This window comes from Massilia yuzhufengensis, from assembly GCF_900112225.1.
Taxonomy (GTDB): Bacteria; Pseudomonadota; Gammaproteobacteria; order Burkholderiales; family Burkholderiaceae_D; genus Telluria; species Telluria yuzhufengensis.
The window spans coordinates 1-57,671 of the sequence record NZ_FOLD01000010.1 but is presented as its reverse complement, the minus strand read 5'-3'; the positions used below and the strand labels follow the sequence as shown (position 1 = coordinate 57,671).

General features: G+C 59.4%; 50 protein-coding genes and 1 pseudogene (1 of these 51 running past the window's edge). 29 read left to right on the top strand and 22 right to left on the bottom strand.

The annotated features are described in order from the left end of the window. The 7 genes from sorA to BM031_RS10695 form a co-directional block, all read right to left on the bottom strand. On the bottom strand, nt 1-640 hold the 5' portion of the coding sequence (gene sorA, locus BM031_RS10725) for a SorA family sulfite dehydrogenase catalytic subunit (RefSeq protein WP_370660048.1). 560 nt of this gene lie to the left of the window's left edge; only the first 640 of its 1,200 coding nucleotides appear in the window; it begins with the start codon at nt 638-640; its stop codon lies beyond the left edge, outside the window. Nucleotides 641-759: 119 nt separating this feature from the next. Beyond that, nucleotides 760-2,154 (bottom strand): YncE family protein, encoded by a 1,395-nt coding sequence (locus tag BM031_RS10720; RefSeq protein WP_091874567.1) that lies wholly within the window; start codon nt 2,152-2,154, stop codon nt 760-762. Nucleotides 2,155-2,157: 3 nt separating this feature from the next. Further along, on the bottom strand, nt 2,158-2,601 hold the full coding sequence (locus BM031_RS10715) for a DUF305 domain-containing protein (RefSeq protein WP_051306793.1): 444 nt from the start codon (nt 2,599-2,601) through the stop codon (nt 2,158-2,160). Nucleotides 2,602-2,606: 5 nt separating this feature from the next. Next, nucleotides 2,607-3,404 (bottom strand): anti-sigma factor family protein, encoded by a 798-nt coding sequence (locus tag BM031_RS10710; RefSeq protein ID WP_075791080.1) that lies wholly within the window; start codon nt 3,402-3,404, stop codon nt 2,607-2,609. Next, nucleotides 3,401-3,907 carry an RNA polymerase sigma factor gene (locus BM031_RS10705; protein WP_075791081.1) on the bottom strand — a complete coding sequence of 169 codons (507 nt, stop codon included), beginning with the start codon at nt 3,905-3,907 and terminating at the stop codon, nt 3,401-3,403. The genes BM031_RS10710 and BM031_RS10705 overlap by 4 nt, the downstream gene beginning before the upstream one ends. Nucleotides 3,908-3,935: 28 nt before the next feature. Next, nucleotides 3,936-4,364, bottom strand: coding sequence for a nuclear transport factor 2 family protein (locus BM031_RS10700; protein WP_091874566.1), 429 nt, complete (start codon nt 4,362-4,364; stop codon nt 3,936-3,938). A gap of 81 nt (nt 4,365-4,445) precedes the next feature. Further along, nucleotides 4,446-5,369, bottom strand: a complete 924-nt coding sequence (locus tag BM031_RS10695) for a LysR family transcriptional regulator (RefSeq protein ID WP_036216428.1) — start codon at nt 5,367-5,369, stop codon at nt 4,446-4,448. Nucleotides 5,370-5,475: 106 nt separating this feature from the next. Here BM031_RS10695 and BM031_RS10690 point away from each other — a divergent pair, with 106 nt between their 5' ends. Next, on the top strand, nt 5,476-6,492 hold the full coding sequence (locus BM031_RS10690) for a YeiH family protein (RefSeq protein WP_091874565.1): 1,017 nt from the start codon (nt 5,476-5,478) through the stop codon (nt 6,490-6,492). A 159-nt stretch (nt 6,493-6,651) separates the two neighbouring features. Continuing rightward, entirely contained in the window at nt 6,652-6,828 is a 177-nt protein-coding gene (locus BM031_RS26340) for a Tn3 family transposase (RefSeq protein WP_136223706.1), read from the top strand. A gap of 346 nt (nt 6,829-7,174) precedes the next feature. Here the strand turns inward: BM031_RS26340 and BM031_RS10685 are convergent, their stop codons facing one another. Then, nucleotides 7,175-7,579, bottom strand: a complete 405-nt coding sequence (locus BM031_RS10685) for a DUF305 domain-containing protein (protein WP_229408778.1) — start codon at nt 7,577-7,579, stop codon at nt 7,175-7,177. A gap of 232 nt (nt 7,580-7,811) precedes the next feature. Here BM031_RS10685 and BM031_RS10680 point away from each other — a divergent pair, with 232 nt between their 5' ends. The 8 genes from BM031_RS10680 to BM031_RS10645 all read left to right on the top strand — a co-directional run bounded on the left by BM031_RS10680 (nt 7,812) and on the right by BM031_RS10645 (nt 14,313). Then, nucleotides 7,812-8,231, top strand: a complete 420-nt coding sequence (locus BM031_RS10680; RefSeq protein ID WP_143084557.1) for a hypothetical protein — start codon at nt 7,812-7,814, stop codon at nt 8,229-8,231. 540 nt (nt 8,232-8,771) lie between these two features. Then, nucleotides 8,772-10,145 (top strand): TolC family protein, encoded by a 1,374-nt coding sequence (locus BM031_RS10675; protein WP_091874563.1) that lies wholly within the window; start codon nt 8,772-8,774, stop codon nt 10,143-10,145. An 18-nt stretch (nt 10,146-10,163) separates the two neighbouring features. Further along, nucleotides 10,164-11,555: a multicopper oxidase family protein gene (locus BM031_RS10670; RefSeq protein ID WP_091874562.1), complete on the top strand. Its 1,392-nt coding sequence runs from the start codon at nt 10,164-10,166 to the stop codon at nt 11,553-11,555. A 22-nt stretch (nt 11,556-11,577) separates the two neighbouring features. Then, entirely contained in the window at nt 11,578-12,021 is a 444-nt protein-coding gene (locus BM031_RS10665; RefSeq protein ID WP_091874561.1) for a DUF411 domain-containing protein, read from the top strand. A gap of 22 nt (nt 12,022-12,043) precedes the next feature. Next, nucleotides 12,044-12,415 carry a copper-binding protein gene (locus tag BM031_RS10660; protein WP_091874560.1) on the top strand — a complete coding sequence of 124 codons (372 nt, stop codon included), beginning with the start codon at nt 12,044-12,046 and terminating at the stop codon, nt 12,413-12,415. A gap of 62 nt (nt 12,416-12,477) precedes the next feature. Next, entirely contained in the window at nt 12,478-12,843 is a 366-nt protein-coding gene (gene copC / locus BM031_RS10655; protein WP_091874559.1) for a copper homeostasis periplasmic binding protein CopC, read from the top strand. Continuing rightward, the gene (locus tag BM031_RS10650; RefSeq protein ID WP_091874558.1) at nt 12,844-13,842 is read left to right on the top strand and encodes a CopD family protein; all 999 of its coding nucleotides are present in this window, start codon (nt 12,844-12,846) and stop codon (nt 13,840-13,842) included. A gap of 27 nt (nt 13,843-13,869) precedes the next feature. Further along, on the top strand, nt 13,870-14,313 hold the full coding sequence (locus BM031_RS10645; RefSeq protein ID WP_091874557.1) for a YybH family protein: 444 nt from the start codon (nt 13,870-13,872) through the stop codon (nt 14,311-14,313). 104 nt (nt 14,314-14,417) lie between these two features. Here BM031_RS10645 and cueR read toward each other — a convergent pair whose 3' ends face one another. The 10 genes from cueR to BM031_RS25020 all read right to left on the bottom strand — a co-directional run bounded on the left by cueR (nt 14,418) and on the right by BM031_RS25020 (nt 27,901). Beyond that, nucleotides 14,418-14,882 carry a Cu(I)-responsive transcriptional regulator gene (cueR, locus tag BM031_RS10640; protein ID WP_091874556.1) on the bottom strand — a complete coding sequence of 155 codons (465 nt, stop codon included), beginning with the start codon at nt 14,880-14,882 and terminating at the stop codon, nt 14,418-14,420. Nucleotides 14,883-14,897: 15 nt separating this feature from the next. After that, nucleotides 14,898-17,393, bottom strand: a complete 2,496-nt coding sequence (locus BM031_RS10635) for a heavy metal translocating P-type ATPase (RefSeq protein WP_091874555.1) — start codon at nt 17,391-17,393, stop codon at nt 14,898-14,900. A gap of 331 nt (nt 17,394-17,724) precedes the next feature. Continuing rightward, nucleotides 17,725-17,931, bottom strand: a complete 207-nt coding sequence (locus tag BM031_RS10630) for a heavy-metal-associated domain-containing protein (RefSeq protein ID WP_091874554.1) — start codon at nt 17,929-17,931, stop codon at nt 17,725-17,727. 70 nt (nt 17,932-18,001) lie between these two features. Continuing rightward, nucleotides 18,002-19,804, bottom strand: a complete 1,803-nt coding sequence (locus BM031_RS26220) for a 2Fe-2S iron-sulfur cluster binding domain-containing protein (protein ID WP_091874553.1) — start codon at nt 19,802-19,804, stop codon at nt 18,002-18,004. Then, on the bottom strand, nt 19,801-20,499 hold the full coding sequence (locus tag BM031_RS26215) for a PepSY-associated transmembrane domain-containing protein (RefSeq protein ID WP_091874552.1): 699 nt from the start codon (nt 20,497-20,499) through the stop codon (nt 19,801-19,803). The genes BM031_RS26220 and BM031_RS26215 overlap by 4 nt, the downstream gene beginning before the upstream one ends. A 72-nt stretch (nt 20,500-20,571) precedes the next feature. Continuing rightward, the gene (locus BM031_RS10615) at nt 20,572-23,169 is read right to left on the bottom strand and encodes a TonB-dependent receptor (RefSeq protein WP_229408777.1); all 2,598 of its coding nucleotides are present in this window, start codon (nt 23,167-23,169) and stop codon (nt 20,572-20,574) included. Between the two features lie 413 nt (nt 23,170-23,582). Beyond that, nucleotides 23,583-23,912 (bottom strand): four-helix bundle copper-binding protein, encoded by a 330-nt coding sequence (locus tag BM031_RS10610; RefSeq protein WP_091874550.1) that lies wholly within the window; start codon nt 23,910-23,912, stop codon nt 23,583-23,585. A gap of 101 nt (nt 23,913-24,013) precedes the next feature. Further along, nucleotides 24,014-24,754, bottom strand: a complete 741-nt coding sequence (locus tag BM031_RS10605; RefSeq protein WP_229408775.1) for a copper resistance protein B — start codon at nt 24,752-24,754, stop codon at nt 24,014-24,016. A gap of 674 nt (nt 24,755-25,428) precedes the next feature. Then, nucleotides 25,429-27,297: a copper resistance system multicopper oxidase gene (locus BM031_RS10600; RefSeq protein ID WP_091874548.1), complete on the bottom strand. Its 1,869-nt coding sequence runs from the start codon at nt 27,295-27,297 to the stop codon at nt 25,429-25,431. Between the two features lie 256 nt (nt 27,298-27,553). Beyond that, nucleotides 27,554-27,901: a hypothetical protein gene (locus BM031_RS25020; protein ID WP_177207707.1), complete on the bottom strand. Its 348-nt coding sequence runs from the start codon at nt 27,899-27,901 to the stop codon at nt 27,554-27,556. Nucleotides 27,902-28,262: 361 nt separating this feature from the next. Between BM031_RS25020 and BM031_RS25015 the strand changes: the two genes are divergently transcribed. The 5 genes from BM031_RS25015 (at nt 28,263) to BM031_RS10575 (ending at nt 35,582) form a co-directional block, all read left to right on the top strand. Beyond that, nucleotides 28,263-29,000, top strand: a complete 738-nt coding sequence (locus BM031_RS25015; protein ID WP_143084555.1) for a hypothetical protein — start codon at nt 28,263-28,265, stop codon at nt 28,998-29,000. A gap of 86 nt (nt 29,001-29,086) precedes the next feature. Continuing rightward, nucleotides 29,087-29,467, top strand: a complete 381-nt coding sequence (locus tag BM031_RS10590) for a hypothetical protein (RefSeq protein WP_229408774.1) — start codon at nt 29,087-29,089, stop codon at nt 29,465-29,467. A gap of 63 nt (nt 29,468-29,530) precedes the next feature. Further along, nucleotides 29,531-30,847, top strand: a complete 1,317-nt coding sequence (locus BM031_RS10585; RefSeq protein ID WP_091874546.1) for a TolC family protein — start codon at nt 29,531-29,533, stop codon at nt 30,845-30,847. Then, nucleotides 30,844-32,436, top strand: a complete 1,593-nt coding sequence (locus tag BM031_RS10580; protein ID WP_091874545.1) for an efflux RND transporter periplasmic adaptor subunit — start codon at nt 30,844-30,846, stop codon at nt 32,434-32,436. The genes BM031_RS10585 and BM031_RS10580 overlap by 4 nt, the downstream gene beginning before the upstream one ends. Further along, entirely contained in the window at nt 32,433-35,582 is a 3,150-nt protein-coding gene (locus BM031_RS10575; RefSeq protein WP_091874544.1) for an efflux RND transporter permease subunit, read from the top strand. The genes BM031_RS10580 and BM031_RS10575 overlap by 4 nt, the downstream gene beginning before the upstream one ends. A gap of 85 nt (nt 35,583-35,667) precedes the next feature. Here the strand turns inward: BM031_RS10575 and merR are convergent, their stop codons facing one another. Then, nucleotides 35,668-36,066 carry a mercury resistance transcriptional regulator MerR gene (gene merR / locus BM031_RS10570; RefSeq protein ID WP_091874543.1) on the bottom strand — a complete coding sequence of 133 codons (399 nt, stop codon included), beginning with the start codon at nt 36,064-36,066 and terminating at the stop codon, nt 35,668-35,670. A gap of 69 nt (nt 36,067-36,135) precedes the next feature. Between merR and BM031_RS10565 the strand changes: the two genes are divergently transcribed. From BM031_RS10565 to BM031_RS10550, 4 genes are read left to right on the top strand one after another with little or no spacing between them, the layout of a single operon-like run. Continuing rightward, complete coding sequence (locus BM031_RS10565; protein ID WP_091874542.1) at nt 36,136-36,474, top strand: mercuric transporter MerT family protein; 339 nt, start codon at nt 36,136-36,138, stop codon at nt 36,472-36,474. 12 nt (nt 36,475-36,486) lie between these two features. Continuing rightward, nucleotides 36,487-36,765 carry a heavy-metal-associated domain-containing protein gene (locus tag BM031_RS10560; protein WP_091874541.1) on the top strand — a complete coding sequence of 93 codons (279 nt, stop codon included), beginning with the start codon at nt 36,487-36,489 and terminating at the stop codon, nt 36,763-36,765. A gap of 4 nt (nt 36,766-36,769) precedes the next feature. After that, nucleotides 36,770-36,982, top strand: a complete 213-nt coding sequence (locus tag BM031_RS10555; RefSeq protein ID WP_091874540.1) for a GDCCVxC domain-containing (seleno)protein — start codon at nt 36,770-36,772, stop codon at nt 36,980-36,982. Beyond that, entirely contained in the window at nt 36,970-38,040 is a 1,071-nt protein-coding gene (locus BM031_RS10550) for a cation diffusion facilitator family transporter (RefSeq protein ID WP_218147583.1), read from the top strand. Before BM031_RS10555 ends, BM031_RS10550 begins: the two co-directional genes overlap by 13 nt. Nucleotides 38,041-38,442: 402 nt before the next feature. On the opposite strand, the gene BM031_RS25490 is transcribed toward BM031_RS10550, so the two are convergent. Further along, on the bottom strand, nt 38,443-38,688 hold the full coding sequence (locus BM031_RS25490; RefSeq protein WP_177207706.1) for a hypothetical protein: 246 nt from the start codon (nt 38,686-38,688) through the stop codon (nt 38,443-38,445). Nucleotides 38,689-39,022: 334 nt separating this feature from the next. Between BM031_RS25490 and BM031_RS10545 the strand changes: the two genes are divergently transcribed. The 7 genes from BM031_RS10545 to BM031_RS10510 all read left to right on the top strand — a co-directional run bounded on the left by BM031_RS10545 (nt 39,023) and on the right by BM031_RS10510 (nt 51,558). After that, nucleotides 39,023-40,321, top strand: a complete 1,299-nt coding sequence (locus tag BM031_RS10545) for a TolC family protein (RefSeq protein ID WP_091874538.1) — start codon at nt 39,023-39,025, stop codon at nt 40,319-40,321. After that, nucleotides 40,318-41,601, top strand: coding sequence for an efflux RND transporter periplasmic adaptor subunit (locus tag BM031_RS10540; RefSeq protein ID WP_091874537.1), 1,284 nt, complete (start codon nt 40,318-40,320; stop codon nt 41,599-41,601). The genes BM031_RS10545 and BM031_RS10540 overlap by 4 nt, the downstream gene beginning before the upstream one ends. A gap of 14 nt (nt 41,602-41,615) precedes the next feature. Continuing rightward, nucleotides 41,616-44,780, top strand: coding sequence for a CusA/CzcA family heavy metal efflux RND transporter (locus tag BM031_RS10535; protein ID WP_091874536.1), 3,165 nt, complete (start codon nt 41,616-41,618; stop codon nt 44,778-44,780). A gap of 971 nt (nt 44,781-45,751) precedes the next feature. Continuing rightward, nucleotides 45,752-46,702 carry a cation diffusion facilitator family transporter gene (locus BM031_RS10525; protein WP_091874635.1) on the top strand — a complete coding sequence of 317 codons (951 nt, stop codon included), beginning with the start codon at nt 45,752-45,754 and terminating at the stop codon, nt 46,700-46,702. Next, on the top strand, nt 46,699-47,295 hold the full coding sequence (locus BM031_RS10520; RefSeq protein WP_091874534.1) for an SIS domain-containing protein: 597 nt from the start codon (nt 46,699-46,701) through the stop codon (nt 47,293-47,295). Before BM031_RS10525 ends, BM031_RS10520 begins: the two co-directional genes overlap by 4 nt. Nucleotides 47,296-47,371: 76 nt before the next feature. Further along, a complete protein-coding gene (locus BM031_RS10515; RefSeq protein WP_229408772.1) occupies nt 47,372-49,369 on the top strand; it encodes an LTA synthase family protein in 1,998 nt (665 codons plus the stop codon). 488 nt (nt 49,370-49,857) lie between these two features. Then, complete coding sequence (locus BM031_RS10510) at nt 49,858-51,558, top strand: phosphoethanolamine transferase (RefSeq protein WP_091874533.1); 1,701 nt, start codon at nt 49,858-49,860, stop codon at nt 51,556-51,558. A 1,014-nt stretch (nt 51,559-52,572) separates the two neighbouring features. Here the strand turns inward: BM031_RS10510 and BM031_RS10505 are convergent. After that, nucleotides 52,573-52,971, bottom strand: coding sequence for a diacylglycerol kinase (locus tag BM031_RS10505; protein ID WP_091874532.1), 399 nt, complete (start codon nt 52,969-52,971; stop codon nt 52,573-52,575). 1,184 nt (nt 52,972-54,155) lie between these two features. Beyond that, the gene (locus tag BM031_RS10500; protein ID WP_091874633.1) at nt 54,156-54,494 is read right to left on the bottom strand and encodes a P-II family nitrogen regulator; all 339 of its coding nucleotides are present in this window, start codon (nt 54,492-54,494) and stop codon (nt 54,156-54,158) included. 532 nt (nt 54,495-55,026) lie between these two features. On the opposite strand from BM031_RS10500, the pseudogene BM031_RS26430 reads away from it, so the two are divergent. The 3 genes and pseudogenes from BM031_RS26430 to BM031_RS10490 all read left to right on the top strand — a co-directional run bounded on the left by BM031_RS26430 (nt 55,027) and on the right by BM031_RS10490 (nt 57,640). Beyond that, a pseudogene (locus tag BM031_RS26430) lies at nt 55,027-55,636 on the top strand (patatin-like phospholipase family protein). Nucleotides 55,637-55,758: 122 nt separating this feature from the next. Then, on the top strand, nt 55,759-55,962 hold the full coding sequence (locus BM031_RS25890; protein WP_229408770.1) for a DUF3734 domain-containing protein: 204 nt from the start codon (nt 55,759-55,761) through the stop codon (nt 55,960-55,962). A gap of 122 nt (nt 55,963-56,084) precedes the next feature. Further along, nucleotides 56,085-57,640 (top strand): IS3 family transposase gene (locus tag BM031_RS10490; protein ID WP_229408769.1). Its coding sequence is split into 2 segments (ribosomal slippage): nt 56,085-56,547 and nt 56,547-57,640, totalling 1,557 coding nucleotides; the frame shifts between segments, so codons are not numbered across the junction. Nucleotides 57,641-57,671: the final 31 nt, after the last annotated feature.

Sequence of the window (57,671 nt, the reverse complement as noted above, 5' to 3'; positions counted from 1 at the left end):
CGTTCATTTGCCAGGCCAACATGACTTCGCCGTCGAGCGCATGGTCGATATTGAGCGCCTTCATGAAATCGGGCCCGTCGCCAACGGGCGGCGTGTCAAGGCCGTTGAACGAGACCTGTACCGACCCGGCCTTGACGCCGGCCTTTTCCAGCACCTTGCGTAGCGGCACGCCAGTCCAGCGTGCGTTGCCCATGGCACCATTCGATAGCTGGCCGCCGTTGGCGCGCGGCGACAGGTGGCCGCGGCTGTTACCGGAACACTGGTTCACGGCAACCAGTTCGGTGGCGTCAGCCATTTGCTTGAGGTCGGCGAGCGAGAGCTCCAGCGGCGTATTAACATTGCCGCCGACTTTGAGACGGTATGTTTGCGCATCGATCGCGGTGGGAATGCCGCTCCAGTGATATCGGACGAAAAACGCATCGTTCGGCGTAATCACCGATTCGTTGAACACACTGAACGGAGTTTCCAGCTGCGGCGGACGGGCGGTCAGCAGGATCAGCGGCCGCTTTTGAGGATACACGACCAGTTCGCGCTCGCCGTTTTCAAACGGCAGCGTGACGTGGCCTGCCTCCGCCGCGAGCGCGCTCAATACCGGACTGCCGAACACGCCGGCGGCACCGAGCGTGCCGGCCTGCCTCATAAAGGAACGGCGCCGCAACGCCTCCGCCGTCAATATCAACGAGTTCTTCGCCATACTGGTCTCCGTTATTATTGTGAAATCGGTTAGCTCGATACTGCCACAGTATTGTCGTGATTTGCTTACTGCACGCTACTCAATACGGCTTTTTGTGGATCGACGGCCACGTCCCCTTCCATCACCAGGATGCGACTCGCCGTCGCGGCCTTGTCGTTGAGGCTGTTGCTCACGGCGCGCATCGGTCCGATCGCAGTGCCGTTCGCCATCCCCATCGGATTCGTCTTGAAACTGGCCACCGGCGCGGCCTGGCCGGTGACGTACACGCTGTACGCGGTCTGCGGCTTGAGTTTGAACAGCGACACTTCCAGCGCGTCCACCACGCCCAGGTTACGGGCCACAACGAATCCCTTGGCCTCGCCGGCAGCGGGTTTAAGCGCAATGTTGATTGGCTCGCTGTTGGCGCGCGGGACCAGGTTGGTCATGCCGTCGCCGTGCGGCACGGCGTTCGAAACGTACACCAGTGCCTGCGGCGCCTGGCCGACCGGTGCGCGCGCAATCACCTTGTTGGTGGCGCTGTCGATGACATCGACCGCGTCGCCGTTTTCAAGTCCCACATACAGACGTGTGCCGTCGTCGGAGGTCCAGATGCCGTGGGGCAACGCGCCGGTAGGGATCGTCGCAACCAGCGTCGGCGTGGCGTCGGTGGTGTACACCTTGACGACATTCTCACCGCCGATCGTTACGTAAGCACGGGTGCCAGCCGCAGTCTTCGCGAACGCCAAGTGGTTGGTAATGAAGCCGGTATCGATGACGCCCTTTACTTCCAGGCTGGCAGTATCGATGCGCGTCACTTTGCCGGCATCCTTGTGCGTCATCCACATTTCCTTGAAATCAGGGGTGAACTGAAGGAACGGCGAGAACGGGCTGACGACCTTAATGTGCTTGATGACCTTGTGCGACTTCATGTCGATCACGTCGACCACGGGATTGAAGCTGGAGACGACGAACGCCAGCTTGCCGTTCGGCAGGAACTGCACCATGCCGGGGCCGGCGGTCGTCTCGATCCGCTTTTTCTCCTTGAAGGTGACCGGGTCGATCACCGAGATGTAGTCTTCGCCGCGCACCACCGCCCAGACTTCGCGGCCGTCGGCAGTGAAAAACCCTTCATGGGGCGAGCGACCGATATAGGTGATTCCTTTGACCTTGTTGGTCGCCGTGTCGATGAATGCCACCGAGTTAGAGCCGTTTGAAATGGCAATCAGGGTCTTGTGGTCGGGCGAAAAGCCCAGGCCGTGCACATTGATCTCGCCCTTGTATAGCGGCGACAACACGTCCGGACGCTGGTTGCCCAGTTTGATCTGGCCGAGCAGCAAATTGGTCGCCGGGTTGATCACTGAAACGGTATTGGTATTCTGGTCAGCGGTGTAGACGCGGTCTTGCGCGCCAGGAGCGGCAAACGCGGAGGCGGTGAGCAGGCTGCTGACGGTCAACGAGAAAACGCAGTGACGGAGTTGCATGATTTATTCTTTCTTGGTGATCGAAGTGGGAGCAACTTTTGCCTGAGCCGATTGGTAGCGCTGCAACCAGGCCTGCATAATGTTGATTTCGTTTTGCTGTTCCGTGATGATGCCTTGGGCGACGTTGCGCAATTCAGGATCCTTGGTGGTGAGCAGGAGCGCTTTCGCCATGTCGATGGCGCCCTGGTGGTGCGGAATCATCATCGTCACGAAATCATGTTCCGCAACGCCATTCATTGGCGCGCGCTTCATGCCGTCATCCATGACGGCCATGGCATCGTCCGTCAGCGCGGCAAACGGCTTGGCCGTGCTGGCGATAAATACGGGGGGCTTTGCCGCTGGCGACTGGCCATGATGGTGGGCCATGGCCTGTCCGAGAGCACTAGCGCCAATCAGGGCGGCAACGGCGAACGTGGCCAAGCGTCGAAGGTACAAGGGACGGTTCATTAAGGTCATGACGGTTTCTCCAGTTGGTCGTACACGGCGGTGGCAACGCGCGCCAGTTCGGCCTTGTTAATTCCAGCCGACAGCGCATAGCCGAATTTGCCGTCGATCCAATAAAACACATTCACCGGTCCCTCCTGGGCGAAGCGAAAACCTGTGTCCTTGTTGTGCGCCTGGTCGGTCGACACGTACAAGGTGAGGCGCTGCCCGGTCGCGTCGTGGTACATGAACTGCGCCACCGCGCCTTGGGCGCCAGGGAGCAGGCGACCACCGATCAGCTCGTAGCCGAGTTTGCCCAGCCGGGGTGGCCGAATTGCCGTGCCGAGGCGTTTGGACAGCCATGCCACTAGCTGCTCTTCCTGGTCAGCCCCGATTTCCACCGGCCGCTTGACATCCGGGCTATAGACAACGTGGGCGATTGCGGCCTGATGGGCCAAGCCGGCAACGTACAGCGCCGGCCTGGCCTGCATGGAATCACCTTGGGCGTACTGAATCTCGCCTGCCTGCTGGCCATGCAGCAGCCACCCTGTCGTGCCGCTGAACAGGGCGATGGCAAGACCGGCTACCAGCCGCTGCCATTGCCACTGGCGCGGTCGCGCTGCGCTTAAGCGCTCCGGCACCGCTTCGTCGAGCACGGGATTGAAAAGCGCGCGCAGTTCATCGTTTTGCGCTGTATAGGCGCGCAGCCGCTCCGCCTCTTCCGGGCGCTGCGCCAGATAGGCGTCGACCTCGAGTCGGCGCGCGGCAGGCAGCTTGCCGTCGACGAAGGCGTGCAAGTCGGCTTCCGTGATGGGTAGGGTATTCATTTGACCACCTTCAAGGGTGCGATGTACGCTCTCCCTTCCATATTCGCGCGCATTTTTTCACGCGCGCGCGACAGGCGCGACATGACCGTACCGATGGGAATCTTGAGCGTTTGCGCGACGTCGTCGTAACTCATTTCTTCCAAGGCCACCAGCAGCAGGATTTCACGCTGTTCCTCTGGCAGCGCACGCAAGGCCGTTTCCATGTCGCGCAGTTCGAGTCCGCTTGAAGGACTGCCAGGTGCTAGTGCCATCGATGTCTCCTCGTTGAGCGCTTCCGTCGGCACTGAAGGCCGCCGCGCCTGGTCGATACGCAGGTTGTGCATGATGCTGAACAACCATGCGCGCATATCGCTACCACCCTCCCATGACGCCAGTCTCCCCCATCCGCGCTCGACCGTGTCCTGCACCAGGTCGTCGGCGCCGGCCCGATCGCCGACCAATGCCCGCGCATAGCGGCGCAGACGGGGAATGCAGGCCAGCAGCTGGTCGCGCGAATTGGGCATGGATGTCACTGGAGTATCGGTCGATTAATCAATAAGCTGCTGCGGTCAGTTTCGGATCGATCTGCCAGGTTTCGTTGACCAGCTTGCCATCGCGGTAGGTCAGCACATAGCGCACATTGACCTGTGCCTTGCCTTCGAACTGCACCTTGGCGACGATCGTCGCACCCTTTGGGTTCGCCGATTCCTCCAGAGCAAGCACAGTCACGCGCGCCGGCCCGACAGCCTTGCCAAACTTTTCCCAGGTGGCGCGAATGGCATCGGAACCGGCGTACATGCCGTCAAGCGGCCCGCCGACCCATGTCAGCTGGGCGTTGTCGGCATAGCCACGCATGATGACGGACGTGTCACCGGCGCCAATGGCGCTAAAGTGAATCTGCGCGGCATCGCTCATCGGGCTGGCGACAGCGCTGCCGATCGAAGCGATAGCGAGGATGACGGCGAAGGTCGCTTGTTTCATGAAATTCTCCCTGGTTGGGTCAGTCGGACGGAAAAAACCGGTGTTATCGAGGTGAACGGATCTGCGGATGATTTATTCCATCTATTTCAAATTAATTTTCGCAGGCGTTTCGTCGCGCGCTATTTGGGAGAGGCGGATCATCGCTTCCAGCGCCAGAGATGCCTTTGTCTTGTACCGTTCGGGATGGCGCAACATGTAGAACGCGCGCTCCGGCAAGTCGATGTTTGCTTTCGCCAGCAAACCTGCCCGCAGATGCGAGGCTACTACCAGTTCCGACATGGCGGTGGCGAACTTGCCGGCCATCACAGCGGAGCGGACCGCTTCGTTGGACGGCAATGTGAGTGCGATATCGAGTGCATCGAAGTCGACATGCATCGCCTGAAGTGCGCACTCGAGCGCCGAGCGCGTGCCGGACCCCTTTTCGCGCAAGATCCACTGTGCCTCAAGAAGATCCGCGTGCAGCAGCCTCCTCCCTGAAGCCCATGGATGGTGCGCTGCGACTACAGCGACGATCTGGTCGGATGCGATGGCATCGACCGATAGTGTCGGCTCGTCGATGGCGCCCTCGACAAAGCCAAGGTCGGCGCCCCCCTGAAGCACTGCTTGGGCGACATTATGGGTGTTATCGATGGTCACGCTCAGTGCGATCGCCGGATGCGCTTGGCGAAATTGCACGAGGTACTCGGGTAGCCAATAGCTGGCGATAGTCTGACTCGCATGAATGGTCAGCGTGCCACGTTTCATTCCACCCAGCTCGGCCAATGTCAGTTCGGCGGCGCGCGCGCTGGCGATCGTGCGGCGTGCTTCTATCAGGAAAATACGGCCCGCTTCGCTGATCTCGATGCCGCGGCCGACGCGATTGAATAGGGCAGTACCATAGCGTTCTTCCAGCACCTTGATCGAAGCACTTACCGCTGAAGGGGTGAGCGCCAACACTGCGGCGGCCTGGGTCAAATGCTGTCGCTCGGCGACTTCAACAAAAATCCGCAATTGTTCTAGTGTCATCTGATTGTTCAATTCTATTGAACGATATATTCGATATTGTAAGATGGACATAACAATCTGTCGACTTGATAATCGTTCTATTGAATTCGAGAATCAGGAGCGGCAAATGGTCAAGCAACCACTAAAACTCGTTCGCAACGCGCTGCCAGGCTTGGCACTTTGCGCTGTGGTTACTGCGATAGCTTACGCAATGGAAAACATCGAAAGCGCTTTATTTGGCCACGCATGGCTCGAAAGCCTGGTGCTGGCCATTCTTCTAGGCACCGTCGTGCGGACGGTGCATCGGCTCGATACTCGCTTCGAAGACGGCATCCAAGTCGGTGCGAAATTATTGCTGGAAATCGCGGTCGTGCTGCTGGGCGCTTCGGTCAGCGCCGGTGCGCTGCTCGAAAACGGCATCGGTCTGATGAGCGGCATCGCGGCAGTGGTCGCCATCGCGATTGCGCTCAGCTTTGCCCTTGGCCGTGCTTTTGGTCTGCCGCGCAAGATGGCCATCTTGATTGCCTGCGGCAATTCGATTTGCGGTAACTCTGCCATTGCCGCGGTGGCCCCGGTTATCGATGCGGATGGAAAGGACGTCGCTGCGGCGATCGCCTTCACTGCCGTGCTTGGCGTTGTCGTGGTGCTGGTGCTGCCGCTAATGGTGTCACTGTTGTCGTTTTCACCAACGCAGTTCGGTGTCTTTGCCGGGCTGACCGTCTACGCGGTGCCCCAGGTGCTGGCCGCGACCTCATCGATATCGCTTAGCAGCGTCCACATCGGCACCCTGGTGAAACTGGTGCGGGTGCTGATGCTGGGCCCAGTCGTGCTGGTACTGTCGCTGATTGGTCGGCGCGAAGGTGGTCGTCGTCCTGCGCTGTCGCATATGGTCCCGTGGTTCATCGTCGGCTTTTTGCTACTGCTGACCTTGCGCTCGTTCGGCGCCATTCCAGAGGCGGCAATTGCGCCGATGCACGTGACGGCGAATTTCCTCACCATTATGTCGATGGCCGCACTCGGACTCGGCGTCGATGCGCGCTCAGTCATGCGGGCCGGTTGCCGGGTCGCCGCAGTTGTCGTGTTGTCGCTGCTGGCGTTGGCAGTCATCAGTTTTTTCCTGATAAAAATGCTCGGCATCGTTTGAAGCACTGCCCGATTAGCGGCTACCGTTAGAAATCGAGGATCTGTATTTTTTTAATACGAGAAACTTGGTGGTATTGCAGAAAGTTACAGTCTGATACGCTTGGCAAGCAGTCGCGCAATGCGCTTGCCAGAGCGGTCTTGATTCATCGCTTAAGGTGATATGTGCGACCGCGGCTTAAACCTGGTGACGGGCGCCATCGTTCTTTGGCATGCGGTGTTTCTGGAGCGGGCGACACAGGTTGCGCGCGGTCCTGGCAGCTCCCCGACGCCAGTATGCTGCAGTTTCGTGTCCTCGTTGGCCTGGGAGCACATCTACGGGACCGGATATTACATTTGAAGGAAGAGCAAGAAGGTTGATGAGAAAAATATCGGCCGCTGCGGACTTCAAGAATCGGTAACAGGGCTTAGCGCCCGATTTTTTCCGTTTTCCCTATTCTCCCCAATTTCCACCTTCAAGTTGTGGCATGTGACGGCTGCGGTCGCATACCCATGGTACCCGACCAACAAGGACAGCAGACACCAAGCAATTTTGCGGAAGGCGGCAGTCATGCAAAAAATGTAGCATCTGCTGTGATGTCCCGTTGTACGATACAGATCGGCAACCATCTCTACCTGAAAGCGCTGACGCAGGGCTCACAGCGGCACCGGCGCATAGTGCACACCGGTACCGTCTGCGTCGCCGCTTACTTGCTCGTCGCCTTGTGCTTCGCCATCCACTGGTCGAGCTTCTTGATCTCCTTGGTCTGGTCGGAGATTACCTTCTTGGCCATCGCCTGCATTTGCGGATCCTTGCCGTTCTTGAGCTGGGCTTTTGCCATATCGATACCTGCCTGATGATGCGAGCGCATCATCATGGCGAAGTCATGATCGTGATCCCCGGTCATCTGCATGCTCGACATCTTCTGGTGCATGGCCTCCATCGACTGCATCATCTCGTGTCCAGGCATGTCGTGGTGTTGACCAGCTTGGCCTGACGGGGCCCCATGCTGCGCGTGTTGCCCGGACTGCGCAAACGCATTCAGCGACACAGCGGAAACGAGTGCAAATGCACCGGCCATGAGAGTGATACGGGTTTGAACTTTCTTCATATTCTTCTCCTTGAGTAAATGATCAGCACTTAGTGCCGCACAATGTGGCGCCTCCATTGGCGATTCTGGAAGGAGTTCGATGATTAAGGCTGTGCGCTAACGCACCTTGTCTGTACATCTCCGTAGATCAGCCGCGCCTGCCAATCACTGCATGCCACTCGGCCAGCGCCTGACTTTAGTCAGCCTTAAGGATGCTCCAGGCCAAAATTGGCGTGCTATACTTCCCACATCTATGAACCGCGCACTCAAGACATTTTTCGTTTGGCTAATGTTGGCCGTGCTTCCGCTGCACGCGGTTGCGGCCAACCGTATGTCGTGCGGTCCGGTTCACCAGCAATCCAGCCAGGGTTCGATCGACCCTGGCTTGCTGTCGCACGAGCACATGGCCAGTGCGCATGCTCACCACGGTGGCGACCATGCCAGCCAAGCGGCAGATTCCCTGGTCGATGTCGATCAGGCAGACTCCAAGGCCGACAAGAAGCCTCACTCCACCTGCAGCGCCTGTTCCGCATTCTGCCTGGGTGCTGTCGCGCCACCCTCCACTCATCTCGTTGTTCCGGCCTTCGATGGCTCAGACGTAGTCGTCGTTGCGCCTGCGGCCTTCGCCGTAGGCTTCATCCAGGACGGCCCCCAGCGCCCTCCCCGGCACTAATCCGCTTAATCGTAACAAGAGCTGACCCGCTATCCTCTAGTGCCGTCATCGCTCTTGAGCATTCGCGCGTGTCTACGCACGCCCTGTTACTGATTTTGAGGATTGTCCATGACTTCCAAGCTTTTGGCTGCCGCTATTGGCGCCGTGCTGGTACTGCCGATGTACGCGCACGCCCAGCAATCCCGTCCGCTGCCAGACCCTGCGGACCCCGCAGTGGCAGTACCACCGACCGTGTACGAGTCGGTCATTACCAGTCGTTCGCCTGCACCGCAGGACGCCCAAGCGACGCCTGACAAATCCTGGCGCGCCGCAAACGATGCCGTTGCCGGAGCGCCGGGCCATGCGGGACATGGTGCCCACGGCGGTGAGCAGAACCACCACGGCCATAAAGAAGCGCCGGCTCCGTCCGCACCAGCGCCCACTTCGCCAGCGAAGCCGGCCAGTCCTGCGCCTGTGGATCACAGCAAACATCATTAAGCCGAACACATAATGACAACAAAGCTTTCAATTCCCACAATGCGTGCCGTCGCAGCAGCCGCCATGCTCCTCGCGTTGAGCGGTTGCGCGACGTTCTCCAAGGACGGCGGCCTGGACGCTGTCTCAACCTTGACCGCCGAGCGCACCGGCCAGGACGTTCGCCTGCCCAGGACGAATGCCGATAGCGCGGCCATCCAGGACGAGCTGAATCAGTTGCTGAAGCAGCCGCTCTCCGCCGACAGCGCGGTCCGTGTCGCCCTGATCAACAACCGCGGCTTGCGGGCGTCGCTCGCCGAACTGGGTGTCGCCGAGGCCGATCTGGTGCAAGCCGGCCGCATGGCCAACCCCGGCTTCAGCTTCAGCCGCATGTCCGGCGGCGGCGAAACGGAGATCGAACGCAGCGTCATGTTCGATCTCGTCGGACTCGTGACCATCCCGATCCGTCGCGATATCGAGTCGCGCCGTTTCGAGAGCGCCAAGCTGGTCGCGGCAAACGAAGCGGTCCGGCTCGCGGCAGACACGCGCAAGGCCTACTTCAATGCCGTCGCGGCAGTGCAGTCGGCGCGCTATGCGGAGCAAGTGCGTGAAGCGGCCGGCGCGAGTGCCGAACTGGCGCAGCGCATGGCCAAGGTCGGGAACCTGAGCGCCCTCGACCAGGCGCGCGAACAAGCATTCTCGAGCGAAGCCTCGACCCAGCTGGCACGTGCACGGCACAGTGCGACGGCCGCGCGCGAGCAGCTTGCCCGGCTGATGGGTGTGTGGGGAGAAAACACGGCGTTCCAGCTTCCGGACAAGCTGCCCGAGCTGCCGGCGGTTCCGCGCGAGGCAGGCAATATCGAGTCGCTCGCGATGCAGCAGCGCCTCGATGTACGCCTGGCAAAGCTCGGCACCGAGTCGACTGCGCGCGCACTGGGCCTGACAAAGGCAACCGGCGTCATAAACGTCCTCGACGCGGGATACGTCAACTCGAGCAAGTCCGGTGCACCCCGGGAAAACGGATACGAGATCGAACTCGCCCTGCCGATCTTCGATTGGGGAGGCGCACGTGTGGCGAAGGCCGAGGCGCTCTACATGCAATCGGTCCACCGCACCGCAGATACCGCCATCAATGCCCGGTCACAGGTCCGCGAAGCGTATTCCGCTTACCGGACAAACTATGACGTCGCCAGGCAGCATCGCGACCAGCTGGTACCACTGCGGAAGAAGATTTCCGAAGAGAGCCTGCTTCGCTACAACGGCATGCTCTTGAGCGTGTTCGAACTGCTGGCCGACGCACGCGCACAGATCGCGGGCGTGAATGCGGCCATCGACGCGCAGCGAGAGTTCTGGATCGCCGAAACGGATCTGCAGGCCGCCATCAGCGGCAGCGGCGGCGCAGGGTCCGCGATCTCCATGGCTTCAACCGCCGCGCCCGCCGAAGCTGCCGCGGAACACTAAACAAGGAATGAATCAACAATGAGTTCTCGTCGAGATTTCTTCACTGGCGCAGCCGCCCTGGTCGGCGCCGGACTGGTCAGCCGTGCTGGCGCGGCCACCCTCCCGGAAGCCCCAATCATGACCAGCGCGGCTACGCAGCCACCTCCACCGCCACCGAACGGCCGGCCATACAACCCGGTCGTCACCCTGAACGGCTGGTCCCTGCCCTGGCGCATGAACAATGGCGTCAAGGAGTTCCACCTGATCGCTGAACCCGTGGTTCGCGAGATAGCGCCCGGCATGAAAGCCAACCTGTGGGGCTACAACGGCCAGAGTCCCGGACCAACCATCGAAGTGGTAGAAGGCGACCGGGTGCGCATCTTCGTCACCAACAAACTGCCGGAGCACACCAGCATCCATTGGCATGGCCAGCGCCTCCCCAACGGCATGGACGGCGTCACAGGCCTGAACCAGCCGGGCATCCAGCCGGGCAAGACCTTCGTCTACGAGTTCGTCGCTCGCCGCCCGGGTACCTTCATGTACCACCCGCATGCTGACGAAATGGTCCAGATGGCGATGGGCATGATGGGCTTCTGGGTCACGCACCCAAAGAATCCGGCCCATCACAAGGTTGATCGCGATTTCGTATTCCTGCTGAACGCCTACGACATCGAGCCGGGCAGCTACACCCCGCGGGTCAACGAAATGCTCGATTTCAATATCTGGACCTTTAACAGCCGCGTTTTCCCGGGCATCGATACCATGAACGTGCGCCAAGGCGACCGCGTGCGCATCCGCACCGGCAACCTGACGATGACGAACCACCCGATCCACCTGCATGGACACGAGTTCGAGGTTACTGGCACCGATGGCGGCTGGACCCGGCCTGAGTCGCGCTGGCCAGAGGTGACGACCGACATCGCCGTTGGCCAAATGCGCGCTATCGAGTTTATCGCTGACGAGCCGGGTGACTGGGCCTTCCACTGCCACAAGTCGCACCACACGATGAACGCCATGGGCCACGACGTCCCAACCCTGATCGGCGTGGACCACCGCGGGGTGGCCGAGAAGATCACCAAGCTGGTACCCGACTACATGGTGATGGGCGAAAAAGGCGGCTCGATGGGCGACATGGAGATGCCGCTGCCCGACAACACCCTGCCGATGATGACTGGCCAAGGGCCGTTCGGGGGTGTCGAGATGGGCGGCATGTTCACCGTGCTGAAAGTCCGCAAGGATCAGAAGCCGGGCGACTACAAGGATCCGGGCTGGTACAAGCACCCTGCGGGCACGGTGGCTTATGAATGGAAGGGCGAGCCGCCGGCGGCCGTTCGCAACCACAACCCGGGCGGCCAGGCCATGCCGGCGGCGAAGACGCCCGAGGTGGAAGTCACCGTCCGTAAACCCAAGGGCCACCAGGGCCATCACTGACAACCGTCGAGGAGAAGACCTCATGTTCAAGCGACTCATCTCGAAATCGGCGCTGGCCGCGGCATTGTCCCTGCCCATGCTGGCAATGGCAGCTGCGCCAGTCATCGACGTCTACAAAAGCGAGTACTGCGGATGCTGCGCGGCCTGGGTGGACCACCTGAAGGCCAACGGTTTTGCACCCAAGGTGACGAACGTCGCCAACCCGTCGGACTACCGCGAACGCGGCGGCATTCCGAACGAGCTGGGCTCCTGCCATACCGCCATCGTGCAGGGTTATGCGATCGAGGGGCACGTGCCGGCGAGCGACATCAAGCGCCTGCTGGCGGAAAAGCCAAAGGCCAAGGGGCTTGCAGTCCCGGCCATGCCGCTCGGTTCTCCAGGCATGGAGGGGCCGCGCAAGGACCCGTATGACGTCCTGCTTGTACAGGCGGACGGCAAGACCAAAGTTTTCAAGCACTACAACTGAACCAACCACGAAAGGAGACACCATGAACGCATTCTCGAAACTGACTCTGGCAATCGCCATGGCCGCCGGCGCGTCGATCGCAACGGCACAGGACAATGGCCACGGTAGCCACGCCGGCAACGGCTCGCACGGTGCGCACGCATCCCATGCGGGCCACCAGGCGGCACCGGCCGAACTGGTCGACGGCGAAGTCAAGAAGATCGACAAGGACGCAGGGAAGATCACCTTGCGCCATGGGGAACTCAAGAACCTCGACATGGCCGCGATGACGATGGTCTTCCGTGTCCAGGACCCGGCAATGCTGGAGCAAGTCAAGGTAGGCGACAAGGTCAAGTTTTCGGCCGACCGGGTGAACGGCGCCGTGACAATCACGCAGATGCAGAAGGCCCAGTAAGCAGTATCGGGCCATCGTCGAGTCCCGCATTCCACGAATGCGGGACACATAGGAGAAACAACATGAACATTAAAAATCTGCTTGTCGCCACAGCCGCGGCCATTTCCACGTTGTCGGCTCCCGCCGCCTTCGCTCACGCAAAGCTCGAGGCATCGACTCCCCAAGCCAACAGTGTCGTCAGTCCGGCGCCTGCACAGGTGCGCCTGCAGTTCAACGAGCCGCTGGAACTGCCGTTCAGCAAAATCAAGCTGGTCGACGAGAAAGGCACTGTTGTCGAGCCTTCGAAGATTGCATCGGATCCCGCCAACGCCAAAGCCCTGATTGCCACTACGCCCGGACTGCATGCCGGCGCGTACCGTGTCCAATGGAGTACCGTCACCCGGGACGGGCACAAGGTCAAGGGCGAGTTTAATTTCCAGGTGAAATAAGTGGAGTCTGACCTCGCGTCCCTGCAGCGCGCCGTCACAGTCGTCCTGAACCTGTCGTTTGCCGTGCTCGTTGGTGCGAGCGCGGCAACGCTTTGGCTTCGCGCGGGTACGTCTTCCTGGGTAACCGGACTTCTGCCTCGCCTGCGCACTGCCGTGCTTGGCGCGACCGGCTCGGCGATGTTGGCGTACGTGGCGATCCTCTGGGTCGAGGCGGCGTCGATGGCGGAAGTGCCGCTTGCCGAGGCGCTGCCGGCTGTCCGTTCGGTGATCACCGCTACCCACTATGGGATGGCGTGGATGATCGGCGCGGCAGCACTCATCGTCATCGGTGCCGTTTGCACCGCACGCGACCAGAGGGGCAAGCCCGCATCAATGATCCGCATCGGGGCGATCGGCGTGCTGCTCTACAGCCGCAGCATGGTCAGCCACGCGGGCGCCGGCGGCGATTTCATATGGGCAGTGGCATTCGATTGGGTGCACCTGGTCCTGATCAGCCTCTGGGTAGGCGAAGTGCTTGTGGCCGGATTGATCGCCCTGCCTGGCGGGCCTGGTACAGAACTGCAGAGCCGCCGCGACTGCGCCGACTACATTGCCGCACTGTCGCATTCGGCAACCATCGCGTTGGTCGGGATCTTCACGACCGGTATCATCGCCGCCTGGCGAGGCCTCGGCGGATTCGACAACGCATTCGGCAATCCCTATGCGGCGACTTTGCTGGTCAAGATCGGCCTGGTGCTCTGCGCCTCCGCGCTGGGAGGCCTGAATCGCTTCGTTGTCATGCCTGCGATGCTTTCGCGCCTTCGCAAAGCTTCCAAGCGTGCCAAAACTGGTGGAGACCGGAAGGCGGGCAACGGGAACGAAGCCAGTACGCTTATCGCAGCTGAGTCGAGTCCGGACCGGAGGTTCGTATTGATCCTGCGGGCGGAAGCAGTCTTCCTTATTGCAGCAATTGTCGCGGCAGCGTTCCTGAGCTCGACGCCGCCACCAACCGCATCCTGAACACTTCACTCAATCAAAGGAAAAACAATGACAAGGACATCCCTGAGACAATTGGCACTGGCGGGCATTCTGGCCGCCACCTCGGCCGCCAGCTTGGCGGCTTCACCAAAGGAAGCTCTAGCCGCGTTTCACGACGCGCTGGTGGCCGGCGATAGAGCGAAGGCCCTCAGCCTGCTGGCACCCGAGATTGCAATCTATGAAGCTGGTTACGTCGAACGCTCGCGCGACGAGTATGCAAGTCACCATCTGGGCGGCGACATGGAGTTCGCGAAGTCGTCGACTCGCAAGGTGCTCAAGCAAACCGAGCGCATCGACGGCAAGACTGCTGTGGTCTGGGAGGAGACGGAAACCACCGGGACATCGCGCGGCAAGCCGGTACACGCTTTCGGTACCGGAACGGCAGTGCTGGAGAAGCGTGGCGACACATGGGCGATCGTTCACGTGCACTGGTCGTCTCGGAAGGCGAAGTAATCAGCATTCTTCCGGCTCTACTGCAACGGTATGGGACGAAGCTTGCGCTGCAGCGGTTGGTTGACTCTTCTAACAGTTATCCCTGCAAGGCGCTTGGCTAAACCTTAAGCCGGCGCCTTGCCTCGTAGCCCGCGGCGCGCGGGACTTGCTGCGTGCGCCGCCCGTTCTTCTCCCACCTCTTCCGGATCTTCCAGCGTGGCCAGGATCGGACAGTCCGGCCGTTCGTCTCCTACGCAACAGTCGCTGAGCTCCTTCAAGGTATCGGCCATCTGACGCAGGTTCCTGATCCGCTCTTCCAGGTCAGCGATATGCGACTGTGCAAGCCGTTTCACGTCAGCACTCTGTCGCGACCGGTCATCCCACAAACTGAGCAGTTCGCCGATCTCCGCTACAGAAAAGCCGAGGTCTCGGGCGCGCCGGATGAAGCGCAGGCGGTGCATGTCACTACCGGTGTACGCCCGGTAACCCGACTCGCTGCGCGCCGCATGCGGTATCAACGCGATCTCTTCGTAGTAGCGGATCATCTTGGCCGACACGCCAGATGCCTTCGATGCTTCACCGATATTCATGTGCTGTCTCCAATATCACTCATCATTCAAGGGCGGATTGAACCCGCGCAGCCGCAAGGCATTGCCAAGGACGAATACGCTGGACAATGCCATCGCCCCGGCAGCAAACACGGGCGACAGCAGCACGCCATACGCTGGATACAACATGCCCGCCGCCACCGGGATCAGGGCAACGTTATAGGCAAACGCCCAGAACAAGTTCTGGCGTATGTTGCCAATGGTCGCTTTCGAGAGCGCGATCGCATTAGGAACGCCCTGCAGGCTGCCTGACATCAGTACCACGTCGGCTGCTTCTACCGCGACATCGGTACCAGTGCCGATTGCCAGGCCGACGTCAGCCTCGGCCAGCGCGGGCGCATCGTTGATGCCGTCACCCACGAACGCGACGGAGCCATGTTCGGCCTTGAGTCGCTTGACCGCGTCCACCTTACCCTCGGGCAGTACTTCAGCCACGACCTCGTCGATACCGAGGCGCGCCGCAATCGCGCGAGCGGTGCGCTCGTTATCGCCAGTAATCATCGCGACCTTGAGCCCCAGACGATGCAGGGCAGCGATGGCAGTGGGTGTATCGGCCTTGATCGGGTCGGCCACGGCGACAATGGCGGCCAGGCGGCCATCGATTGCCGCGTACAGCGGCGACTTCCCTTCTTTCCCGAGTCGCGCGGCCGTTGGCTCGAAGCTTCCCACATCCAGACCGAGCGAGCGCATGTACCGGTCCGCTCCCACTTCCACGCGCACCCCATCCACCAGTGCACGTACACCCATGCCGGTAGTCGATTCGAACCCAGTAAGCGCCGGAAGCGCGATGCCCTCTTGCTCAGCAGCCTCGACGATTGCACGCGCAATCGGATGTTCGGAACGCGACTCCACGGCTGCAATGCTTGCCAGTACCTGCGCGCGCTCGAAGCCCGTGCCAACTTCCAGGTCAGTCAGCGCGGGGCGCCCTTCGGTCAGCGTGCCGGTTTTGTCTACTGCGACGACCTTTGCGTCCTTCAGGAGCTGCAATGCCTCGCCCTTACGAAACAGCACGCCCAGTTCTGCTCCGCGTCCGGTACCGACCATGATGGAGGTCGGCGTCGCCAGCCCCATCGCGCAAGGACAGGCGATGATGAGCACCGCCACGGCGTTCACCAGGGCGAAGCTCAGGGCTGGCGACGGCCCGAAAACGAGCCAGATCAGGAATGTGACGGAGGCCGCAGCCATCACTGCAGGCACGAACCACATCGTGACCTTGTCAACGACCGCCTGGATCGGCAGCTTGGAGCCCTGCGCCTGCTCCACCAGGCGAATGATCTGCGCCAGGACGGTCTGTCCACCCACGGCCGTGGCGCGCAGGGTAAAGGCGCCCTTCTGGTTGACCGTGCCACCGACTACGGCCCTGCCATGCACCTTTCTGACCGGGACAGGTTCACCGGTGATCATGGACTCGTCCACGTAGCTGTCGCCCTCAATCACCTCCCCATCGACCGGAATGCGTTCGCCCGGGCGCACCTCTACGATATCGCCGGCGATCACATCGGCGACAGGTATGTCCACTGCACGGCCGCCGCGTACCACATGGGCCACTTTTGCCTGCAGCCCGACCAATCGTTGGATGGCTTGCGACGTACGGCCCTTTGCCTGGGCTTCCAGAAATCGGCCTAACAGGATCAGCGCCACGATCACAGCCGCTGCTTCGTAATAGACGTTCACGGTGCCCGCTGGGAGCAGGCGCGGCAGGAAGGTGGTGACGACCGAATATGCGTATGCCGCCAGGGTACCCACCGCCACAAGCGAATTCATGTCCGGTGCCAGCCGCAGTAGTGCAGGAAAGCCTTTGGTGTAGAAGCGACGGCCGGGAATGAACAACACCAGTGATGTCAGTACGAACTGCAGGTACCAGCTCGGCCCTTGACCGACGTTCTCCATGACCCAGTGATGCATAGACGGGATCAGGTGCGAGCCCATCTCGAGGACGAAGACCGGTAGCGCAAGAGCGGAAGCAAGCAGCAGGTCGCGCTTGAGTGCCAGACGTTCGGCATCCTTTTTGGCCTCGCCGTCATCACCGCTGGAGCGGGTGCTTGCATCGAGAAGCTTGGCTTCATACCCCGCCTTGCCGATAGCCGCCAGCAGCGCTTCGGTCGCCGCCACGCCGCGTACCGTCGCACGTTCGGTTGCCAGGTTCACCGTGGCTTGGCTCACACCCGGCACTGCGTTAAGGGCTCGTTCGACCCGCCCGACACAAGATGCGCAGGTCATGCCCTCGACAGACAATTCGATTGTCTGGGCGGGAACATCGTATCCGGCCTTCTCGATTGCCTGGACCAGGGCTGTACGGTCCACCGCGCCGTCTCCGCTTGGCCGTATTTCAGCCCGCTCCGTCGCGAGGTTGACCGCGACGCTGCCGACGCCCTGGACTTTCCGAAGCGCGGCCTCCACGCGGCCCACACAGGAAGCGCAGGTCATGCCCTCGATCCGTAGACTGATGGGTAATGCGCCGCTGCCGGCGGGCTGTTTGTTTGGAATGCTCATTGGTGGCTCTCTACAATGCGTTCAAGATACGATTACTGTAAACCTTTCCATCATGGGAAGGTCAAGCATCTCCGGGAGAACTGGCGATACCGCCTTGTCCGGCCACCCGAAGATGAAAGACTGTCGGGATGGGAGAAAACCGGCGAGGCGCCTGGCCTCCCGTGGAGCAGCGTGAATGGCGGGCTGTAGATGAGGTGCAGATATACCGGATTCGACACCGTGCACCTTACCGTGTCGATAAAGCGACGCCATGCAGCGACGTCGGCTTGGGAATGGATGCGATTGGACACCGGGCAGAAAAGGTGTCGCAATCGCCATCCTATTGTCTACGTCATACGCGTGCGCTTGCAGTGACGGGATATCCCGCCTCTACGACGGCCGCCTTTACCTTGTCGATATCGGCGCTGGTGTCAATCCGGACTTTCTTGCTGCCCAGGTCAACGTCCACCTTCGCATTGCCATCGACCGCTTGCACCGACCTCTTGACACTATTGGCGCAACCGCCACAGGTCATGCCTTCAACTTGCAATTCATACATGCTGCTACCTCCCTTGGCTAAATTGAGCCTTCACTGTAAACCTTCCCATGATGACAAGGTCAAGCACTATTCAGATTTTGAAGTCGTCGAAAGCGACCTTTGACTCGTCCACGGCAAGATCGCGCAGCATCGCGCGGGTAGCAGACAGCATCGCCGGCGGCCCACAAACATAGAACTCGAGCGTACCGATGTCGGAGTGCGTGTGCAGAAGCTCATTCCTGACTGCCTCGTGCACCAGTCCGCTACGATGAGGGGGCTGCCCGGCCTCCTCCGAAAAAACCAGATGCCAGTGGAAGTTGGAGTGTTTATCGGCAAACGCATGCATCTCGTCCAGGTAGGGAGCGTCGCGAATGCTGCGTGCGCCATACCAGAAGTGGATTGGTTCGCTCGCACCCTTTGCGAGAAGCTCGTGGATCATGGCGCGCAGTGGGGCCATGCCGGCGCCGCCACCGATGAACACTTTTTCGCGCGCGCCTGGCTTGAGCGCGAAGTCACCAAATGGCCCGCTGAACGACACCGTGTCGCCAGGCTTTAGCGTGTACATGTAGCTCGATCCCCTGCCCGGCCGTTCTCCCGGCATGAACCGCACGAGGAAGACAATCTGGCCGTCTGAGCATTCGGTAGGTACTGCGACCGAGTAAGACCTGCGTAGAGGTGCGTCGTTCGCCAGCCGCCCCAGTACACCGACGTTATTCCAGTCGTCGCGGTGATGATCCGGCACCTCGATGTGGCTGGCGTCGTGTGCATAGGCCGGCACATGCACCTGTACATACGCGCCAGGCCGGCACCCGAGGGGGACTTGCGGCCGTACCGTGACCTCGCGCAGGAACGGCGTCACCGCCCGCACGCTGGTGACCGTCGCAGCATACTCGGTTGCGAGGGCAAGCGTATCGCCGACATCGATGTCGAGGCTGCGCGTGACCGGAAGGCCGCACGCCAGCCGGTATCCCGCCTCGAGCTTCGCGGGTGAAAGCAGCGCCCGGTCGGCCGCGGTAGGCTCCGGCACCTTGTCGACACAGCGTACTTCACATAGCCCGCAGCTCTGCCCGCCGCCACAGTTCGACGGCAGCTGCAGCCCTGAGCGCGCCAGTGCACGGAACACCGTGTCGCCTTTGGCGGCGTCGACTGAACGCGCGACCTGTCCACCGCTACCCAGCAGGTTGACGCTGCGGCGCTGGCGCAAGCGCGTCGGCACGAACTCCGCCAGTCGCACACTCGCAAACAGGAGCCAGACGCCAGTCAGTGCCATCCACAGCCCGCCGATCGCGCTTGAGACGAGCAGCAAGTTGTTGAAGTCCGTACGCTCGCTGTAGTCCATGATGTGGAGCATCCAGAAGAAGTCGAACAGGCGCCAGGTATTGTTCCGGTGTTCCAGCACATTGCCTGAAACGCTGGACACGTACACGGCCGTCTCGTCCTCGTCATTGAAATCCACCCGCCACACCGGCTCCTTGTGTGCGCGGGTCTCCAGGGTGTAGTTGAGCAGGCGCGGCGTGCCTGCCTTGCCGCTGCCGGAATACGATGCGCTTGCGATCGTCCGCGCGAGTGCGCCGTCGATGGACACGCTGCGCCCGTCACTGGCATCGACCAGCCAGCTGCGCTTGTCGCCCTGCAGCCGGTACACAGGCCGGTCGAGCAGCCAGCCCGAGGTGATTGCCATGACCTTACCTGCGCTGGCTGCAAGGACCGCGTCGGGCGCGAGCACGTTGCGCGGCCATTCGGGCGCTGCCTGCGGCTTGATACGGTACTCGCGGCCCTGCACCTTTTTCGCATCGAGCAGGCTCATGACCACGCCGCTCGACATCCACAGTACGAACTGGATCGCAAGAAGCAGCCCTACCCACTTGTGAAGCCTTCTCATCCATGGGCTCATGCCTGCCTCCTGCGCTGGAAGCTGTAGAAGAGTAGCCAGGCGCCGCTCAGTGCAAAGGCCAGGCCGGTGATGGACGCAACGCGCAGCAGGGTATTGTTGACGTCCTCACGCTCCTCGTAATCCATGATGTGGAACATCCACAGGAAATCGAACCATCGCCACAGTTCGTGACGCCTAGCGACCAGGTCGCCGGAGAATGGGGAGAAATACAGGGTGCTGCTGCCCGGATCCACGTCGTCGTAATGTACGGCCCAGAGGGGAACCGGCCGGGCGCCCACTTCCTGCGGCGCTTTGGTGATCCATTCGATGCTGCGGATGCTGCCCTCGCCGACGTACGCCGCGTCGGCCAGCGCGATGATGCTGTCCCGGTCAAGCGGGCTGATGGTCTTGCCGCTGACGGCATCGACCAAGCTGACCTTCTTGTCCTGCTTGATCTCGTAGACCTCTTTCCCGAGCAGCACTTTCAGCCGGATGGAAGTAATGCCGGGATGGCTTTCGTGCAGTTGTGCCTGTGTGATGCGGCTGGCCGAGGGGTTGAGGCGTTCGGTCGGGACATGGGCGAGATGGTCTCCGTGGATGACCTCAAGAGGCACGACGACCATGTACAGGCCGCTGATCATCCACAGCAGCGCCTGCACGCCGATCAGCAGTCCGATCCATTTATGGGCGCGGCGCACCCAGAAAGCTAGTTGCATATATTTCGACAATGAGTTGAGTCAGCCCGGCCTGCGAGACAGGCCGGGCTACGAATGGACAGGATGAGCCGCTTAGAACTTGTAGCCCAGGCGGACGTGCCAGCGGCGGCCGAGCAGGTCGTAGGTCATCGTGTCGGTGTTCCCGTCCGTCCAGCTCTGGATGTACGGCGGACGCTTGTCGAAGAGATTGTCCACACCGAAGGAGACCGCCATTGCTTTGCTGAAGGCATATTTCACACTGGCGTTATGATATGCGATGCTCGGTGCACGGGAGCCAATATCGGCCGGGGCTGCGTTGATGTCGTCAGCCTTGCCGATGTACTGGACGGTATAGGAACCCGACCATGGCCCGTTCGCTGCCGTCAGCGATGCGCTTGAACGCCATTTCGCATAGCTGCCGCGGCCACCCGTGATCTTGCCCGCATATTCGATCACGTCGCCGCCCGGGAAGGGCGTGATATCGAACCGGTTCAGGCGCGAGACGTCAAGCGAGGCTGACGAAGTCCATCCGTACAGGGAAAAGTCGTACAGTGCGCCAAAGTCGATCCCCGAAACCCGCTGCTGGGCCGCGTTTGCGGGCTGCGACGACAGGAAGTTGATCTCTTTCGTACGCGGATCGCGCGTGAAGCTCGACGGGCTGCAGAAGATGTGGCTCAGGCCCGGCGAGTTGTAGCAGACGGAGAGTTTCGTCGAGCCCGGCACCGTCTCGATCGCGTTGTCGATCTCGATGTTGAAATAGTCCAGCGTCAGGGTCAGCGACTTCGACGGCGTCCACACCGCGCCCACCGTGAACGTGTCGGCCTCTTCCGGCTCGAGGTCCGGGTTGCCGCCGCCCGTGGTCAGGATCGAAGGACCAAACTGCCTGAAGCCTGCGGGCAGTCCCTGAGCCTGGCAATTCTTGTAGACCGCCGAATTCGGATCGAGCGTGTTCCAGTTATTGCATGGATCGGTCGTCGTCAGGTTTCCTTCCGAAACCCCGCCGAACAGCTCGGGAACGTTCGGGACACGGAAGGCGGTCGACCGGTTGGCGCGCATTTTCAGCGACGGGATGATCTGCCAGTCCAGGCCGACCTTGTAGGTGGCCTGGGAGCCGAACAGGCTGTAGTCGGAGTAGCGCGCCGCCGCGTTCAGGCCCAGCGACTGGACCATGGGCAGCTTCGCCAGCAGCGGGACTGACAGTTCGGCGAACAGTTCGCGTGCGCTGTATTCGCCGGCAATCGGGTCCATGGCGTTGGTATTGGCCGCACCCGACACGATCAGGCTGTCGGGATCGCGCCAGCCTTTTTCGCGGCGGTATTCGAAGCCCGAGGCAAAGCCGACCGGCCCTGCCGGCAGCGAGAACAGTTCTCCGCTGACACTGGCATTGAAGCTCTTCTGGTCGTTGCCGCCATGATCTCGCGTCGTGAAGTGGATGTAGTCGAGCACAGCTGGGCTAAGGTTGCCGTAGCCGAGGTAGTTCCCGCATGGCGCCGCGGTCGGACTGGTGCCGCAGGTGGCGGCATTGAGCGTTGCATCGACCCTGTCGAGGTTGATAATGTTGGTCATGCCGTCAACCCCGGTATTCCGCCCCCAGTTCACGGATGCAGACCAGTCCCAGGTATTCGCGATATTCCCCTTGAGACCAGCAACCACCCGGAAGGTGTTTGTCTCCTGGAAGAAGTAGCGCGGCCCCACCTCGGCAACCCGGCGCCGCTCGAGAACGAGGTCTTGTCCAGTCGGGTTCGTCGGGTGGCTGGCTGCGATCCTGATCGGGCGGTAGACGCCGATGGCGCCTGGCGTCGCCAATTGCTCCGACTTACGGTTAGTGAACATCAGTTCCGTAAACAGGTCGACCTTGTCGTTCAGGCGCACGTTCCCGAATGTGCTGAGGCCGATCCTCTTGATCGGATTGACCGCGTTCAGATAGGGGTTGCTGTTATAGCCGTGCTTGGCTGCGCTGTAGGTTTCGAACCCGCGCGGATTTCCTCCGGGGTCCTGGTTGAAGTTGACCCGACGGCCGTTTGCCAGCAGTGCACGTCCGCCGATCGTCGACGAACTGCCCGAGCAGACAAGTTCACCCTCGTCCTCGAACAGCGCGCATGGCGCGCGCGAGGCCAGGTTGACTGCTTCGCTTTCGGAGTAGTTCAGGGATGCCATCAGCGATCCACGGTCGCTGCGCATCCCCCATACGATGTCGGCGGACTTCTCGGCGCCATCGCCTTCTTCGGTCTTGCCATAACGGACCGATGCTTCCACGCCGTCGAATGCTTTCTTGGTAATGATGTTGACGACACCGGCCACGGCGTCGGCGCCGTAGATTGCCGATGCGCCGTCCTTCAGCACTTCGATGCGCTCGATCATCGCGACCGGGATCATGTTCAGGTCGACCGAGCTGTTCGCCCCGGTACCGCCCGAGACCACCCGCCTGCCGTTGAGCAGGACCAGGGTACGGTCGATGCCGAGGCCGCGCAGGTTCACCTGGGTCGTCCCATAGCCGTTGCTGGTCCAGTATGCGCTGCTCTGGCTGCCGGCCGTGCCGGCGGACGACGGCAAGCGCTGCAGCAGCGTCTCGACCGAGATTGCGCCCGAGCGCTGGATTGTTTCGGCGTCGATCACCGTGACCGGGCCGACGCCCGAAATCTGCTCTTGCCGCAAATTGATCCGACTGCCCGTGACCTGGACACGTTCCATCCCTGCGCCTTGAACTAGTTCCCCAGTCGTAGCAGGTTGCTGTGCGTGTGCGTCTTGTTGCCCTAGCATCAGTGCAATGGCAGCCGTCGTTGCTGGGATGTACTTGTGAACCATTTACCCTCCGGGTTTGTTTTTATGAGAATCAGGACAATAACCAGTGGCCCGCAGCGCGGAACACGCCTTGAAAGCCAAGAGCCAAACTACTTGTCTATACAGCTTGTTGCTTTTTTAAATGTATTACCAAAATCTTTACCGCGCAAGAAAAATAAAGTTTTCGTCGTTTTCGCCACATAAAAGTTAACCAAAAAGGTGTTTGCCGCACGTTATTCCGACTTTGCGCGAGGCGACAAGGGGGCGCCAGGGAAATTCACGCATGAATTCCCCTGCTGAGTGATCACGAAAACTGCGTGGTTTTATGCGCTGGCCATGCGACGGCATTCAGCTGCGCACCGGCGACAGGCAGCGGCGCACCGCTGGCAGTGCTCCATCTGATGCTTGGCGCACTCTTCAGCGCACATGTCGCAGATCGCCGCGCAAGCCTCGCAGACGACTTTTGCGGCTGCGCTACCCCTTGCCATCATCGCGGCTGCGACACGGCACAACTGCGCACAGTCGACGTCGAGTGCGATGCAGCGGGCCATCATCTTCACGTCTTCCTCCTGCAGGCAGGCGGCTGCGCACATGTCGCACGCGTCGGCGCAGTCATTGCACGCTTCGATACAGGTTTCGTATTGCTGATTCATGACGTTCTCCTCAATAGGTCAGGTTCAAAGTCAATTCCAGGAATCCCTCTTGGTAAGGCGTCGGCTGGGCCGCCGCGCCGGTCCTCATCTCAACATCTCGTTCAAAACCACAGACGGATCCCGGCCACAGCCTGGACTTCACTGCGGTCGCCGCTACGCTGCTGCGTGAAGTCGGCGGTACGGCCAAACTGTCTGTTCCACGTCACCCCGATGTAGGGCGCGACCTGGCGAGTGATCTCGTAGCGCAGGCGCAGGCCGGCGCCGATATCGGACAATCCGCTTCCCGTCCCACGCTCTTCGTCGGTACGGCTGTAGAGGTTTGCCGACAGTTCGGGTTCCAGGATCAGGCGCGACGTGAACAGGATTTCGTACTTCACGTTGAACCGGGCGGCAAGTCCGCTGCCCGGGCGCCAATAGGCAGTCGCCTCGGTTTCGAACCAGTACGGCGCCAGGCCCTGCACACCGAACGCGAGCCAGTCCCTGCTGCTGCCCTCGCCGCTGTCGTGCCTGAGACCGAGCTGAGTGCTCCAGAATGTGGCGAATGCCCGGTCCCACAGCAGTTCGGTACGCGCGCTTTCAAGGGTGCCGCCGCGCCGCTCGCCTTCGATCTTGAGCCAGGCCTTGTTGTAGTCGTTGCCGTACCAGGCCTCGAGTTCGACGTTCTGGCCACGCTCGCCATCGCCCTTCGCGAACTCCGCCTTGTCGAGCAAAACCTTGCCGAACGGGGCGTTGTCGTTCATCTCGTGGTTGCCGAAGTTGGCGTGGCGCGCGCCCTCGTTGTAGGCATTCGGATCGCGTGCGTCCGGCGGCGGTTTCCCTCCTTGCATCGGGCCCATCTGCATGGAGTGTCCCGGGCCCATCGCGTTTGCGGTGCCCGCCGCGGCAGTAGCGTTTCGGGGCGCTTGCTGGGCCGGACTTCCATGCCCAATCCCCGAATGGTCCATCTGGTGCGCGTCGTGACCCTGGGGAGGCTGGGCCGACTGGAGCTTTTCCGTCGGAGGCTGCGCGGACGACATGGCATGGCCCGCGTGCCCTTGCCCGGCCGTGGGAGCCGGTGTGGCCGTTGGGGCAACATGGCTCCCGTCCGCATCCGGTTGCGACTGAGATTGCTGCCCTTGCTGGGTGGGCTTGGCCGGTGCGGCTGTGGCACCATGTCCCATTTTCGAATGGTCAATCTGGTGCACGCCATGTTCCTGGGCGGCCTTACCAGGCTGTGACTGCGCCTTTTGAGGCGCTGGCATGGCATGCCCGGCATGCTCCTGGCCCGCTGTCGACGATTGACCAGCAGGCGCCTCTCCATGGCTCTTGTGCGTGGCCGGTTCCGCCGAGGGCTTCTGCTTCTGCTGCGAAGGCTTGCGTGGTGCGGCGGGTGCGCCATGGCCCATCTTCGCGTGGTCCATCCCGTGCATCTCGTGGCTGGTGGACGACTGTTGCACCGGCGTTTGTCCAGAAGCATGTAACGACACTACGTATGCCAACGCAAAAGCGGCATGCCGGGAAAGGGTTGAAAACTTTTTCATGATACGACCACCTCCCTGAACATCCCTGCTTCCATGTGATACAGCAGGTGGCAGTGGAATGCCCAGTGCCCTGGCGCATCGGCCGTGACACGGAACGTGACCCGCTGGGCTGGCTGCACATTGATCGTGTGCTTGCGCACCTGGAATTCACCGCGCTCCGATTCGAGCTCGCTCCACATGCCGTGCAGGTGGATCGGGTGGTTCATCATCGTGTCGTTCACCAGGACGATTCGCAGCCGCTCGCCGAACCGGAAGTGGATCGGCAAGGCCTCGGAGAACTTCTGGCCGTCGAATGACCACATGAAGCGTTCCATGTTGCCGGTGAGGTGCAGCTCGATCTCTCGGCTCGGTTCGCGGGGGTCGACCGGCCCGCCGACGGTCCGCAGGTCAGCGTAGGTGAGGACCCGCCGCCCGTTGTTGCGCAGGTTCGGGCCGGGGTCATCCAGGTTCGTGCGCGGCATGTCGACATGCATGTCGACGCCTGGTCCGTACTCGGACCGCGCATGGGTCACCTTTGGCGGACTGGCAGGTCCCGGCGCTGCCTGGGGCATTTGCGTGTGGCCGGCATGGCTTGCCGCAGCCGGCATCGCATGCTGCATGTGACTGTGGTCGGCGGCCGCACCGGTCGCCGTCTCTGGCGAACTCGTGCCAGCCGCCCCTTGCGCTCGCATTGCGTGCCCGCCTGCGGCGCCGTGGGAGCCGTGCATCACGGACATCGCCATCGCCCCCATCATGTCCGTCATGGTGAGCCATTCGGCCTCGTCCACCGGCGGAACCGGGGCCTGCATCCCGGGCCGTGGCGCGAGCGTGGCGCGCACGAATCCGGAGCGTCCAATCGACTGCGCGAAGATCGTATACGCCTTGTCTTCCGCAGGTTCGATGATCACATCGTAGGTCTCGGCGACCGAGATGCGCAGCTCGTCGACCGGGATCGGCTCGACGTCCTGTCCGTCGGCGGAGACGACCGTCATCTTCAGACCTGGGATACGCAGGTCGAAAATCGTCGTCGCGGCGCCGTTGATAATACGAAGCCGAAGCTTTTCTCCGGGCTTGAACAGGCCGGTCCAGTTCATTTCCGCAGTCGCGCCATTGATCAGGTAGCGCAGCGCACCGCTGATGTTCCGGCTGGCGGTGACGTCGCTGAAGTCGGTGGGCATCATGCGCATCTGGTTCCACATCTTGCGTTTCTCGACGGCTGCGGCGAACCCCATGCTCCGCACGTCGCGGACGAATTCGCCGAAGGTCGGCTGCTTGTTGTTGAAGAAGTCGCTCATCTTCTTCAGGTTGGCCATGACCCGCTCCGGCTTCTCGTCCGTCCAGTCCGACAGCATGACGACGTAATCGCGATCTGCCTGGGCCCGCTCGCCGGCTTTCGGCAGGATGACGATAGGGCCGTACAAGCCGAGCTGTTCCTGGAAAGCGGAATGGCTGTGGTACCAGTAGGTACCGCTCTGCTTGACCTCGAACCGGTAGGTGAAGGTCTGTCCGGGCTCGATCCCCGCAAAGCTCAACCCCGGAACGCCATCCATGTCCGCTGGCAGCAGGATGCCGTGCCAGTGAATCGAACTGACCGTTGGCAGCCGGTTGGTGACCCGGATCGTCACGGTATCCCCCTCGTTCCAGTAGAGTGTGGGTGCGGGCACCTGGCCGTTGACCGCGGTGGCGATACGGTCTGCTCCGGTGAAGTTGACAGGCATCGGCCCTATCTCGAGGTCGAAACTGGTACCGCGAAGCTTGTGCCGGTCCTGCGCGGCAAAGAGCGCCCTCGGGCTGAAACCTGCAAGGCCTATCGCTGCGCCCAGCCCTTGCAGGAAACGGCGCCGCCAACTGCTCGCGCAGCGGTCAGTAACTTCTGAACGTTTCATATGGTTCTCCGATTTGAAATGCGACTTCTGGCGCAGCGATCTGCGCGATTCGGCCCCAAACGTTCCCCATGGCGGTACCCAGGGACGCGGACACGCCTTCCCCGCGGCGGGTAGCCACGGGTGCACGATTCGGTTATTTGATCTGATTTCCAGGAACGCGTGCCCGGTCGGGATGGCCATCCGTGCAGGCGCGAACGCGGGCGCGGGCCGGCCTCCCGGGAATCAGGAACGCATCGCCGGCGCTAGGCGTGAAGGATTACGCCGCGATTGACGCGGCAGTGCGTGGAGGTCGTTCGATCCGGGCCGGTACATGCCCGGTGAATGAAGATGAGAAAAATTGCAGGGCAGTGCTGACTGCTTCCTCGACTGCAGTCACGGTCATTACAGGCGGCGGCGCATAGGCGCCAATGGAGCAGCTTGCACAGGTGCCGCAGCCGGATCGCGCATGCGAGCCGTTGTCGTCGCAGTCTTGATCCGGCGATGCAACGCTTTGCGCGGGTTCGGCAGCATGCCCATGCTCGCCATCGTGCGAATCGACAGCCGCCGTTGTGTCCATCTGCATGCCACCAGGCTGGCCAGCGGCGGTCAAGGGATGATGCGCCATGCCGCACTCAAACCTCGCCACTCCCGCAATGCCCTGCAAGGGTAGGGAGACGATGAGTAGGCAAAAGAAAAATGATCGAAGCCTGGCGCGCATATGGTCAATGTAGCATGCTCCCGGGGTAGCGTGCACACAAATGCGTGATATTCGGCCCGGTTGCCCCGCATTCCGCCAAGGTGCTGGCGTTCGCTTTCCCGTCGAAATATGGTCTTGAAGAAGTTTATTAACCTCAGAACAAGCAGTTCTACCGTGCGCTCCTGGCATAGCCCGCTTCGCACGAGGGCTTCGCTTTCACCTTCTCGTTCACCTGGAGCGAGGTGGGCTGGTAGGATAGTCAGCTATCTTCCTCTCGCACCTCTAGCCCATGAAAAAATGCCATCTCTGCCATCAGGTGCGAGAACTTCGTCATTCGCATATAGTTCCAGAGTTCCTGTACCGCGAACTCTACAACGATAAGCGGCAGTTAATGGCTGTTAGCGGGTTGGGAAAGCGTGGGCGGACTCTTCTCCAGAATGGCATCAAACAGCACCTGTTCTGTGAGGAATGTGAACAGCATTTCAACGAGCATTTCGAAAAACCTTTTAAAAGGTGGCTCGACACTAAACAGCTTCCGAATCCCTGGCCCTCGGCCGAGGAGGCCCACTGGACGGAGGCAGATTACGCCCCATTCAAATTGTTCCATCTGAGTGTCCTGTTCCGTGCTTCGGTTTGTTCGCTAGGGACGTTCAACCACGTGTCGCTCGGCCTCCGCCATGAAGAGCGCATGCGGCAAATGCTTCTTGCATGCGATCCGGGTGCCCATTCCGAATACCCAGTTTACGGCCACGCGGTCATACACCACGAAACTCGTCGACTTGTACCAATGGTCTCCACGGTCGTTAAGTCGAGTATTGAGGGTCACCGGTGCTGGGGGACCATGTACGGCGGCGTGCAATGGTGGGTGTCGGTCTCTTCCCACCCTAACCGCCTGATCGAGCACGGTGGGCTGCAGCCAGATGGAAAAATGGCATTTCTTGCCGAACTGTGGCATCAGGTGCCTGTTGTCCAAGCCGCTGCGCAGGCGCTGCGGTCACCAATACCAATGCAGAGCGGTCGCTCCTAAGCCGGGCCAACTAAAGGTTTGATTCTCGTACCCAAGCTGTGAAATATGGCTAGAATGGCACCAACCGCCGTTACTACCCGAACCCGATGCGACGCTCCTTCCCCGCGCTGTTCAGATGCATTGCGCTGCTCCTCGTCATGACCCTCATGACGTCGGGCATGGCGATGGCATCGTACGTGTGTCCGGAAGCGGTCGCCAAGCGGGCGCCCATGCAGATGATGGATGGCGAGCCCTGCGCCGGCATGGACATGGAGCGCCCCGTCCATTGCGCCGAGTTCTCGGCCGACACCAAGGCTTCTGTCGACCACCATAACCCGGTTCCCGCGCTGACCCTGCTGTCCCCCGCCGGCCTCGTTCGTATCATCACCCCCGTCTCGGCGCTCGCGATCGCCCTGCCATGGCCCGCCGACCCTCCCGGTCCGGTCGCCGGCCCGCCCTACCTGCGAACCCTGCGCATCCAAGTCTGACCACCTCCCTTTTGGCAAACGCCCGGTTAGCGGCCGGCGCTCGTTTTCATTTGCGGAGGATGTATGTATTCTATTTTCACGTCACGTCATGAGGTGCCGGCCAAGCCTGCACGCTCCGGTCCCGCCCTGGTCGCGGCCCTGTTCCTGTTAGCTTCCAGCAGCACATCTGCGGCCCCGGATGGCCTCACCCTGAACGACGCCCTGGCGCTCGCAACGTCCGGTTCAGCCTCCGCGAAGGCGGCGCGAGCCTCGATCACGGCAAGCGAGCATGCCGCCGCCCGCGCGGACCAGCTGCCCGATCCGACCCTCAAACTGGGTATTGATAACCTGCCCATTACGGGCCCGGACCGCTTCCGTCCCAACGCCGACTTCATGACGATGCGCCGGATCGGCATCGAACAGCAATGGGTTTCCCGCGGCAAGCGGCAGGCCCGTACTGAGCTGGCACGCCGCTCGGTCGAGGCCGTCGAGGCTGCCCATCTCGATAAGGTCGCAACTATCCGCGTCGAGACCGGGAAAGCCTGGATGACCGTGCTGTACAAGCAGCGAGCACTCGGCCTGTCCAGGTCGATTGCGCGCGAAATGGAAAGCGACCTTGCAGCCCTCCAGGCATCGCATCGTGGAGCCAAGACCTCGGCCAGCGACGTACTGCAGGCAAGGACCGAGCTGCTGCTCAGCGGCGACGGCGTTGATGCAGCCGCGCAGGATCTGCAGACAGCCCTCTTCCAGCTGCGCCGCTGGACCCGCACAGACGCTGAGGCCGTGTCGAATGAGCCACCGAACCTGGATACGGCCTTGACCCGCTCGGCGATGCCAAACCTGGAAAGAATGCACCCAGCGGTCCTCAACGCACGCCGTACCGTCGACCTGGCCGACGCCGACGTGGGCGCGGCCGTGCAAGAAAGCCGGCCCGACTGGTCATTCGAAGCCGGCTTCGCCCAGCGCGGCGGTCAGTTTTCGAACATGGTGTCGTTTGGCGTCAGCATCCCCTTGACCATCCGCCGGGCGCAGCGCCAGGATCGCGAGATCGCGGAGAAAGCCGAACTGGGCACGCGGGCAAGGCTGGAGTACGAGGAGGCACTGCTGGAGACACAGTCATCATTCGAGACCCAGCTGGGGCAGCTCGAGAGCCTGAAGCGCCGTATTGCCCGGCTCGAGAAGGAGCTGCTGCCGACTGCGGCGCAGCAGGTCGAGATCGCGCTGGCCGACTATCGCGGCGGAACCGGAACGCTGACCGCCGTATTCAAGGCCAGGCGCGCCGCCCTCGAGCGCAGACTGCAGGTCAATGCGCTCGAACTTGAGGCGGCCCTGATCTGGGCGGGACTGGAGCTGCGCTTGATCCCACAGAACATGGCAAGTGGTGGGAGGGTAGCCGAATGAAACGCTCCCTTGCAACGAAGATCCTGCTCCTCGCCGCTGCGGGCGCCTTGATCGGGTATGGTGGCTACTGGCTGGGTGCGAACAGGTCTGCGGGCGCTGCGGGCGGACACGGCGACAGGAACGCGCCTGCCACAGCCTCCCCATCGGATTCGGGCAGGCGCGTCCTGTATTGGCATGATCCGATGGTCCCTGGCAAGCGTTTCGACAAGCCCGGGAAAAGCCCGTTCATGGACATGCAGCTGGTCCCGGTGTATGCCGACGAGGGCGAGTCGGCCGGGATCAAGATCTCGCCGACCCTCCAGCAGAATCTCGGTATCCGGTTCGCAACGGTCCGGCGCGAGGAAGTCGCGGACTCACTCGATCTGGTCGGCACCACCCAGTTCGATGCGAGCCGCGAGGAGGTCATCCAGAGCCGTACCGCCGGCTACATCGACAGGCTCCACGTTCGCGCGCCACTGCAGCAGGTGCGGCGCGGCCAGTCCGTCGCCTCCGTGTTCGTCCCGGAATGGATCGCCCCCCAGGAGGAATACCTCGCGCTCAAACGCGGAGGCGACACGGCGCTTGCCTCCGCCGCCCGCCAGCGCATGCGCGCACTCTCGATCCCCGACTCCCTTGTCACGGAGCTGGAGCGTACCGGACATGTGCAGACGCACCAGCTACTCGCCTCCCCCGTTTCCGGGATCGTCAGCGAACTCGGGGCGCGCGAAGGCGCCCAGGTCACACCCGGCATGACGATCGCCAAGGTGGTCGGCTTGCAGACTGTCTGGCTGCTTGCTGAGGTGCCGGAAGCCCTGATCGGCTCCGCGCGAGCCGGCATGCGGGTGAGCGCGACGGCGGACGGCGAAGCCAGGCGCACCCATGAAGGCAAGGTGAGGGAAATCTTGCCTGGCGTGAATGCCGCGACCCGGACCGCCCAGGCCCGTATTGAACTGGACAACCGCGACGCATCGCTGATGCCTGGCATGCTGATGCGCGTCCGGCTTAGCGCTGCGGCAGCAAAGCCCCGCTTGATAGTGCCGACCGAAGCAGTGATCGCGTCGGGTACTCGCTCCACCGTACTGGTCGCACAGGGCGACCGGCTGCGTCCTGTGGTCATTACAACCGGTCGCGAGATCGGTGACGCCACCGAGATTCTCAGCGGTCTGGAAGAAGGCCAGAAAGTCGTCGCCTCGGGCCAGTTCCTGATCGATTCCGAAGCAAACCTGAAATCGGTCTTGCCCAAATTTGCGGGTGAGGCACCGGCGGCACGCGCCGATGGCGGCATTGGCCAGGCGCCTGCAGCCGACCGCATGGACGCGATGAAGAAACCGCCCGCCGCTCCTGCACGGGCGCAGAAGCCAGGCAAGGCCACTGCAACCGTGCACACGGCGGTTGGCAAGGTGGAGGAGGTTTCGGCTGATGCCATCACGCTGTCGCACGGACCTGTCGCTACACTGCAATGGCCGCCCATGACGATGGATTTCATGAAGCCCGCGCCTGATGCGTTCAAGGATATCAAGGCCGGCCAGACCGTCGAATTCGACTTCATCGAGGGAGCCGATGGCTACCTGCTCAAGCGGGTCGTGGTAACGAAGGGCGGCAAGCAATGATCGCGCGCATCATCCGCGCCGCGATCGCCGCCCGGGTCTGGGTCCTACTTGCCGCCGCTCTGCTGGCGGCATGGGGCGTCCATTCGCTGCGCACGACCTCGCTCGACGCCCTGCCCGACCTTTCCGACACCCAGGTCATCATTCGCGCCCAGTATCCCGGCAAAGCGCCGCAGCTCGTCGAAGACCAGGTCACGTATCCCCTGACCACCGCCCTGCTGTCGGTGCCCGGGGCGACCTCCGTGCGCGGCTATTCCTTTTTCGGCGACTCCTTCGTCTACGTGCTGTTCAATGACGCGACCGACCTGTACTGGGCGCGTTCGCGCGTGACCGAGTACGTCAACCAGGTGCAAGCCCGTCTTCCCGCAGGCGTGAGGGCCGAGCTGGGTCCCGACGGTACCGGCGTGGGCTGGGTATTCGAGTATGCCCTGGTCGACCGGACCGGGCGACATGACCTCAGCCAGCTGCGCGCACTGAATGACTGGTTCCTGAAGTTCGAGCTGAAGACGGTTCGCGACGTCGCGGAAGTCGCCAGCATCGGCGGCATGGTCCGGCAGTACCAGATCGTCCTCAACCCCGACAAGCTGCGCGCGTTCGGCATGTCCCACACCCGGGTGCTCGAGGCGGTTTCACAGGCCAACCAGGAATCCGGAGGCTCCGTCGTCGAGATCGCGGAGACCGAGTACATGGTCCGCTCCCACGGCTACCTGCGTTCCCTGGAGGACTTCCGCAACATCGTCTTGAACGCGAGCGAAGCCGGCACGCCGGTCCTGCTGAGGGATGTCGCCTCGGTGCGCCTGGGACCTGAAATGCGACGCGGTATTGCCGAGCTCAATGGTCAGGGCGAGGTCGCTGGCGGCGTTGTGATCATGCGGTCCGGGAAGAACGCACTCCACACCATTGCCGCCGTGAAGGCAAGGCTCGAGACACTGAAGCACTCGCTCCCGAAAGGTGTCGAGATCGTCACGACCTATGACCGTTCGACGCTGATCTCCGCATCGGTGGCGAACCTGGGAAGCAAGCTCATTGAAGAATTCGTCGTGGTCGCGATCGTGTGCGCGGTCTTCCTGTTCCATGTGCGCAGTGCGCTCGTGGCCGTCCTCACCCTGCCGCTGTGCGTGCTGGCTGCATTCATCGTCATGCGCTACCAGGGCGTGAATGCCAACATCATGTCGCTCGGGGGTATCGCGATTGCCGTAGGCGCCGCCACCGATGCCGCGCTCGTCCTGGTCGAGAACGTGCACAAGCACCTAGAGGCCCATGCGGACGCCAACGAAGCCGCGGCACCCGACGCCAGGACCCGCTGGGAGATCATTGCCCAGGCTTCGGTCGAAGTCGGACCAGCACTATTCTTTTCACTGCTGATCGTGACCCTGTCCTTCATTCCGGTGTTCGCGCTCGAAGCCCAGGAAGGCAAGCTGTTTGCACCTCTTGCCTACACCAAGACCTACACGCTTGCGGCAGCCGCCGGGCTCGCGATCACCCTGGTTCCTGTGCTGATGGGTTACCTCATCCGGGGCAGGATTCCGAAGGAGTCGGCCAACCCGATCAACCGCCTGCTCATCAAGGGCTACCGTCCGCTGCTCGACGCCAGTCTCCGCCATCCGAAGACAACCCTGGGCATCGCCGTGATCGCGCTCATGCTGACGGCGATTCCCATTTCGCGCCTGGGTGGTGAGTTCCTGCCGCCCCTGAACGAGGGCGACCTGCTCTACATGCCGTCGGCCCTGCCCGGCCTGTCCGCCGCAAAGGCGGGCGAGCTGCTGCAACAGACCGATCGGCTGATCAAGACGGTGCCCGAGGTGGCCACGGTCTTCGGCAAGGCAGGCCGCGCGGAGACCGCGACCGACCCGGCGCCGATGGAGATGTTCGAGACTACGATCCAGTTCAAGCCGAAGGACCAGTGGCGGCCTGGCTTGACCAAAGAGAAGCTAGTGGAGGAACTTGACCGCATCGTCAGGGTGCCGGGCCTGTCGAACGTGTGGGTGCCGCCGATCCGCAACCGCATCGACATGCTCTCGACCGGTATCAAGACGCCGGTCGGCATCAAGGTTTCCGGGCCGGACCTGGGCCAGATCGACAGGGTGACGACCGCTATTGAAGCCGCCGTCAAGTCCGTACCCGGCGTCAGTTCCGCGCTCGCCGAGCGGCTCAGCGGCGGCCGCTATATCGACGTCAGCATCGACCGGCAGCGCGCCGCGCGCTACGGGATGAGCGTGGCCGACATCCAGACGGTGGTGTCCACGGCAATCGGTGGCGACAACGTGGGCGAGGTCGTGGACGGGCGGCAGCGCTTCCCGATCAACGTGCGCTACGCGCAGGACTACCGAGATTCGGTGCAGGCCCTGCGCGAACTGCCGGTCGTCACCGCGCGCGGCGCTCAGATTCGCCTTGGCGACGTAACGACGATTGTCGTGATGGACGGTCCCCCGATGATCCGAAGCGAGAATGCGCGCTTGTCCGGCTGGGTGTATGTCGATGTCCGCGGGGTCGACCTTCTCACCGCCGTTCGTGCGATGCAGGAGCGGGTCCGCGACAAGGTTACGCTGCCCCCAGGGTATGCAATCGGCTGGTCGGGGCAGTTCGAGTATCTCGAGCGCGCGTCCGAGCGCCTGATGACCGTGGTTCCACTCACCTTGCTGGTCATCTTCCTGCTGCTTTACCTGGCCTTCCGCTCCACGTCCGAAGCGATACTGCTGATGGCGACGGTGCCCTTCGCACTCGTGGGCGGATTCTGGCTCGTCTGGCTGCTCGGTCACGCGGTATCGGTCGCAACGGCGGTAGGGTTCATCGCTCTGGCAGGGCTGGCGGCGGAATTCGGTGTCGTCATGCAGGTATATCTGCGCAATGCGCTTCAGAGCCGGCTCGATGCCGGACGCGCACTGACCAGCGAGCTGGTGTTGGAAGCCATCACGGAAGGTGCGCTCCTGCGGGTACGGCCCAAGGCGATGACGGTAGCGGTCATCGTGGCCGGGCTGCTTCCCATCATGTTCGGAAGCGCGGCCGGCTCCGAGGTCATGCAGCGTATTGCGGCACCGATGGTTGGCGGGATGGTGACGGCGCCGCTGCTGTCGCTGTTCGTGATCCCTGCCGCCTGGCGGATGCTGCAAGAGCGGCGCATGGGTAAAAGGAAGAATGAGGAGACCTAGCTTCAAGACGCGCCGGACATGCATGAAGGCGCGTTTTCCTCGCCCGGACCATCCTGTTTTTCTTGCTCCGAGCTTACTTGCCGAATCAGTCGTCGATCAATGCCTGGATGATCGGACAGCTCGTCTCCTGAGTTTCGCTGTCGCAGCGCGCAAGCATCGTGGCCAGTGCTGTCCTGATCGCAAAGAGGTCACCCATCTTTGCCTCCACCAAGGCGAGCTTTTTCGTCGCGAGCGCGCGCGTGCTCGAACATGTCCCCGAGCCTTCCAGCTTCAGCAGGCTTGCAATTTCCTCAAGCGTAAAGCCTAGAAGCTGCGCGCGCTTGACGAAGCGAATCCGGCGTACATGTTCGTCTCCATAGGTGCGGTAGCCGCTACGTGGCCGCTCCGGCTCATCGATCAATCCACTGCGCTGGTAAAACCGGACAGTTTCGACGTTCACTCCGGCGGCGGTCCCCAAGCGGCTTATCGTCATTTTCTCAGGCATACACTTGACTCCGTATCTATATACGGAGTTTATCCTAACTGTGGATCAATCGATTGGGACAGGGACAAGATGGGAACCAAAGGGCCTTTAGTCGCAGGTGTGCTGGCTGCGCTGGGTGCATCGGCTTGTTGTGCGGGGCCGCTCATTCTGCTATTGCTGGGTATCGGCGGCGGTTGGGCGTCTCTCCTGATTGCGTTCGAATCCTATAGCCTCTATCTCACCGCGCTTACGGCACTGTGCCTCGGCATGGCATTCAATAGCTTGTATCTGCGCCGGCGTGCGTGCACGCCGGCTGAAGCCTGTTCCGATGACCGCATCCTCAGAAATCAACGCATCTTGTTCTGGCTTGTTTCATTGCCGGTCATACTGCTGCTGACCTTTCCCTTGTACGCCTCGCTGTTCTACTAAAAGGATTATTCGATGCGCATCTATAACATCGCGATCGCCGGCTTATTGCTGGCCGGTTCAGCCGTCGCCGGCACGACACAAACCCTCACCCTCGACGTGCAGAACATGACCTGCGCAACTTGCCCGATTACTGTCAAGAAGGCGCTACAGCAGGTTCCGGGCGTCAGCGACGTGAAAATCGATTACGAGCGCAAGACGGCCACCGTACGGGTGGACCCCGACAAGGCCAGCGCGGCGATGCTGACGAAAGCGACAGCCGACGCAGGCTTCCTATCGAATGCCAGGAAATAGCCCAATGACCAAAGCTATCCTGGAGTCGGTCCTGACCTGTCCGCATTGCGGCCACAGCAAAGAGGAAACCATGCCGACTGATGCATGCCAGTTCTACTACGCATGCGAAGGGTGCGAGGTCGTGCTGCGCCCGAAGACTGGCGACTGCTGCGTCTTTTGCTCGTACGGCACGATGAAGTGCCCGCCGATTCAACTGGACCATCCGTGCTGCGGCTGACCTGCGTCGTCTTTGACATCTGCGATCAAGCGCCTGATCAACGTATCCCGGAAGTGAGTGGCGGGCGTCGCGTTTTTGCGCATGGCGGTAACATGCTCGACATTACATCGAACGGCCTGACAAGAACCTTGACTGGAATTGCTGATGAGGATCGATTAATGGGAGGCGAACACAGCCACAGCCACAGCAGCGGCAACCTCAAGCTTGCCTTTCTGCTGAACCTCACGTTCACGCTGATCGAATTCGCCGGCGGACTATGGACAAATAGCGTTGCCATTCTCAGCGACGCCGTGCATGACCTCGGCGACTCGATCTCGCTCGGACTTGCCTGGTACTTCGACCGGCTTTCAAAGCACGGCAGCACGCCAAAAGACACCTATGGCTACGCACGATACTCACTGCTTGGCGGCCTGATCACCGGTATCGTATTAATTGCCGGCATCGGCTTCATCCTGTGGAACGCAGCGCAGCGCCTTCTCGATCCGCAGGAAGTCAACGCGACGGGTATGATCGTGCTGGCGGTGGTTGGCGTCATCTTCAATGGCGCAGCGGTTCTGCGTGTTCGCAAGGGGGAGTCGCTGACCGAGAAAGTCGTCAGCTGGCACCTGCTGGAAGACACCCTCGGCTGGATTGCGGTGCTGATTGGCGCCGCAGTGATGGCAGTCTGGGAACTCCCCTGGATCGATCCGGCCCTATCGATCGGTATTTCGCTCTTCGTGTTGTGGAATGTTTTCCGCAATCTCCGGAAGTTCTTCGAGGTTTTCCTGCAGCGGACTCCGTCCACCTTCGACCTTCCCGCCTTTGAAACTGCGGTCAAGGCTATTCCCGAGGTAATCGATGTCCACGATACCCATAGCTGGTCGATCGACGGCGAAAAACATGTCCTGACAACCCATGTCGTCGTCTCGCCGGCAGCCATTGCCGACCAAGCCTTATTGATCAAGTCGCAGGTGAAAAACCTTATTGGCGACAAAGCGTTCGAACACATTGCGGTCGAGATCGAGGCGCAAGAGAAAACGGGCACAGAGTCCGAGGTTCAAAAAAGACGTCAGGACTGAAGGAAAATGGCGGAGTATTCCAATGCAGGAGGCCCTGCTGTACTTGTTCCATGGCATGCCTTTTTTTATGCTTTTCTGACAATCACGATGCTGCAGCTCAGCTGGAGCATCGTGGCGGAAAATTGTGGAACAGTCTGATGAGATCGGAACACCCGACAGCTACCGAATTCCGATTTTTTTTTAAAATGCGGAAGACAGTGTCAATCTCACGCCCCACTTAGCGGGCCGCGTCGTTTCAGGAAGGGACGGCTCGTGCTTGCCTCTTCGATCGCCAATTATTAAACGACTCATGCTGGAAAACCCCGAAAACTCCGGCATTTGACTGATTTCGCTGTCGAAGATCCTTCATTATGTCTGGACGGTGTAGACGTTTGCCTCTCCCTGAGAGCTCTTTCAGCACTATCAGATCCATGCTGCCGGACATGCCGCAAAAACTCTGACATCAAGGCTATTGGTTCCGTGCGGTGCTAAAGACAACCGCTGTCTCATGCTATACTCATTCCCATGGCCGCCCGACGCTTCATCTACCTCGTCTTGACGATTCTTGCTCTCCAGCTCAGCTGGAGCGTGGTCGCTGCGTATTGCGAGCATGAGTCGGGCCTTGCCGCTCAGCATTTCGGACACCACTCGTCCGAAGCCGATGTTCATAAATTCGCGTTCGACGGGAAGGACCAGCCCTCTGGCTCGGCAAAGAAAGCAAGTGTGCATTCGCACTGCTCGTCCTGCACCCACATTTCGCTGTCGGTCGCTGCTCTTCCGGTACCCTTAGCGATCGTCGAGCCTGTCCGCCTCGTGCCGCCGGCTACTTTGCTGCACTATTCTTCCTTGCATTCCGATCGGCCAGATCGGCCCCAATGGATCTCTGCCGTTTGATTCGGCGGCAGATCGTATATATCCATTTATCGTTGTGCGGGAGGCCGGTTGGCCAGCCCGATACGTCTCGCTGCTGAATAGCCTTCGTTTTCAATGACCGGAGTTATTCATGCATCCAAAATTTTTCGTCCTCGGGGCGGCTGTGCTATTTTCACAGGCGTTACCGAGTGCTGCGCAGATGACAGCGCAGCAAGTTCTGCCTGAGGCAACCCAGCAGCCCTTCCCGGCCACGAGCTCGCCCCTGACACTCGAGCAGGCAGTTGCTAAGGCCCTGGCGGCCAATCCGACACTGCGCGCAGCCGCGCTCGACGTGGCGATTGCCCAGGGTGCGCGCCGCCAGGCCGCCGTGTTTCGCAATCCAGAGGTCTCGTACGTGCGTGAGGGAACCCAGCGCGGCACCCGCACCCAAACAGTTCAGGTTAGCCAGGTGCTCGAACTCGGAGGCAAGCGCTCGGCCCGCATTAGGCTTGCGGAGACCGAGCGCAGCCTCGCCGAAGGGAATCTTGGCGTTGCGCGCATAGACCTGCGCGCCGATGTCACCAGCGCCTATTTCGACGCACTTGGTGCGCATGAGCGGCTGCAAGTGGCCCAGGCTTCGCTCGACGTGGCCAGCAAGGCTGCCGTTGCGGCGGAAAAACGGGTCGCAGCCGGGCGAGTATCGCCTGTCGAGCAGGATCGCGCCGGCGTCGCCCAGGCAGCGGCCCGGCTAGAACTTTCACAGGCCCAGAACGAACTGTCCATCGCCTTGCACACATTAGCTGCCTACTGGGGGGAAACCACCGCGATATCGCAGCCGCTCGTGATACCCGAGCTGGACCTGGCGCCTGCCCCGGCACTGGACGTGCTGCAGCGTCGGCTGGACGCCTCGCCCCAGCTGCGGCGCTCCCGCCTACAGGTAGAGCGTGAGGTAGCCCAGGTAGGCCTCGACCGTTCCCAGCGCATTCCTGATTTGACGCTCATCGTCGGCAGACAAAAGGATGACGAAATCGGACGCTCGCAAACCGTGCTCGGCGTTTCGGTGCCAATTCCCTTGTTTAACCGGAATCAGGGCAGTCTCCAGGCGTCGCTCTCCCGGGCTGAAAAGGCACGTACTGAACTCGAAGCGGAGCAGCTGCGCCTTCACCAATCGTTGACTGCTGCCTACCAGCGTGCACAGCTCTCCCGAGAACAGGTACGCACCATGCGCCAGGATATTTTGCCGAGGGCGCAGCGTGTGTTCGATGCGGCCGTCACCGGATTTGAAGCAGGCAAGTTCAGTTTCCTCGACGTCCTCGACGCCCAGCGGACGCTCCTGCAGACTCGCACGCAGTATATCCAGGCGCTGTACGACCGCTACCGTGCCGTCGCAGACCTTGGCCGCTATGTCGACGTCGACGGCGCCACCTCATACAACAGGATCTCTCCATGAAGTTCAACATAGACAAAAAGTCCGCCTTTTCCATCCTGACAGTTGTTGCCGTAGGTATTGTTCTTGCGCTTGCCATTCTATTCTGGAAAAAAGATGCCTCTTCCGGCGAGGGCGAAGCGGAACATGCTGAGGAAACGAGGGAAAAAACTGCTGCAAAAGGGGGACATGCCGAAGGCGAGAAAGAAACTCATGGCGAAGGTAAGGAAGAGGCTCATGGCGAAGGCAAGGAAGAAGGTCATGCTGACGCCGCGCCCGGCCTGATCAAGATGACTCCCCAGCAGATTCAAAGCGCTGGCATCGTTACCGCCAGAGCTGGCGCGGCCAGCGTCGACACGGCCGTGACCCTGCCTGGCGAGGTGAACTTCAATGAGGATCGCACGGCGCACGTGGTTCCCCGTGTCGCCGGTGTCGTCGAATCGGTTTCCGCCGCGCTCGGCCAGGACGTCAGGAAGGGGCAGGCACTGGCCGAGATTGCGAGCCCGGAGCTCGCTGAACTGCGCAGCGCTGTCCTCGCTGCGGACAAGCGCCTGGGACTCGCGCGTGTGACGTATGAACGCGAGAAGAAGCTTTGGGAGGACAAGATTTCGGCCCAGCAGGATTACCTGCAGGCCGAGCAGCAATACCGCGAGGCCCAGATCGAAGCACAGTCTGCGCGGTCGAAACTGACGGCGCTCGGCGCTGGGCTAGGCTCGGATGCCCTGAATCGCTATGTACTACGCGCGCCGTTCAACGCCGTGGTGGTCGAAAAGCACCTAGCCCAAGGCGAGGCGGTCAAGGAAGACGCCAACGCATTCGTCCTGTCCGACCTGTCGAAAGTGTGGGTACGGATTGCCGTCAGCCCGAAAGACTTGGGAACGATTCGGGTAGGCCAAAGCGTGACCATCCGTTCTCCTGCCGGTGGCGAAGCAGTCAACGGAAAGGTGAGCTACATGGGTAACCTGCTGGGTGAACAGACAAGGACTGCGACCGCGCGTGTCGTGGTCGATAACCCGGGCCTCGCCTGGCGGCCGGGCTTGTTCGTGAACGTGTCAGTGGTACGTGGCAAGAAGGAGGCCGCCGTCACAGTGCAGGCCGATGGCGTGCAGACAATCGAAGGCAAGACGGTGGTGTTTGTCAAGGCGGCGCAAGGCTTCCAGGCGCAGCCAGTCACTCTGGGAGCGAGCGACGGCAAGGTCGTGGAGATCGTTCAGGGCTTGACTGCCGGCGCCGAATACGTTGCAACGGGTAGCTTCGTTGTGAAGGCCGAGCAAGGCAAAGGCAGTGCCGAGCACGCACACTGAACGAGGAACCAGACATGTTTGAACGAATAATCCGCTTTGCCATCGAACACCGATGGCTCGTTATGCTAGCTGTCATCGCGATGGCTGCTGTCGGCATCTACAACTACCAGAAGCTGCCGATCGACGCAGTTCCTGACATTACCAACGTCCAGGTCCAGATTAACACGTCGGCGGCTGGCTATTCGCCGCTCGAAGTGGAGCAACGCGTCACCTTCCCGATCGAGACGGTCATGGCCGGCCTGCCTGGTCTGGAGGAAACCCGCTCGCTGTCGCGCTACGGCCTGTCGCAGGTCACTGTTATTTTCAAAGACGGGACAGACATCTATTTTGCCCGCCAGCTTGTCAACCAGAGGATACAGGAGGCGAGGGAAAACCTGCCTGGCGGAGTTGTCCCAATGATGGGGCCGATCTCCACAGGCCTGGGCGAGATCTACCTGTGGACGGTAGAGAGCGAACCCGGTGCGAAGAAGCCCGATGGCAGCCCCTACACGCCGACCGACCTGCGTGAGATACAGGACTGGATCATCAAGCCCCAGTTGCGCCAGGTTGCCGGAGTCACCGAAATCAACTCGATTGGCGGCTTCGCCAAGGAATACCTGATCGCGCCTGATCCAGCCAAACTCAGTTCCTATGGCCTGTCGCTATCCGACGTTGTCAGCTCGATCGATCAGAACAACAACAACGTCGGCGCCGGCTATATCGAACGCCGCGGCGAGCAGTTCCTGATCAGGGCGCCGGGCCAGGTACGCACCCTCGACGATATCCGCAATAGCATCCTCAGCAACGTCGATGGCGTCCCGATCCGTGTACGTGATGTCGCCACCGTCGATATCGGCCGTGAGCTGCGTACCGGCGCGGCGACCGAGAACGGCCGCGAGGTCGTGCTGGGAACGGTATTCATGCTCATTGGCGAAAACAGCCGTGCAGTGTCCCAGGCGGTGGCTACCAAGATGGTCGATGTCAATCGCTCGCTACCGAAAGGTGTTAAGGCCGTCCCGGTCTACGACCGTACAGTACTCGTCGACAAGGCGATCAATACGGTAAAGAAAAATCTTCTCGAAGGCGCAATCCTTGTAATCGTCATTCTATTTCTGTTCCTGGGGAATATCCGGGCTGCAATCATTACTGCAATGGTTATCCCGTTGGCGATGCTTTTCACCTTTACGGGCATGGTGACCTATAAAGTCAGCGCCAATTTGATGAGCCTGGGTGCGCTCGACTTTGGCATCATCATCGACGGGGCCGTTGTCATCGTTGAAAACTGCGTCCGGCGACTAGCGCACGCTCAGGAACACCATAAGCGGGATCTCACTCTGACTGAGCGCTTCCATGAAGTGTTCGCGGCTGCCAAGGAAGCACGGCGTCCCCTGCTCTTTGGTCAGCTCATCATCATGGTTGTCTACCTGCCGATCTTCGCGCTCTCTGGCGTTGAAGGCAAAATGTTCCATCCGATGGCGTTCGCCGTTGTTGCGGCACTGGTCGGAGCGATGATCCTGTCGATCACCTTCATTCCGGCTGCAGTTGCCCTGTTCATCGGCAAACGCGTTACGGAGAAGGAAAACAGGATCATGGGCCTGGCCAAACGCGCCTATGCACCGATGCTCGAGAAGGTGATGCGCAATGCCGCACTGGTCATCACTAGCGCAACCGTCCTGGTCCTCCTGTCGGGACTCCTGGTGACGCGCCTTGGTAGTGAATTCATCCCGAGCCTGAACGAAGGCGACCTCGCGATTCAGGCCCTGCGAATTCCAGGAACCAGCTTGAGCCAATCCGTAGAAATGCAGAAGAAGATCGAAGCCGGGCTGAAGGCAAAGTTCCCCGAGATCGACCGGGTGTTCGCCAGGACCGGTACTGCGGAGATCGCGTCGGATCCAATGCCGCCAAATATCTCTGATGGCTACATCATGCTCAAGCCCGAATCGGACTGGCCAACGCCAAAGAAGAGTCGGGCGGAGCTGGTCACAGCGATCCAGGAAGAGTCCGAAAAATACGCAGGCAACGCCTACGAATTTTCGCAGCCCATCCAGTTACGTTTTAATGAACTAATTTCTGGCGTGCGCAGCGACGTTGCCGTCAAGGTCTTCGGCGACGATATGGAGGTGCTTGCTTCGACAGGCCAGGAAATTGCCGAGGTACTTCAGCGCATCCCCGGCGCAGCGGAGGTGAAGGTCGAGCAGACGGGCGGCCTGCCGATGCTGACCGTAAACATCGACCGCGAGAAAACGGCGCGCTATGGCCTGAACATCGGCGCCGTTCAGGAAGCACTCGCCATTGCAACCGGGGGGCGCGAGGCCGGTACCATGTTCGAAGGCGACCGCCGCTTCGATATCGTGGTCCGCCTGCCTGAAACGTTGAGGGCCGATCTGGACGCGCTCAGGCAGCTTCCTGTCCCACTGCCTGTCAAGGAGGGGAGCCCGACGTCCTACATTCCTTTGGGCGAAGTGGCGACGCTTGAATTTGCACCGGGACCAAATCAGATCAGTCGGGAAAACGGCAAGCGGCGCATTGTTGTGAGCGCCAACGTACGCGGGCGTGATATTGGCACCTTCGTGCCCGAAGCCGCAGCTGCGATCGCCAAGGAAGTCCAGGTGCCGCCAGGATACTGGACGAGTTGGGGAGGCACCTTCCAGCAGCTAGAGTCGGCAACCGCGCGCCTGCAGGTGGTAGTACCACTCGCGCTGTTCATCGTGTTCACGCTGCTCTTCATGATGTTCAACAACGTCAAAGACGGCTTGCTCGTGTTCACGGGGATTCCGTTCGCCCTGACTGGCGGTGTCATCGCCCTCGCGCTGCGCGGCATTCCGATGTCAATATCGGCCGCGGTCGGTTTCATCGCACTCTCAGGCGTGGCGGTCCTGAATGGGCTGGTGATGATTTCCTATATTCGCACCCTGCGTGAGGAAGGCATGGGACTGGACCGGGCAATCACGCACGGGGCGTTGACACGGCTCCGGCCAGTTCTTATGACCGCCTTGGTGGCATCGCTGGGCTTTGTACCGATGGCCATCGCAACCGGCACCGGCGCCGAGGTACAGCGTCCGCTGGCAACCGTTGTCATCGGGGGTATCCTTTCCTCGACGGCGCTAACGCTGCTTGTGCTTCCCCTTCTCTATCGGCTTGCTCATCGCAAAGACAGCGACGAAGTGCCGGTGCCGCAGGAGAAGGCGCTCGTCCATTAAGTATACTGGGCTACGAGAACTTCTTGCGGCCCAGCCATGGAGACAACATGCGTCTGGACAATCGAACGAGGCTCGCTCGCAGCATCGTTCGACTTGTCAGGCTTGATCTTGTCGCGCATGGGATTCCCTTTGTAACTTTCGTGACCCGGGGAATCGTACTTGAACGCGTCGCCCTGATTGCCTTAAGTGTAAATCGTGTTGTCACTATTGAATTTAGCCGAATGATCAAAGTGGAGCCTGACGATCAGCACAGATTCAGATCTACTGACGCGATGTCCTCGGTGACGCAACTTTTCCTCAGATCAGTTGCGTGGCAGTGTCCATCTAAGTTACTGCCATAGGAACACACGGCCTTTTTCATCCCGAACTGCTAAACGGTGCGTAGATCGACGGCTTTGTAGCACCTGAGGCAGTTGCTGCGACGACCACAGGCTTTCCGGCGTGCCGGTCCGCTTACGCTAGCAGAGCTGATGCGCGGTTCTCGGCAGCGCCGACGGCAGTGCGCGCTGTATCGCCCGTGTTGCACCACAAAGTGGTACGTCAAAGCTGCACCCACTCGCTGGACGCGTTCTAGCGCTGTTGCCTTGCGTGCGTACCGTGCTTTGTCTGAGAACGCTGCTGGACTGATTGGGTGACACAAGTACGTTACTGATCGATATTCGATGGAGGAGATAAATGAATGTTGAGCAACAGACTGCCGACACGGCCCACGTCCACCTCATCACAATGTTTGGAATTGGAACTCTGGTCCTGTTCGCAGTGATCATGCTGTTCTTAAGTTGGCTGAAATATAAGGATCGAAACAATCCTGCCAAGACGAAAACCCACAAAAGCATTAAAACCAGGAGAAAGCGAAAATAGTCCTCGGTGTTCTAGTGCAAAGCGACAAAACGAAGCAGCTGTGGTTGATCAGGCCGAGCTACCAGTCGTCATGGAAGCACAATCTTAAATACTATACAAAAGGAGAGATGATGGGTTCAGGACATTCTCATGCAGCACAACAGGGTCAAAACGAACGGCCTCTCTGGATCGCGCTTGTCCTTACCACAACATTTCTGGTTGCAGAAATCATCGGCGGCATTCTCACCAACAGTCTCGCCCTGATCTCGGACGCTGCCCACATGTTCACCGATAGCGCGGCACTGGCCGTATCACTGGCCGCAATCCGCATCGGCAAGCGGCCCGCTGATAGTCAGCGCACCTTTGGCTACTACCGTTTCGAAATTCTGGCCGCAGCCTTCAATGCCATTCTGCTATTCCTGGTGGCGATCTACATTCTGTACGAAGCTTATCAACGCTTGAACAACCCGCCCGAAATCCAGTCTGGAACAATGCTTTTGGTTGCTGCCTTCGGCCTCGTCGTTAACCTCATCAGCATGCGGCTGCTTTCGAGTGGCAAGGATGCCAGCCTCAACGTCAAAGGCGCCTACCTAGAGGTATGGAGTGACATGCTCGGCTCTATCGGCGTCATCATTGGAGCCCTTGTGATCCGTTACACCGGATGGAGCTGGGTAGATTCGGCAATCGCTGTCGGCATCGGGTTGTGGGTGCTGCCTCGCACCTGGACACTGCTTACGGCCAGCATGAACGTGCTGCTCGAAGGTGTTCCCGAGGGGCTCGGCCTTGACGAGGTAAAAGAAGCGCTGTCACGGATCCCGGGCGTGGCCAGTGTGCACGACCTGCATGTTTGGTCAATCACGAGCGGCAAATCCAGCTTGACGGCACACATTGTACAAGATGGAGAAGTTGCCGATTCGCAGGCGCTTCTATTGACTATCCGCGAGCTCGTCGCAAACAAATACGACATTCACCACAGCACGATTCAGATCGAGTCGGTACCGTGCGAACAATCGTTCGAGGAACACTCTTTCGGTCCTGCGACCACGCCTGGGGGCCACAGCCACGAAGGAGAACGTCAATGATTGATCATATCAAGGCGAACCTGGTCCAAGCCCGGGATGCACTCGACAGCTTAATCAGCAACGACCTGCAGCTGGGACATATTGAAGCAGCAGCTGGCTGTCTGATCCACGCATTGCAGAACGGTCATCGCATCATTTCTTGCGGGAACGGAGGCTCGATGTGCGACGCTATGCACTTGGCGGAAGAGCTGTCGGGGCGTTTCAGGGACGACCGCCCTGCCATGGCTGCAGTCGCCATCAGCGACCCTAGTTATATCAGCTGCGTCGCCAACGATTATGGTTACGACCAGGTATTCGCGCGGTTCGTACAAGGAAACGGCTCGGCCGGCGATGTGCTGTTTGCGATCAGCACGAGCGGCAGCAGCCGCTCGGTTATAGCAGCAAGCGAGGCCGCACATGCCAAAGGTATAAAAGTGATTGGCATGACTGGCCGGGCAGGCTCCGAACTCGAGCGGCATGCGGACATTTGCATCTGCACTGAAGGCGGGCGTTATGCCGACCGTGTCCAGGAACTTCACATCAAAGTCATCCATATTCTTATCGAGCTGGTCGAGCGGGCACTCCAGCCTTCGAATTATGGACAGCCAGGCTAAGTTAGTTCATTCAACCTCCTTCAAATTACATTCGGATCCTTCTGCTCGGGATCCCCTTGTCCAAACTGATAGCATCATGAATAAATCCAATACCCATCCTCGCGTGTTGCTTCACGCAGCCGCTGTGAGACTGGCACATCTGACCTCTTGGGCCGGGCCATATGTCACTATCCTGCAAATGTCACTGTTCGGCATGTTCTTGCTCTCGTTTTCCCGCCTTTCGATGATGGTGTGGCAATGGGACCGTGTACGACAAACCGGCATTCCGAGCGAGATCCTGCTTCAGGGAGCTCGGGCCGACCTGATTTTGCTGGGCTATTTCATTGCAATTCCGCTGTTGTTGGCGCCGGTGCTCGCGCATCCTTCACGCGCATCAATCTGGAAATGGTTCACAAGTAGCTGGGCGACGTTCGCACTGATGTTCATCGTATTCATGGAAATGTCGTCCCCGCAATTCATCATGCAGTACGACGTGAGGCCGAATCGCCTCTTCGTCGAATATCTATCCTATCCACGCGAAGTCTTTGCCACCCTGTGGAATGGATTTCGCACAGCTGTGATACTCGGCATTGGCGCCACGGTCGTCTTGACCGTCCTGTTCTTCTATATCTTCAGGCGTGCGGCCTCGGGAATGCAGTTCTGGCGGGCCCGTACCTTGCTGCTGACTTGGCCGCTAATCTGCCTGCTGGTATTTGCGCAGGTTCGCTCGACCACTGGTCATCGTCCTGCCAACCCTGCCCTGTTCGCCTTGACCGGCGATTCGATGGTCAATTCCCTGATCATCAACTCGGGATGGTCCGTTCTCGACGCCATTAACTCATTGCGCAAGGAGGCGAACTCGTCTGAAATTTACGGCAGTATCCCGCCGAGCCAGGTACTGGCCGAAGTGAAAGCCGCGCCGTGGCTACGCGACCATGTCTTCCCAAACAAGGATATTCCTACGCTCCACCGGCAAGACGCCGCAATCAAACGCGACCGTCCCCTGAACCTTGTCATTGTTTTACAAGAGAGTCTTGGCGCCACGTTTGTCGAGTCGCTGGGCGGCTTGCCTGTAACGCCTGAGCTTGAGAAACTCAAAGGTGAAGGATGGTGGTTCGAACAGCTTTACGCGACAGGAACACGCTCAGTTCGCGGGATCGAAGCGGTTATCGCAGGCTATCCCCCGACCCCCGCGCGCAGCGTTGTCAAGTTGTCGCTTGCGCAGCAAAATTTTTATACTTTGGCGGCCGGTCTGGGCCAACAAGGCTATCACACCGAGTTTGTTTATGGGGGCGAGGCACATTTCGATAACATGCGCAGCTTCTTTACTGGCAACGGCTTCCAGAAAATCGTTGACTTGCCACAGATGTCTCCGCGGTTTGTCGGGAGCTGGGGCGCTTCGGACGAAGACCTCTTCGACAAATCCCTCGAGCGCCTTAAATCATTGCATGCGCAGGACAAGCCCTTTTTCAGCCTGATCTTCACATCGTCGAATCACGAACCCTTTGAGTTCCCGGACAATAAAATCGAGCTGTACGAGAAGCCCAAGCAAACCGTCAACAATGCAGTGAAATACGCGGATTTCGCGCTCGGAAAATTCATCCGGGAAGCCAAGAAGCAGGCCTACTGGAAGGATACGGTCTTCCTGATCGTAGCTGATCATGACAACCGGGTATATGGCAACGCACTGGTACCGATTAAGAAATTCCATATTCCCGGGCTGATCCTTGGTGCAGATGTACAACCCAAGCGCATCCGAACGATCGCGAGCCAGGTCGATCTGGGTCCTACTTTGCTTTCCTTACTCGGGGTTTCGAGTAACCACCCGATGATTGGCCGGGATCTTGTCAGGGATGACAAAACGCCAGGACGTGCGCTCATCCAGTTCAACAACTACTTTGCCTGGCTCGACGATAGTTCCGCCACCATCTTGCGCCCTGGGCAAGCACCCTTGATGGGGCGGTATGACGGCGGAACTGGAGTGCTGGAGGTGAGCACCGACGCGCCGCTGCAAGAGCAAGTAACCAAGGCGATGGCACATGTGATGCTGCCTTCATTACTCTACCGTGAGCAGCGTTACCGATTGGTCAAGTAATGCACGCGTGATGTGCGCGATAAGAATATGCGCCGGTATCCACACCAGCTGTCTTGACGATGACAATGACAATGACAATGGGTACATGCGTGCAATCACCAGCATTGTCGAGTGTAGTGCAGGCTTCCCGCGTTCGGTTCGCAATCAATGCCAGCGGTAGCAGCGTAATTGTCTGTACTGCCCGCCCTGCAGGTGCCGACGGGATATGCGTCCTCGCAGCAATGCAGTTCGGGATCACCATTGTATCGAACAGCCGACACTTGTCTTAACGCCGGAGCCCGACAACGTGCATATCGCGTACTGGACATAATGGATTAATTTATTTTTCAATCGATCGAGTTGAGCAATTCTTATCGCCGCTTAATGATTGGAAATTTCCAGACGCAATCTCATACATACTTGATACATCATCCATCTGAGAGTAGCACCAGCTTCCTAGACTGCTGCTGTCTCTTGGGATCAGAAATCAATTCAGGTTTAAAAACGGAATGAAAACGAACCTACCACGGCGAAACGCTGGGATCATCCAAAGATTCTTGCACTTTTTTGAACCCATCTTGGCGCGTGTACAAGACATTTCGGGGCGCAACCCTGACCTGACGTTTGCTCTCGTTGCAGGCTCGGGCTTTGTAACGATATACAACTGGCGCTTCTGGGACAGCTTTTTGGAAGTAATGCCGGTTGAAAGTGCGGCGGATGCCGGTTTTGCCATCGCAATTCTGATGTTGCTTATCTGGCTCCATGCGGCAGTTTTGCTTATCGTCCCAAGTCGTACGATAATGCGTGCCACCACCTGCGCATTAATTATTGCAGGAGCGATATGTGCTTTTTTCGCGGATACCTATAAAATCCAGATAGATCGCGACATGGTACGCAACGTCGCGCAAACTGATCTCACCGAAGCAATGGGGTTGTTAAGTCCGAGATTCATTATATATTTACTGCTCTTAGGTGCGGCACCGGTTTGGCTGTTAACACGAGTTCGTTTAGCTGAAGTCTCGACAAAACGCTTTCTCGCACAAAGATTTGCCGGAATATTTCTGGGCGCAATCATCGTAGCAGTCGGAATCATGCCGTATTCAGGGCAATTCGCTACATTCTTGCGTACCCACAAACCGCTTCGTTATCTGATTAATCCCGGCAATGCGTTCCACGCCACATGGCGTTATATACACCATGAAACAAGTTTGTCGAAAAAGCCGCTCATAGATGTTGACGGAGTAATCACTCGCTCCAGTTCTGTAGCTGAGAATAAGCCTTTATTGGTTGTACTCGTCGTTGGTGAAACTGCGCGAGCAACGAACTTCCAGTTTTTAGGGCATAAAGACGCTACGACGCCGCTCCTTGGGAAACGAGAAGAATTATACAGGTTCAGTAATGTGAGCAGCTGTGGTACATCTACGGCGATATCCTTGCCGTGCATTTTCTCGGGGCTCGGACGCAAAGATTTCGACGTTGGGGCCTCCGTTGAACGTACCAACCTTCTTGACACATTGAACAAAGCAGGTGTTATGGTGGAGTGGCGAGACAATAACACTGGATGCAAGGGAATTTGCGAACGAGTACCGAACGTCCAATTCAAGCCCGAAACAGACTCAGCATTATGCGAGCAAGATTATTGTTACGACGAGATTCTTTTAAGCAATCTGCGTGAATCTATTTCAGCGAATAAAAAGGATCAGCTAAGGGTTTTGCATCAAATTGGCAGCCATGGGCCAGCATACTGGCGGCGCTACCCTTCACAGTTCGAGCGATTTGCGCCAACTTGCCGTACGAATGACCTCAGCAAGTGCACAAAAGAGGAGATTCACAACACCTATGACAATACGATTGTCTATACGGACTATGTCCTCGATCGGACAATTAGCATGCTGGAAAATCTATCGGAGCAGTATGACACCGCACTGCTCTATATATCCGATCACGGCGAATCGCTCGGCGAAAGAGGTATATACCTGCACGGTGCTCCCTATCGGTTCGCACCTAAGGATCAGAAGCACGTGCCGATGATATTATGGCTTTCATCAGGATTTCAACAACGATCGCTGTTATCTTCTGCATGCATGCGCGGCATGCAGAACCAACCGCTCAGTCACGATAACATTTATCATACAATTCTAGGAATGATGAAAGTGAGGAATCTCGTTTATTCACGAAGCCAAGATATGCTACTTCGCTGCCGTCAATAGCGGCGTGCAGGATTTCTCGAGCCGAGATGGCGATTCCAAAGGGGAAATTCCCTCATCCTTATAGCACGCTAAAAGCAGAGCTTAAGCTGCGAGCGCCAATTTCTATTTGAAAAGATTCCGCCGAGCGCCCCTAGTGAGCAGTCGTGATGTTACCTGAAGCGCATAGCCCACTGACCTGTAGTAGTCGGAATGAAAATGGAAGTAATCGAATCGGCTGGCGCCCGCGCCCCGCCATTGCTGTGCTCGAGTCACGCAGATTGATGTGATGATAGTCAAGGCAAGGCAAGTCTCCCTTGACTCTGCAAAACGACACTGTTATGTACTGAAAAATTATCTTAGGAAAGTTATAAAATAGAACGAGTCTTTGGCCATATGATCGCGAGCATATTGTCTCTAAAAGCATGTTTGTATAAAAGCCTTCATACTCACAGTTCCAAGTTCCGACTTGTTGACCATCGTGTTTAGGTGTCGGCGTGAAATAGTTCACATGATTAGGCCACTAGGAGCCGCACTACTTCGCACGCAGTACCAGCAGCTAAGACATGCGTGATTTGGAAACTTCTAACTCAACCCCGCCAGTAAACTCAATTAAAAAATGCAGGGCACACGAGCGTGTCTAAAGTGCTGACATTAAAACGACAACATCGCATTGATGCCGCTATGACGGCTTCGAGCTGATGTGCATTGCATCTGTTTACAAAGAAGGACCTTTGATGGAACTCCATATCAGGTAGAGGTCCGCTCGAGCTGTTGGAATCATCGTTGTCGTACAAAGAATAACGCAGGAGTTTTGGCGGCGTCGAAGATAGTGACCTCATGCACTACCCTTCACAACCAAGCCCGTAGTGATAATTTGGCACGCGATGCCATTCTATAGGCAGAGGAAAAGTTTGAATATCGTCGTTACATTTGCACCAATTCCCATCGGAATCGATATTGACACAGTCCCGGATACCAAACAGCACCAACCAAGGTGGGTTCCGTAGCCAAAAGCCTTGATTAACTGGCTAACGTCTATCTCATGAAAACTGGCAGCACAATAACGACCCATGTAACTATTGCAAGTATCACAGTCAAAAATACTGCTGCACTTCCGAAGTCTTTCGCGTTTTTTGACAGCGGATGCCGTTCGAAAGAGATTCGATCGACCGCTGCTTCGACGGCTGAGTTGAGGAGTTCGACAATCAGCACCAGCGCGACGACCATTATCAACACTAGCCTTTCCAGGCGGGAGATCGGAAGTAGTACAGCTACGAGAATAGCTGGTATTGATACCAATAATTCTTGTCGAAATGCATGCTCTGTTTTCCATGCGAGCTGGAGCCCTTGGATAGAATAACGTGATGCCGCAAAAATGCGATTCAGTCCACTTGTACTCTTGAATTCACTTATCTGATGCTCGTTCTGAAGCATACTTGACTTCCTTGTAGAAAAGTTGACTATTTAGTGATAGCCGAACCAATTTTATAAGCTGGGTTCGGAAGTTTCTGTCATATGTTTCAGCATTTTCATCGCCAAGACGGCATAAAACCGCTTGCTGACCATGCGCTTTCCGATGCCAGGCGACAGTAAAGCAACTTGCGATTGCGCATTCGATCTAGGTCAGCCGCAGCGTCTAGCTCAAGAAGTGAGCGCTCCATAACTATATAAGAGAGGCGATAACCGTACCGAAGGGACACCGATGAAGCATTTTATCAGAGCGCGTGAGATTAAGCTGGCCAATATTTCGCGAACACAAGATTCACACTTAGCTCAAACTCAGCATTCAGTAGTGAAACACTGCACAGTTGGGACTGGTAAGTGCGATCTAGCTCGCTTGCGAGATGTAATGCAAGTCCGATTAAACCCAGCCGGCAAAGCCTGGCTCGCCGTTATCACCGAAATCGCAACGACTATGGCATTAAAATCGTCGCGAAGCCGCTCTAAAAAGATGGTGGAGCCATCGTTCTGACTGGCAGTGGCACAGTAGGCTGCGACAGAGCTGTCAGCCGCAGTCAGGCTGGCGCGGAGCGTTGGCATCAGTCAAACGTTCTAACGACAATGCTGAGTTAGCCGCGGGACGCCTTCATTGCTGACTAGCTGGTACCTCTAATGAGTAAGCAGTGCAACTTTTGGCTTTCGACCTTTTTTCCTGTACGGACCCACGTAAAGAGCTCCAATAAATCCCAAGCTTATCGATAGAATCTACTGCATGCTCGAGCTGAACTCTGAGGATTAACCTGCGCCATCGGCTCGTGCGTGAACCCGCGGCTGCTAGTCCTGATCAAAATCAGTGAGAGCTGTCGTGAACTTCATGCGCCGTGTGCGCTGCGCGGCGTCCGCACAGAGTTAATCTAGCCCGACCCGGCCGCACCGGACTGCCTACGTCGAGCGTTACACTGAGACAGTCCTTATCACGGCCTCGCTGACCGCCTGTTTGAGATAGTAGGGCAAATTCAGGAATTTGCTAACAGCCCATTTTGGAGCATATGACGACAGCTCAATCCGACCCTGAGCTGTCCTAAAAAAGGCAGAGCTTAGATGCCGTAAGTCAACATATACTGTAGCGTGCGCATTAGAACAGAAAATTTCCCGGACCGTTGTCTACGCAACTATTTCTACACAGCATCATCGTTCTGTTCACCTGTGCGGATGCGGAATATTGTTTCGACGTTGCATACAGCAATGACGCCGTCCGACGGGTTACCAGTATAAGCAGCTTTTTTGATCGTTTCGACAATCTCATCTGCTTGAGTATCATTGCAATATATTATTAAAAGGTTGCAATCGCGGGCAGGGGCCCATTCTGTCGGGGCATACGCATGATGAATACCGCTGCCGCGTCCGTTTCCTTTTCCGTTCAACAACGTGAACCCTGGGAAATGGTCAATTGCATGAAGGGCCTGCTCTACAGCTTCCAAGCGAAACGGTTTAATGATGCCGACAATTTGTTTCATCATTTCCCCCTAGGATTTGCTTATTCAGCTAAGTAACTCGGTGAGTTTTAGCCCTGCGCCTAACTCGTAGCATTTCATCAATGAAACGCGAGACTTAGAGTGTGTCAGTTCATGCGTCCCGCGCCAGGCGACGGCCGTATTATGATTTTTCAGCTAGGATTTTACAGCACACGGTCACTATACACGCAATCTTATGCGATCATGTGCCTCATGTAGCGAGGTACGGAAGAGTCGCTATCCCATGATTTGAAGTAGTGATCTTCTTGATGGCTTTTTGTGGGCTTTCTATCGCGTCCATCGTCCCGATGATTCTTTATTCTGCTTATATTGAAGGCTAGATTCGCACTTCCGGTAAGAATTTCAATATCCTCACTGCATCCAATTTGCTTTGATTCCACGGCGTGCACTTACGGCAAGCTCCAAGCACTTGAAGTATTGTATTGCGCTCGTGTTGCAAGGTGGGGGCGCGATGGGAGCATATCAGGCGGGTGTGTAAAAGGCACTCGATGAAAACGGATTTTGTCCCGACTGGATTGTCGGTACGTCCATCGGCGCCATCAAGGGCGCCCTCATCGCTGGCAATGCGCCGTCACGGCGGCTGGAACGACTTAGGCAGTTCTGGCGCCCCTTGTCACAGGCGGAGGGCGTGGAGATGGTACGCATGAGTGATGCCGCTCGCCAACTTCATGCTCGCATGTCCACTGTTGGCATCACGATGCAGGGCGTTTCGGGCTTTTTTTCTCCGCGGCTTTTGAGCCCCTTTCGCGCAGGTTTCCCTGTAGCGTCTGAGCAAGCGAGTTTCTATGAGACCTCCGCCCTGGCTGCCACGCTCGAGCGTTTCGTCGATTTCGATCACCTGAATCAGGCCAACGCCACGCGCGATACGTGTCGATCATATCCTTGCCAGCGGCGCCTTGCCGCCGACATTTCCGCCAATTCGCATCAATGGCCAGCTTTACTGGGACGGCGGGCTCTACTCGAACACGCCGCTCGAAAGCATCCTGAATGACCAGCCTCCTGTCGATACCTTATGTTTCATGGTTGACCTCTGGCGCGCTCAAGGAGCGGAGCCGAACACACTTGATGAAGTCAACACACGGAAAAAAACATCATGTTCTCTTACCGGTCCACGCGCCATATAAACGCGTATCGGCGCACACATGATCTGAAGTGCATGCTACAGCGGGTCTACCAAATGCTGCCTCCTTCATCGCAGCGCGACATCAGCGCTGCGGTGTTGCCGTTGCTTGTACCGTAAACCACCATGCACATGGTGCGCCTAATTTATCCCGGCAAGGACTGGCAGATGGCGGCCAAAGACATCAATTTCTCCATCGGCTCAATCGACTGGCGCTGGGGCCAAGGATACAGCGACGCGATCCATGCCATTCAGCACGCGAAATGGATGGACGAGGTCAAGGGCCATCAAAGCCTCATGGTGCATGAACTAGACCGCACGAATGAATGAGCGCACGGCCTGGGGACCAGCTCGTATCAGCAAGTTCACATGTATCAGGCCCCCGGTGTCAGAATAGTTGTCGCGTCACCTGATGAAGTAAAACCATACCGGGGACGGGCAAGAGAGATTGCGTGAAGCAGTATTCAGCAGAACGGAAAGAAGCGCTACTACGGCAGATGATGCCGCCCCAGAACAGGCTGGTGTCGGAGCTGGCCCGCGAGAGCGGGATCACCGAGCAGACCCTTTATACTTGGCGCCGTCAACTTCGTAATCAAGGAACAGCGGTGCCGGGTAGTGCGAAAAATGCTGAGCAATGGACCTCGGAGGACAAGTTTGCCGTGGTGTTGGAGACGGCCGCGCTGAACGCCAGCGAACTGGCCGAGTATTGCCGGCGCAAGGGCCTGTTCACCGAGCAGATCGCCACGTGGCGCGCCGCCTGCATGGCCGCAAATGCGGGCACGACGCAGCGGACGCGGGGCCAGCAGGTGCAGTCGAAGGAGGACAAGAAGCGCATCCGGCAACTGGAGAAGGATTTGCAGCGTAAGGAGAAGGCGCTGGCCGAGGCGGCGGCGCTGCTGATCTTGCGAAAAAAAGCCCAGGCGATCTGGGGGGACAAAGAGGAAGACTGATCAGCGTCCCAGATCGCCTGTTGTGTGTCGAGTTGATCCGTGAGGCACAGGCAGCGGGTAGCCGTCTTGCACCGGCCTGTATCGAGCTGGGCATTACCCTGCGTACGTTCCAGCGCTGGGTGCGTGAGGGCGACGATGCCGTGGCCGCCGATAGCCGTCCCACCAGTGTGCGTCCAGTACCGGCCAACAAGCTGAGCGAGGACGAGCGAGCCGAGATCCTGGCCGTTGCCAACAGCGAGGAATTCGCCAGCCTGCCACCGAGCCAGATCGTACCGGCGCTGGCCGATCGGGGTGTGTACATGGCCTCGGAGTCGAGCTTTTACCGGGTTCTGAGAGCGGCATCGCAACAGCATCACCGAGGTCGGGCGAAGAAGCCTTCCGAACGCGTGCTCACGAGCCACTGCGCCACCGGCCCGAACCAGGTGTGGAGCTGGGACATCACGTGGATGCCGGCCGCCGTAAAAGGCCAGTTCTACTACTGGTACATGGTGCTTGACGTCTTCAGCCGCAAGATCGTCGGCCATGAGGTGCACGTGGCGGAATCGGCGGAACTGGCGTCACGGCTGATGCGCCGAACCAGTCTGGCAGAGGGCGTGGCCGGCCGGCCCCTAGTGCTCCATTCGGACAATGGCAGCGCCATGAAAGGCGCGACCATGTTGGCCACGCTGGAGCAGTTGGGTGTGGCGCCATCGTTCAGCAGGCCACGCGTGAGCAACGACAACGCCTATGCAGAATCGTTGTTCAGGACCTGCAAATACCGCCCGGACTACCCGAACAAACCATTCGGAAGCCTGGAACATGCGCAGGCATGGACGCAGAAATTCGTGCGCTGGTACAACAAGGAGCACAAACACAGCGGCTTGAAGTTCGTGACGCCGGCACAGCGTCATGCAGGCCAGGACACGGCCATCCTGAAACGCCGGGAGCAGGTTTATGACGATGCTCGAAACCGCCATCCACAGCGCTGGTCGCGGGGCATCAGGAACTGGAAACTGGACGATCAGGTCTGGTTGAATCCGGAACGGATTCGGCCAGAAGCATTAAAACGCGCAGCTTGAGATGACGCGACAACTACGTTGACAAACGCCG

Excerpts from the sequence above, each read along its gene's own strand:
- BM031_RS10615 (WP_229408777.1), bottom strand. The coding sequence starts at position 23,169 with ATGGAACGTGTCCAGGTCACGGGCAGTCGGATCAATTTGCGGCAAGAG.
- BM031_RS10705 (WP_075791081.1), bottom strand. The coding sequence starts at position 3,907 with ATGCCCAATTCGCGCGACCAGCTGCTGGCCTGCATTCCCCGTCTGCGC.
- merR (WP_091874543.1), bottom strand. The coding sequence starts at position 36,066 with ATGCCTGAGAAAATGACGATAAGCCGCTTGGGGACCGCCGCCGGAGTG.
- BM031_RS10520 (WP_091874534.1), top strand. The coding sequence starts at position 46,699 with ATGATTGATCATATCAAGGCGAACCTGGTCCAAGCCCGGGATGCACTC.
- BM031_RS10565 (WP_091874542.1), top strand. The coding sequence starts at position 36,136 with ATGGGAACCAAAGGGCCTTTAGTCGCAGGTGTGCTGGCTGCGCTGGGT.
- BM031_RS25015 (WP_143084555.1), top strand. The coding sequence starts at position 28,263 with ATGAAAAAATGCCATCTCTGCCATCAGGTGCGAGAACTTCGTCATTCG.
- BM031_RS10670 (WP_091874562.1), top strand. The coding sequence starts at position 10,164 with ATGAGTTCTCGTCGAGATTTCTTCACTGGCGCAGCCGCCCTGGTCGGC.
- BM031_RS10590 (WP_229408774.1), top strand. The coding sequence starts at position 29,087 with ATGCGACGCTCCTTCCCCGCGCTGTTCAGATGCATTGCGCTGCTCCTC.
- BM031_RS10515 (WP_229408772.1), top strand. The coding sequence starts at position 47,372 with ATGAATAAATCCAATACCCATCCTCGCGTGTTGCTTCACGCAGCCGCT.
- BM031_RS10680 (WP_143084557.1), top strand. The coding sequence starts at position 7,812 with ATGAACCGCGCACTCAAGACATTTTTCGTTTGGCTAATGTTGGCCGTG.
- BM031_RS10675 (WP_091874563.1), top strand. The coding sequence starts at position 8,772 with ATGCTCCTCGCGTTGAGCGGTTGCGCGACGTTCTCCAAGGACGGCGGC.
- BM031_RS10580 (WP_091874545.1), top strand. The coding sequence starts at position 30,844 with ATGAAACGCTCCCTTGCAACGAAGATCCTGCTCCTCGCCGCTGCGGGC.
- BM031_RS10600 (WP_091874548.1), bottom strand. The coding sequence starts at position 27,297 with ATGAAACGTTCAGAAGTTACTGACCGCTGCGCGAGCAGTTGGCGGCGC.
- BM031_RS26215 (WP_091874552.1), bottom strand. The coding sequence starts at position 20,499 with ATGCAACTAGCTTTCTGGGTGCGCCGCGCCCATAAATGGATCGGACTG.
- BM031_RS25490 (WP_177207706.1), bottom strand. The coding sequence starts at position 38,688 with ATGAACATCGGCTTCGGACGAGTGGTGTCCGAAATGCTGAGCGGCAAG.
- BM031_RS10560 (WP_091874541.1), top strand. The coding sequence starts at position 36,487 with ATGCGCATCTATAACATCGCGATCGCCGGCTTATTGCTGGCCGGTTCA.
- BM031_RS10605 (WP_229408775.1), bottom strand. The coding sequence starts at position 24,754 with ATGCAGATGGGCCCGATGCAAGGAGGGAAACCGCCGCCGGACGCACGC.
- BM031_RS10720 (WP_091874567.1), bottom strand. The coding sequence starts at position 2,154 with ATGCAACTCCGTCACTGCGTTTTCTCGTTGACCGTCAGCAGCCTGCTC.
- BM031_RS10585 (WP_091874546.1), top strand. The coding sequence starts at position 29,531 with ATGTATTCTATTTTCACGTCACGTCATGAGGTGCCGGCCAAGCCTGCA.
- BM031_RS10695 (WP_036216428.1), bottom strand. The coding sequence starts at position 5,369 with ATGACACTAGAACAATTGCGGATTTTTGTTGAAGTCGCCGAGCGACAG.
- copC (WP_091874559.1), top strand. The coding sequence starts at position 12,478 with ATGAACATTAAAAATCTGCTTGTCGCCACAGCCGCGGCCATTTCCACG.
- BM031_RS25890 (WP_229408770.1), top strand. The coding sequence starts at position 55,759 with ATGCACATGGTGCGCCTAATTTATCCCGGCAAGGACTGGCAGATGGCG.
- BM031_RS10645 (WP_091874557.1), top strand. The coding sequence starts at position 13,870 with ATGACAAGGACATCCCTGAGACAATTGGCACTGGCGGGCATTCTGGCC.
- BM031_RS26220 (WP_091874553.1), bottom strand. The coding sequence starts at position 19,804 with ATGAGCCCATGGATGAGAAGGCTTCACAAGTGGGTAGGGCTGCTTCTT.
- BM031_RS10555 (WP_091874540.1), top strand. The coding sequence starts at position 36,770 with ATGACCAAAGCTATCCTGGAGTCGGTCCTGACCTGTCCGCATTGCGGC.
- BM031_RS10630 (WP_091874554.1), bottom strand. The coding sequence starts at position 17,931 with ATGTATGAATTGCAAGTTGAAGGCATGACCTGTGGCGGTTGCGCCAAT.
- BM031_RS10535 (WP_091874536.1), top strand. The coding sequence starts at position 41,616 with ATGTTTGAACGAATAATCCGCTTTGCCATCGAACACCGATGGCTCGTT.
- BM031_RS26340 (WP_136223706.1), top strand. The coding sequence starts at position 6,652 with ATGTGCGACCGCGGCTTAAACCTGGTGACGGGCGCCATCGTTCTTTGG.
- BM031_RS10540 (WP_091874537.1), top strand. The coding sequence starts at position 40,318 with ATGAAGTTCAACATAGACAAAAAGTCCGCCTTTTCCATCCTGACAGTT.
- BM031_RS10660 (WP_091874560.1), top strand. The coding sequence starts at position 12,044 with ATGAACGCATTCTCGAAACTGACTCTGGCAATCGCCATGGCCGCCGGC.
- BM031_RS10700 (WP_091874566.1), bottom strand. The coding sequence starts at position 4,364 with ATGAAACAAGCGACCTTCGCCGTCATCCTCGCTATCGCTTCGATCGGC.
- BM031_RS10510 (WP_091874533.1), top strand. The coding sequence starts at position 49,858 with ATGAAAACGAACCTACCACGGCGAAACGCTGGGATCATCCAAAGATTC.
- BM031_RS10665 (WP_091874561.1), top strand. The coding sequence starts at position 11,578 with ATGTTCAAGCGACTCATCTCGAAATCGGCGCTGGCCGCGGCATTGTCC.
- BM031_RS10715 (WP_051306793.1), bottom strand. The coding sequence starts at position 2,601 with ATGAACCGTCCCTTGTACCTTCGACGCTTGGCCACGTTCGCCGTTGCC.
- BM031_RS10690 (WP_091874565.1), top strand. The coding sequence starts at position 5,476 with ATGGTCAAGCAACCACTAAAACTCGTTCGCAACGCGCTGCCAGGCTTG.
- BM031_RS10575 (WP_091874544.1), top strand. The coding sequence starts at position 32,433 with ATGATCGCGCGCATCATCCGCGCCGCGATCGCCGCCCGGGTCTGGGTC.
- BM031_RS10505 (WP_091874532.1), bottom strand. The coding sequence starts at position 52,971 with ATGCTTCAGAACGAGCATCAGATAAGTGAATTCAAGAGTACAAGTGGA.
- BM031_RS10685 (WP_229408778.1), bottom strand. The coding sequence starts at position 7,579 with ATGAAGAAAGTTCAAACCCGTATCACTCTCATGGCCGGTGCATTTGCA.
- BM031_RS10635 (WP_091874555.1), bottom strand. The coding sequence starts at position 17,393 with ATGAGCATTCCAAACAAACAGCCCGCCGGCAGCGGCGCATTACCCATC.
- BM031_RS10545 (WP_091874538.1), top strand. The coding sequence starts at position 39,023 with ATGCATCCAAAATTTTTCGTCCTCGGGGCGGCTGTGCTATTTTCACAG.
- BM031_RS25020 (WP_177207707.1), bottom strand. The coding sequence starts at position 27,901 with ATGGCGCATCATCCCTTGACCGCCGCTGGCCAGCCTGGTGGCATGCAG.
- BM031_RS10525 (WP_091874635.1), top strand. The coding sequence starts at position 45,752 with ATGGGTTCAGGACATTCTCATGCAGCACAACAGGGTCAAAACGAACGG.
- BM031_RS10610 (WP_091874550.1), bottom strand. The coding sequence starts at position 23,912 with ATGAATCAGCAATACGAAACCTGTATCGAAGCGTGCAATGACTGCGCC.
- BM031_RS10500 (WP_091874633.1), bottom strand. The coding sequence starts at position 54,494 with ATGAAACAAATTGTCGGCATCATTAAACCGTTTCGCTTGGAAGCTGTA.
- cueR (WP_091874556.1), bottom strand. The coding sequence starts at position 14,882 with ATGAATATCGGTGAAGCATCGAAGGCATCTGGCGTGTCGGCCAAGATG.
- BM031_RS10710 (WP_075791080.1), bottom strand. The coding sequence starts at position 3,404 with ATGAATACCCTACCCATCACGGAAGCCGACTTGCACGCCTTCGTCGAC.